At 45.4% G+C, this 57,671-nt stretch carries 53 protein-coding genes (1 of these 53 only partly in view); 31 read left to right on the forward strand and 22 right to left on the reverse strand.

All coding sequences use genetic code 11. The features are described 5' to 3' along the window. On the reverse strand, positions 1 to 358 hold the 5' end (the start) of the coding sequence (locus L3V30_RS10840) for a glycosyltransferase family 39 protein (RefSeq protein ID WP_237308903.1). Its footprint begins 1,364 nt before the window's first position; the window shows 358 of its 1,722 coding nt (coding positions 1-358); its start codon is at positions 356 to 358; its stop codon lies beyond the left edge, outside the window. Between the two features lie 304 nt (positions 359 to 662). On the opposite strand from L3V30_RS10840, the gene L3V30_RS10845 reads away from it, so the two are divergent. The 5 genes from L3V30_RS10845 to L3V30_RS10865 all read left to right on the forward strand — a co-directional run bounded on the left by L3V30_RS10845 (position 663) and on the right by L3V30_RS10865 (position 6,571). Continuing rightward, the gene (locus L3V30_RS10845; RefSeq protein ID WP_005374689.1) at positions 663 to 908 is read left to right on the forward strand and encodes a DUF3297 family protein; all 246 of its coding nucleotides are present in this window, start codon (positions 663 to 665) and stop codon (positions 906 to 908) included. A 226-nt stretch (positions 909 to 1,134) separates the two neighbouring features. Further along, positions 1,135 to 1,860 carry an ABC transporter ATP-binding protein gene (locus tag L3V30_RS10850; protein WP_237308904.1) on the forward strand — a complete coding sequence of 242 codons (726 nt, stop codon included), beginning with the start codon at positions 1,135 to 1,137 and terminating at the stop codon, positions 1,858 to 1,860. After that, complete coding sequence (locus L3V30_RS10855; protein ID WP_237308905.1) at positions 1,847 to 4,357, forward strand: ABC transporter permease; 2,511 nt, start codon at positions 1,847 to 1,849, stop codon at positions 4,355 to 4,357. Before L3V30_RS10850 ends, L3V30_RS10855 begins: the two co-directional genes overlap by 14 nt. Then, a complete protein-coding gene (locus L3V30_RS10860) occupies positions 4,357 to 5,493 on the forward strand; it encodes a lipocalin-like domain-containing protein (RefSeq protein WP_237308906.1) in 1,137 nt (378 codons plus the stop codon). Before L3V30_RS10855 ends, L3V30_RS10860 begins: the two co-directional genes overlap by 1 nt. Before the next feature lie 178 nt (positions 5,494 to 5,671). Continuing rightward, on the forward strand, positions 5,672 to 6,571 hold the full coding sequence (locus L3V30_RS10865; protein WP_237308907.1) for an AraC family transcriptional regulator: 900 nt from the start codon (positions 5,672 to 5,674) through the stop codon (positions 6,569 to 6,571). Between the two features lie 59 nt (positions 6,572 to 6,630). Here L3V30_RS10865 and L3V30_RS10870 read toward each other — a convergent pair whose 3' ends face one another. Beyond that, the gene (locus L3V30_RS10870) at positions 6,631 to 7,053 is read right to left on the reverse strand and encodes an organic hydroperoxide resistance protein (RefSeq protein ID WP_005374640.1); all 423 of its coding nucleotides are present in this window, start codon (positions 7,051 to 7,053) and stop codon (positions 6,631 to 6,633) included. 137 nt (positions 7,054 to 7,190) lie between these two features. Between L3V30_RS10870 and L3V30_RS10875 the strand changes: the two genes are divergently transcribed. The 5 genes from L3V30_RS10875 to L3V30_RS10895 all read left to right on the forward strand — a co-directional run bounded on the left by L3V30_RS10875 (position 7,191) and on the right by L3V30_RS10895 (position 11,891). Further along, positions 7,191 to 7,649 carry a MarR family transcriptional regulator gene (locus L3V30_RS10875; protein WP_005395543.1) on the forward strand — a complete coding sequence of 153 codons (459 nt, stop codon included), beginning with the start codon at positions 7,191 to 7,193 and terminating at the stop codon, positions 7,647 to 7,649. A 303-nt stretch (positions 7,650 to 7,952) separates the two neighbouring features. Beyond that, positions 7,953 to 8,510 (forward strand): alkyl hydroperoxide reductase subunit C, encoded by a 558-nt coding sequence (gene ahpC / locus L3V30_RS10880; RefSeq protein WP_005395542.1) that lies wholly within the window; start codon positions 7,953 to 7,955, stop codon positions 8,508 to 8,510. 157 nt (positions 8,511 to 8,667) lie between these two features. After that, the gene (gene ahpF, locus L3V30_RS10885) at positions 8,668 to 10,236 is read left to right on the forward strand and encodes an alkyl hydroperoxide reductase subunit F (protein ID WP_025515546.1); all 1,569 of its coding nucleotides are present in this window, start codon (positions 8,668 to 8,670) and stop codon (positions 10,234 to 10,236) included. A gap of 195 nt (positions 10,237 to 10,431) precedes the next feature. Continuing rightward, a complete protein-coding gene (locus tag L3V30_RS10890; protein ID WP_180921181.1) occupies positions 10,432 to 10,572 on the forward strand; it encodes a hypothetical protein in 141 nt (46 codons plus the stop codon). A gap of 899 nt (positions 10,573 to 11,471) precedes the next feature. Then, on the forward strand, positions 11,472 to 11,891 hold the full coding sequence (locus L3V30_RS10895) for a VOC family protein (protein WP_025793617.1): 420 nt from the start codon (positions 11,472 to 11,474) through the stop codon (positions 11,889 to 11,891). Positions 11,892 to 11,967: 76 nt separating this feature from the next. Here L3V30_RS10895 and L3V30_RS10900 read toward each other — a convergent pair whose 3' ends face one another. Both L3V30_RS10900 and L3V30_RS10905 read right to left on the reverse strand, forming a co-directional pair. Beyond that, positions 11,968 to 12,507, reverse strand: a complete 540-nt coding sequence (locus L3V30_RS10900; protein WP_237308908.1) for a CAP domain-containing protein — start codon at positions 12,505 to 12,507, stop codon at positions 11,968 to 11,970. 127 nt (positions 12,508 to 12,634) lie between these two features. Further along, positions 12,635 to 13,591: a LysR family transcriptional regulator gene (locus L3V30_RS10905; protein WP_104972110.1), complete on the reverse strand. Its 957-nt coding sequence runs from the start codon at positions 13,589 to 13,591 to the stop codon at positions 12,635 to 12,637. A 126-nt stretch (positions 13,592 to 13,717) separates the two neighbouring features. On the opposite strand from L3V30_RS10905, the gene L3V30_RS10910 reads away from it, so the two are divergent. The 3 genes from L3V30_RS10910 (at position 13,718) to L3V30_RS10920 (ending at position 15,836) form a co-directional block, all read left to right on the forward strand. Next, entirely contained in the window at positions 13,718 to 14,404 is a 687-nt protein-coding gene (locus L3V30_RS10910) for a DJ-1/PfpI family protein (RefSeq protein WP_046875663.1), read from the forward strand. Positions 14,405 to 14,487: 83 nt separating this feature from the next. Continuing rightward, positions 14,488 to 14,973, forward strand: coding sequence for a sigma-70 family RNA polymerase sigma factor (locus tag L3V30_RS10915; RefSeq protein WP_237308909.1), 486 nt, complete (start codon positions 14,488 to 14,490; stop codon positions 14,971 to 14,973). A 167-nt stretch (positions 14,974 to 15,140) separates the two neighbouring features. Next, complete coding sequence (locus L3V30_RS10920) at positions 15,141 to 15,836, forward strand: VC0807 family protein (protein ID WP_046875662.1); 696 nt, start codon at positions 15,141 to 15,143, stop codon at positions 15,834 to 15,836. A 72-nt stretch (positions 15,837 to 15,908) separates the two neighbouring features. On the opposite strand, the gene L3V30_RS10925 is transcribed toward L3V30_RS10920, so the two are convergent. Both L3V30_RS10925 and L3V30_RS10930 read right to left on the reverse strand, forming a co-directional pair. Next, positions 15,909 to 16,901 (reverse strand): zinc-dependent alcohol dehydrogenase family protein, encoded by a 993-nt coding sequence (locus L3V30_RS10925; RefSeq protein WP_237308910.1) that lies wholly within the window; start codon positions 16,899 to 16,901, stop codon positions 15,909 to 15,911. Between the two features lie 88 nt (positions 16,902 to 16,989). After that, entirely contained in the window at positions 16,990 to 17,805 is an 816-nt protein-coding gene (locus tag L3V30_RS10930; RefSeq protein WP_237308975.1) for a helix-turn-helix transcriptional regulator, read from the reverse strand. 111 nt (positions 17,806 to 17,916) lie between these two features. On the opposite strand from L3V30_RS10930, the gene L3V30_RS10935 reads away from it, so the two are divergent. Beyond that, positions 17,917 to 18,609 carry an MOSC domain-containing protein gene (locus L3V30_RS10935; protein ID WP_237308911.1) on the forward strand — a complete coding sequence of 231 codons (693 nt, stop codon included), beginning with the start codon at positions 17,917 to 17,919 and terminating at the stop codon, positions 18,607 to 18,609. 48 nt (positions 18,610 to 18,657) lie between these two features. Here the strand turns inward: L3V30_RS10935 and L3V30_RS10940 are convergent, their stop codons facing one another. The 4 genes from L3V30_RS10940 to L3V30_RS10955 all read right to left on the reverse strand — a co-directional run bounded on the left by L3V30_RS10940 (position 18,658) and on the right by L3V30_RS10955 (position 20,978). Beyond that, positions 18,658 to 19,158 (reverse strand): cupin domain-containing protein, encoded by a 501-nt coding sequence (locus tag L3V30_RS10940; RefSeq protein WP_237308912.1) that lies wholly within the window; start codon positions 19,156 to 19,158, stop codon positions 18,658 to 18,660. Between the two features lie 43 nt (positions 19,159 to 19,201). After that, a complete protein-coding gene (locus L3V30_RS10945; RefSeq protein ID WP_237308913.1) occupies positions 19,202 to 19,918 on the reverse strand; it encodes a carboxymuconolactone decarboxylase family protein in 717 nt (238 codons plus the stop codon). Positions 19,919 to 20,024: 106 nt separating this feature from the next. Further along, positions 20,025 to 20,378, reverse strand: coding sequence for a cyclophilin-like fold protein (locus L3V30_RS10950; RefSeq protein WP_225461427.1), 354 nt, complete (start codon positions 20,376 to 20,378; stop codon positions 20,025 to 20,027). Between the two features lie 150 nt (positions 20,379 to 20,528). After that, a complete protein-coding gene (locus L3V30_RS10955; protein ID WP_086015559.1) occupies positions 20,529 to 20,978 on the reverse strand; it encodes a cupin domain-containing protein in 450 nt (149 codons plus the stop codon). A 435-nt stretch (positions 20,979 to 21,413) separates the two neighbouring features. On the opposite strand from L3V30_RS10955, the gene L3V30_RS10960 reads away from it, so the two are divergent. After that, positions 21,414 to 22,337 (forward strand): AraC family transcriptional regulator, encoded by a 924-nt coding sequence (locus tag L3V30_RS10960; RefSeq protein WP_237308914.1) that lies wholly within the window; start codon positions 21,414 to 21,416, stop codon positions 22,335 to 22,337. A gap of 130 nt (positions 22,338 to 22,467) precedes the next feature. Here L3V30_RS10960 and L3V30_RS10965 read toward each other — a convergent pair whose 3' ends face one another. Next, positions 22,468 to 23,469: an arginine deiminase-related protein gene (locus tag L3V30_RS10965; RefSeq protein WP_237308915.1), complete on the reverse strand. Its 1,002-nt coding sequence runs from the start codon at positions 23,467 to 23,469 to the stop codon at positions 22,468 to 22,470. 402 nt (positions 23,470 to 23,871) lie between these two features. Between L3V30_RS10965 and L3V30_RS10970 the strand changes: the two genes are divergently transcribed. Both L3V30_RS10970 and L3V30_RS10975 read left to right on the forward strand, forming a co-directional pair. Beyond that, entirely contained in the window at positions 23,872 to 25,722 is a 1,851-nt protein-coding gene (locus L3V30_RS10970; protein WP_005392176.1) for an ABC transporter ATP-binding protein, read from the forward strand. Positions 25,723 to 26,313: 591 nt separating this feature from the next. Beyond that, a complete protein-coding gene (locus tag L3V30_RS10975) occupies positions 26,314 to 27,021 on the forward strand; it encodes a hypothetical protein (RefSeq protein ID WP_005392172.1) in 708 nt (235 codons plus the stop codon). A gap of 124 nt (positions 27,022 to 27,145) precedes the next feature. On the opposite strand, the gene L3V30_RS10980 is transcribed toward L3V30_RS10975, so the two are convergent. Further along, the gene (locus tag L3V30_RS10980) at positions 27,146 to 27,622 is read right to left on the reverse strand and encodes an Lrp/AsnC ligand binding domain-containing protein (protein ID WP_006740877.1); all 477 of its coding nucleotides are present in this window, start codon (positions 27,620 to 27,622) and stop codon (positions 27,146 to 27,148) included. Between the two features lie 290 nt (positions 27,623 to 27,912). After that, positions 27,913 to 28,161: a hypothetical protein gene (locus tag L3V30_RS10985; protein WP_012842405.1), complete on the reverse strand. Its 249-nt coding sequence runs from the start codon at positions 28,159 to 28,161 to the stop codon at positions 27,913 to 27,915. A 384-nt stretch (positions 28,162 to 28,545) separates the two neighbouring features. On the opposite strand from L3V30_RS10985, the gene L3V30_RS10990 reads away from it, so the two are divergent. Next, positions 28,546 to 29,100 (forward strand): GNAT family N-acetyltransferase, encoded by a 555-nt coding sequence (locus L3V30_RS10990; protein WP_237308916.1) that lies wholly within the window; start codon positions 28,546 to 28,548, stop codon positions 29,098 to 29,100. Positions 29,101 to 29,159: 59 nt separating this feature from the next. On the opposite strand, the gene L3V30_RS10995 is transcribed toward L3V30_RS10990, so the two are convergent. Continuing rightward, positions 29,160 to 29,399, reverse strand: a complete 240-nt coding sequence (locus tag L3V30_RS10995; RefSeq protein ID WP_005392166.1) for an RNA-binding protein — start codon at positions 29,397 to 29,399, stop codon at positions 29,160 to 29,162. Positions 29,400 to 29,582: 183 nt separating this feature from the next. On the opposite strand from L3V30_RS10995, the gene L3V30_RS11000 reads away from it, so the two are divergent. Further along, positions 29,583 to 30,116, forward strand: coding sequence for a GNAT family N-acetyltransferase (locus L3V30_RS11000; RefSeq protein WP_237308917.1), 534 nt, complete (start codon positions 29,583 to 29,585; stop codon positions 30,114 to 30,116). Positions 30,117 to 30,240: 124 nt separating this feature from the next. On the opposite strand, the gene putP is transcribed toward L3V30_RS11000, so the two are convergent. The 4 genes from putP to L3V30_RS11020 form a co-directional block, all read right to left on the reverse strand. Further along, on the reverse strand, positions 30,241 to 31,734 hold the full coding sequence (gene putP / locus L3V30_RS11005; protein WP_005392162.1) for a sodium/proline symporter PutP: 1,494 nt from the start codon (positions 31,732 to 31,734) through the stop codon (positions 30,241 to 30,243). Between the two features lie 136 nt (positions 31,735 to 31,870). Continuing rightward, positions 31,871 to 32,578, reverse strand: a complete 708-nt coding sequence (locus tag L3V30_RS11010; protein ID WP_237308918.1) for a 1-pyrroline-5-carboxylate dehydrogenase — start codon at positions 32,576 to 32,578, stop codon at positions 31,871 to 31,873. An 11-nt stretch (positions 32,579 to 32,589) separates the two neighbouring features. After that, on the reverse strand, positions 32,590 to 35,721 hold the full coding sequence (gene putA / locus L3V30_RS11015) for a bifunctional proline dehydrogenase/L-glutamate gamma-semialdehyde dehydrogenase PutA (protein ID WP_237308919.1): 3,132 nt from the start codon (positions 35,719 to 35,721) through the stop codon (positions 32,590 to 32,592). A gap of 406 nt (positions 35,722 to 36,127) precedes the next feature. Then, the gene (locus L3V30_RS11020; protein ID WP_006740882.1) at positions 36,128 to 36,940 is read right to left on the reverse strand and encodes an AraC family transcriptional regulator; all 813 of its coding nucleotides are present in this window, start codon (positions 36,938 to 36,940) and stop codon (positions 36,128 to 36,130) included. A gap of 973 nt (positions 36,941 to 37,913) precedes the next feature. On the opposite strand from L3V30_RS11020, the gene L3V30_RS11025 reads away from it, so the two are divergent. Then, entirely contained in the window at positions 37,914 to 38,633 is a 720-nt protein-coding gene (locus L3V30_RS11025; protein ID WP_005392144.1) for a helix-turn-helix transcriptional regulator, read from the forward strand. A 72-nt stretch (positions 38,634 to 38,705) separates the two neighbouring features. On the opposite strand, the gene pdxH is transcribed toward L3V30_RS11025, so the two are convergent. Beyond that, complete coding sequence (pdxH, locus tag L3V30_RS11030) at positions 38,706 to 39,341, reverse strand: pyridoxamine 5'-phosphate oxidase (protein ID WP_005392142.1); 636 nt, start codon at positions 39,339 to 39,341, stop codon at positions 38,706 to 38,708. Between the two features lie 115 nt (positions 39,342 to 39,456). Between pdxH and L3V30_RS11035 the strand changes: the two genes are divergently transcribed. From L3V30_RS11035 to L3V30_RS11065, 7 genes are all read left to right on the forward strand, one after another. After that, positions 39,457 to 41,331 (forward strand): ATP-binding protein, encoded by a 1,875-nt coding sequence (locus L3V30_RS11035; protein ID WP_237308976.1) that lies wholly within the window; start codon positions 39,457 to 39,459, stop codon positions 41,329 to 41,331. Continuing rightward, positions 41,324 to 42,550, forward strand: a complete 1,227-nt coding sequence (locus L3V30_RS11040) for a response regulator (protein ID WP_124008169.1) — start codon at positions 41,324 to 41,326, stop codon at positions 42,548 to 42,550. The genes L3V30_RS11035 and L3V30_RS11040 overlap by 8 nt, the downstream gene beginning before the upstream one ends. A 172-nt stretch (positions 42,551 to 42,722) precedes the next feature. Further along, positions 42,723 to 44,114: an HlyD family type I secretion periplasmic adaptor subunit gene (locus tag L3V30_RS11045; protein WP_005392136.1), complete on the forward strand. Its 1,392-nt coding sequence runs from the start codon at positions 42,723 to 42,725 to the stop codon at positions 44,112 to 44,114. 114 nt (positions 44,115 to 44,228) lie between these two features. Further along, positions 44,229 to 44,912 carry a transglutaminase-like cysteine peptidase gene (locus tag L3V30_RS11050; protein ID WP_005392134.1) on the forward strand — a complete coding sequence of 228 codons (684 nt, stop codon included), beginning with the start codon at positions 44,229 to 44,231 and terminating at the stop codon, positions 44,910 to 44,912. Between the two features lie 5 nt (positions 44,913 to 44,917). Next, positions 44,918 to 46,831: an EAL domain-containing protein gene (locus tag L3V30_RS11055; RefSeq protein WP_109169309.1), complete on the forward strand. Its 1,914-nt coding sequence runs from the start codon at positions 44,918 to 44,920 to the stop codon at positions 46,829 to 46,831. A 15-nt stretch (positions 46,832 to 46,846) separates the two neighbouring features. Continuing rightward, positions 46,847 to 48,961 (forward strand): type I secretion system permease/ATPase, encoded by a 2,115-nt coding sequence (locus tag L3V30_RS11060; protein WP_182033889.1) that lies wholly within the window; start codon positions 46,847 to 46,849, stop codon positions 48,959 to 48,961. Between the two features lie 510 nt (positions 48,962 to 49,471). Further along, positions 49,472 to 50,065 (forward strand): mechanosensitive ion channel family protein, encoded by a 594-nt coding sequence (locus L3V30_RS11065; protein ID WP_054866762.1) that lies wholly within the window; start codon positions 49,472 to 49,474, stop codon positions 50,063 to 50,065. Between the two features lie 301 nt (positions 50,066 to 50,366). Here the strand turns inward: L3V30_RS11065 and L3V30_RS11070 are convergent, their stop codons facing one another. Next, complete coding sequence (locus L3V30_RS11070) at positions 50,367 to 50,705, reverse strand: hypothetical protein (protein WP_237308977.1); 339 nt, start codon at positions 50,703 to 50,705, stop codon at positions 50,367 to 50,369. Between the two features lie 231 nt (positions 50,706 to 50,936). Between L3V30_RS11070 and L3V30_RS11075 the strand changes: the two genes are divergently transcribed. Beyond that, the gene (locus tag L3V30_RS11075; protein ID WP_237308920.1) at positions 50,937 to 51,506 is read left to right on the forward strand and encodes a flavodoxin family protein; all 570 of its coding nucleotides are present in this window, start codon (positions 50,937 to 50,939) and stop codon (positions 51,504 to 51,506) included. Positions 51,507 to 51,569: 63 nt separating this feature from the next. Here the strand turns inward: L3V30_RS11075 and L3V30_RS11080 are convergent, their stop codons facing one another. Further along, positions 51,570 to 53,195 (reverse strand): ABC transporter substrate-binding protein, encoded by a 1,626-nt coding sequence (locus L3V30_RS11080; RefSeq protein ID WP_237308921.1) that lies wholly within the window; start codon positions 53,193 to 53,195, stop codon positions 51,570 to 51,572. 141 nt (positions 53,196 to 53,336) lie between these two features. Between L3V30_RS11080 and mpaA the strand changes: the two genes are divergently transcribed. Beyond that, entirely contained in the window at positions 53,337 to 54,047 is a 711-nt protein-coding gene (gene mpaA / locus L3V30_RS11085) for a murein tripeptide amidase MpaA (RefSeq protein WP_237308922.1), read from the forward strand. 19 nt (positions 54,048 to 54,066) lie between these two features. Here the strand turns inward: mpaA and L3V30_RS11090 are convergent, their stop codons facing one another. Then, complete coding sequence (locus L3V30_RS11090; RefSeq protein ID WP_237308923.1) at positions 54,067 to 54,918, reverse strand: SIS domain-containing protein; 852 nt, start codon at positions 54,916 to 54,918, stop codon at positions 54,067 to 54,069. Between the two features lie 243 nt (positions 54,919 to 55,161). Here L3V30_RS11090 and murQ point away from each other — a divergent pair, with 243 nt between their 5' ends. Beyond that, positions 55,162 to 56,064, forward strand: coding sequence for an N-acetylmuramic acid 6-phosphate etherase (gene murQ / locus L3V30_RS11095; protein WP_237308924.1), 903 nt, complete (start codon positions 55,162 to 55,164; stop codon positions 56,062 to 56,064). A 28-nt stretch (positions 56,065 to 56,092) separates the two neighbouring features. Continuing rightward, a complete protein-coding gene (murP, locus tag L3V30_RS11100) occupies positions 56,093 to 57,547 on the forward strand; it encodes a PTS N-acetylmuramic acid transporter subunit IIBC (protein ID WP_005500182.1) in 1,455 nt (484 codons plus the stop codon). Positions 57,548 to 57,671: the final 124 nt, after the last annotated feature.

The raw sequence follows: 57,671 nt of genomic DNA on the forward strand, positions 1-57,671 counted from the left end.
CCGATTTGCTGCAGTACAATCGACATAACTTGTATAGATAAAATCCCGTGAGTAATTGAAAGAACACCATAACGACTCTCGCCACAATGATCTGGTCAACATCGTTATCTGATACACCACTCAGCCAAGTAAAGAAGTGAATGTGAAAGGTTTGGAAACTATTAATCACCTCGCCGTTAATAAACCGATGCACAAAAGATAGGTAATAAAACTCGTCCCAATTTACTTCGTAATTAAACGCAACAAAAAACCGAGCGATTACAGCTACTACGATTAGAATACAAAGAAAAATAGAAGTGCTAGAGGTAGTATCTCTATCCGATAAATGACGTTTATTAACCTGTTCAACAGTCTCCATTCACCCTTCCTTGTTAATCGTTTCTCGACTAGTGGCCTGCTCTGAGACATTAAGTTGTATGAATAAGGTTAGAACCGCCAGTAATGAGTATAGTCATGATTCAAAACCAAATAAGGGGTGGCAGGAGAAGTTTCGAGAGCAAAACACCTTTGAGCAACGAGGCCGTGCTTTTATTCCACACTTTGAAAGCGGGAAACTTTGCATTATTTCAAAAGGCTTTAGTATTAAGTCTCTCAACATATCTTGAACACTCACAGTGCACTGACTACAATGGCGCACTTTTTACGGAATTTAGGTCACAAACATGACAGATACAGCTAAACCAGCTCTACCAGATCGCCTAGCGGGTAACCCACGTAGCCCATTCTTCATCAAAGAATGCTTCGAGCACCAAATCGGTATTCGTATCAACGGCCAAGAGCGTACTGACGTAGAAGAATACTGCATCAGCGAAGGTTGGGTAAAAATTGCTTCTCCTAAAGCAAAAGACCGTTTCGGTAACCCAATGCTAATCAAGCTTAAAGGCGAAGTTGAAGCGTACTACGTGTAAGCTGACCACGCTGAATGTATTTGAAAGCTCGAGTTTGACTCGGGCTTTTTTAATGTCTGTTATATCCCTTTCCCGTTTAATCTATTCCCTCTTATTTTCAGTACAAGTTATTAAGAAATCGATGTAAATTGCTGTTTTTATCTGATTGTTGGCTAAAGTTTTTATAGAACTTACTTAAACAGCCATTGCCACAAGCAACGATACCTTTTGAATACAGGGAGAGGAAATGGAAAGCCCACTTGTCACACTCAAACACGCCAGCAAAAGCTTTGTCGATGGTAAAGAGAGCCATCGTGTACTGGAAGGCGTCGACTTCACGTTGAGCACAGGAGCGAGTGTTGCGCTGACGGGCGCAAGTGGTAGCGGTAAAAGTACCTTACTCAATATCATCGCTGGCTTTGAGCCACTTTCCGAAGGTGAGTTGTGGTTAGATGGCGATAACACGGTGGCTTGGAAAGACCCACAATGGAGCCGATTTCGCCATCAAAAACTCGGGGTTATTTTTCAGCAATTCAACCTCTTAACACCTCTTAACGTAAAGAAAAACATCGCCTTTCCTCTCAATTTGAATCAAAAGAAATGGAATAACTGGTGCGATTATCTGGTCGAAACGTTAGGCATCAGCCAGCTTCTCGACAGGCATGTTTCTGCTCTTTCAGGCGGTCAACAACAACGCGTCGCGATTGCCCGTGCACTTGCCCACAAACCCAAACTTCTGCTTGCCGATGAACCCACAGGCAACCTTGACCAAAAAGCGGGCTTAGAAGTGATGAAACTGTTGAATGAAATCACCACCCAAGGCAATACCGCTGTGCTCTTGGTGACCCACAGCCCTGAATGTGCTGAGTTCATGCAAACCCAGTTACGTTTAAAGGATGGGCGTTTGGAAAATAATCAGTTGCATGGCGGTCATCACCAAAACAAACATGAGCTTCGCCATGAAGCAAGCTAAGCTATCAAACACCAGATTTACTCATACTCGACTCGCCCTGAATCTGTTTGCGGCGCACTATCGGCAGGCACCACTGCAAGCCGCCGCAATTCTGATAGGTATCGTGCTGGCTGTGACCTTGTTTGTTGCAGTGCAAGCCATCAACCTCAATGCCAAGCGCAGTTATGCTGAGTCTACCGAGCAGCTTAGCGCACAAGCTCAGAACTTAATTATTCCACCAGCAGGGCAAAACTATCTGCCCGAATCGCTCTACTTCACCCTTAGACAAAATGGGCTCAGTGCAACACTACCTGTAATTGAAGGGCGAGTGAGAGACGAACAAGGTCGTCGTTGGTCAGTGCAAGGTAGCGAGTTAATTGCCGCCATCTCTTCACGTTCGCGCTATTCATCAGAAAACCAACCGAACGTGTCTTTGTTCGACAGTGCTTTACCTTTACCTGAGCTTTTGGCTGGGAAGCCGATCGTGATGATGAGCCAATCTCAGCATCAAAACTTAGGAGAGGTAGAAACCCTAACTCTGGACGACATCCCAACCCAAGTGGTGGTGCTACCTGACGAATGGCAGTTAGGTAGCCGAATGTTGATGGACATTGGCTTTGCCCAGCAACTGCTCAATAAACAAGGACAGCTCAGTTACATTGCGGTTTTCCATTCGGGTGATAAAGGGAATAAAGACACGCAAGCAAAATGGCAAAGCATCATTGGTAAGCAAGGACAATGGATTTCCAATAATCAAAGTGCAGACCTTGGCTCGCTGACCGACAGCTTTCACCTCAATCTCACGGCTATGAGCTTACTTGCCTTTTTAGTCGGGCTGTTCATTGCCTACAACGGCGTAAAGTACAGCTTGCTTAAACGCAATCGGCTATTAGTGCAGATTCAACAGGCGGGTGTCGCGCCGAGCATTGTGTTCTCTGCGCTGTTAGTTGAACTCACTATTCTCGTTACCATCGGCGCTTCCCTCGGTTTTGTATTGGGCATGCAGCTTAGCCACTGGTTACATCCGACCGTGGCACTGACTCTAGAACAACTTTATGGCGCGACACTTCTGCCCGGAACTTGGCAGTGGCAATGGTGGGCGCAAGCCCTGCTGCTCACGCTAGCCGCAACCCTGTTGGCGTGTTGGCAGCACTTTAAACAACGAGTGCGCCAACCGCTCTCTTCTCATGGCGGATTTTATCAAGCACCTGAAGCTTCTAACGAAAATCAATTGTTCGGGATGGGTATTGCGTTGACGACTCTCGCGCTTGCAGGTTTGTGGCTGAGTGAGCATCATCGCTTTACCATGGCGTGGCTCGGCGTGCTTGTGGTGTCGATTCCTTTGTATCTACCCAAAACACTCAGCGTCTTAGCAAATTGGTGTGAAAAGCGCACCAGTTCTGGTTTGATGCAGTATCTGTTTGCAGAGCTGCGTGAGCTGATTTCTCCGCTTTCTCTCGCCATGATGGCACTGCTACTCGCCGTTACTGCCAATATGGGGATGAATACCTTATTGGGCAGCTTCGAATCCACCCTAAAACAGTGGCTAGAACAGAGGCTACATGCCGATATTTACGTCAGCCCTGCGCAAGGGGAAATCGCAGATGTGGAGCGCGCGTTAGGGCAGTTCGACAAGGTTGAGACAGTCTACAAGCAATACTACGTCGACGATAACCTGCAAGGTTTACCGATTTTGCTTGGCACCAAAGACAAAGATACCTTAGAACAAACCATGGTGTTCAAATCGCATTTGGAGAACTTCTGGCAGCGTTTTTACCAAGGTGAGTTAGTCGCCATCAGTGAACCAACCGCGATCAAACTGGGTTTATCACTGGGTAGCGAACTTAAGCTTGATGCCATTCCAAATAAGAACCTGCTTGTGGGTGCGATATTCCACGATTACGGCTCACCCAATGGTGAAGTGTTATTAGCACCAAAGTTATGGAAAGAGAGCGGATTTACCGACCTGCCGACAAGCCTTGGCATAAAAGTCTCGGGGGACCCACAAATCGTCTACGAGCAACTGCGCGATCAATTGAATCTGCATCCAAGTCAGCTCTACGATCAGGCGCAAATCAAATCCATCGCGTTGGATATTTTCTCGCAGACCTTCGCCATTACGCGCGCACTCAACGGCGTGACTTTGATGGTCGCCGTGATTGGTTTGTTCAGTGCTTGCTTCATGTTGCTTGACGCGCGCAAAGCCGCCATTGCAAGACTGTATGCACTTGGCGTCAGCCGTCGTAAATTAATGACCATGGTGGTCGGACAGATCGTCGCTTTGGTCAGTTTTACTCTGGTTATCGCCTTACCTCTAGGAGCTATGGTGGGTTATGTGCTGACAGATATCGTCACCTTGCGCGCTTTTGGTTGGAGCTTAAATTATCTGTGGAATTGGAGTGATGCCCTCAGCATTGCGGCAATCACCATCTTGGTGGCGGTGATTGCAACCTTGATTCCGCTGTGGCGATTGGTCAGTAAGCCTGTCGTGTCCAGTTTGCAAAGCGAGGTGTTGTGATGGTTCGATTAGCAAGCAAACTTACTCTACTCATAAGCAGCTTATTCCTATTCGGTTGTGAAGATGCCCAACAAAAAAATATGGGCACGCAAAATATGGGCACGTTGCTGGGCAGTGGAGATACGCAAAGTGAGAGCAACCCATTCACACCCGTGGAAAAAGGGGTTGAACTCACCTTCCCAGCAGACCATCAAGCGCACCCGAATTTTCGTCATGAATGGTGGTACTTAACCGCTAACTTAATTGATGAAGACAGCAACCCACTTGGCGTCCAATGGACACAATTTCGCTTTGCTGCTGCACCGCCGCCACCACCGCCAAGGGGCGAAGATGACGTGAAGAAAACCGAATGGCAAACTCAGCAAATCTACATGGCGCATAGCGCGGTTACAACGCAAGACAAACATTATGCTGATGAAAAATGGTCACGCAATCAAGCCTCTCTAGCTGGCGTCGACACCTCACCATTTCGGGTTTATCTCGATGATTGGCAGTGGACTTCTTCAACCACCGATCTCTTCCCTGCCACATTGAATGCAAACTCCGAACAATTTGGCTATTCGCTGACGCTTACCAGCAGCGCACCTTATCAAAAGCAAGGCGAACAAGGTTACAGCACCAAAAGTGCCGATGGCCGTGTGGCTTCCTATTACTACAGCCAACCGTTTATTGATGTCTCCGGTGAAGTCACGATCGATGGCAAAACCCATCAAGTATCCGGCAAAGGCTGGATAGATCGAGAGTGGAGCTCGCAATTCTTACTCGACTCACAACAAGGCTGGGACTGGTTTGCTCTAAGGTTGAGTGACGACACCAGTTTGGTGGTGTTCCAATTGCGGGATTCCAAAACCGGAGCAGCCAGTTACTCCAACGCAAGACTGATGCAGCAAGATGGTTCTGGCATCGCTATCCCACAAAAAGACATTCAGTTAAAGGCAACCAAGCAAACAGAAATCCAAGGGCGAAAGTATCCAACCCAGTGGCAAGTGTCGATTCCTAACCAGCAAATCGATCTTACGGTTTCGGCACTCAACCCGAACGCGAAAATGCCGCTTTCGGTGCCTTATTGGGAAGGCCCAGTGCGTATTGATGGCTCTCATTCAGGGACAGGTTATATGGAGCTGACGGGATATTAAGCGCTCTTAACGGATTTCAATTACCGTTGAGAAGCCATCTTAAGAACCATCTCCTACCCGCAACAGAATGCATCATAATCAGAAATAAATGACTACGACGCATTTATTCGATACTAGCCTTGAATCCTTGCTTCGTTGCGGTACGCTTTGAGCAAATCAAACAAGGGTGGCCCCTCTCATGCGTGTCGATTATCACCAACGACTCGTTCCTGTTATTCGCTATCTGGAACAGCACTTTAACGATCCTCTCAATTTGCTCGAAGTGGCAGCGCTAGCAAACCTCTCTCCCTATCACTTTCACCGTACCTTCAAGGCGGTACAAGGCGAAACATTAGCCGACTTCATCCGACGTTTACGGCTAGAGGCGGCAGCAGACGACCTTTTCAAATCAAAGCAACCAGTGCTGAACATCGCGTTAGAGTACGGTTTTTCTAGTTCGCAAAGCCTAGCTAAGGCGTTTAAGCAGCATTATGGCGTAACACCAACCGCCTTTCGCGACTGTAAAAACTACCAGCAATTTTCTGAACTCGCGCGAAACAGCAAGATTGGACACGCACTGCGCAAGAATGGAAACGAACGAGCCCTAAGCGATTCATATACTGACTCTGAACTCACAACATGGAGCAACAATATGGAAACGCAAAACTTTGATAAAGCAAAACTGGCTTACATTCGCGTAAACGGCCCTTATGGCCAAGGTTATGAAGAACCATCAGGTCGCTTGTATCAATGGGCAGAAATGAAAGGTTTGGCGGGCAATACCTGTATCTTCATTTATCACGATAACCCAGAAATCACGCCAGACGAGAAGTGTCGTACTGATATCTGTCTAATGGTGCCAGAAGATACCGAAGTACCAAAAGGCATTGAGCTGCAAGACTTCCCCGGCGGTCAATATGCGGTGATGCGCCAGCAAATTACCGAATTCAGCCAATACCCTAAAGCATGGGATGATTTGATGAGCAAAGTGGTTGAATCTGGTATTGAAAACGACTGTCGACCTTGCTTCGAACTTTATCATAGCTACGATCCACAAACGCACCATGCAGACGTCAGCTTCTGCACTGCCATCAAATAATCGAAAAAAGCCTGCACGTTCGCAGGCTTTCCTTCTATTAGAAATAATGTCTAAATCGATTAGATCGCTTCGCCGTTTACTGTAACAGCAACATCAATATTGCCACGAACGGCGTTTGAGTATGGGCAAACTTGGTGTGCAATGCGCGTTAGCTCTAATGCTTGTTCTTGTGGCATATCTAGCTCTACCGCTAAGCTCACTGTTAATGCAAAGCCGCCGTTATCGTTCGGACCAATGCCCACTTCCGCTGTTACGGGTGCACTTTTCAGGTTTACTTTACCTTCACGTGCTACGTGCAGAATCGCGTTAGAAAAACATGCTGAATAACCCGCTGCGAAAAGCTGCTCAGGGTTAGTTGCTGCACCTGTGCCGCCCATTTCCTTCGGGTATGACAGCTCTAGATCGAGAAGACCGTCATCTGTTTTTACTTGACCATTACGACCAGCCAAAGCAGTAGCTTGAGTTTTGTATAGAGTAGTCATGCGATTGTCCTTCTTAATTTAAGTTGTGCGCAATTTAATTGCTTACAATCTTATATCGAAGTAAAGATCGTTTGCAACTATATTGTGCACAATTTATTTTGTTACTCTCTTTCTCTGTAAGCAGGTAGGCAACGCCAATGAGCCAGTGTTACACCGACAACACCATGACCAACGACGATAAACTCTTACTCGAAAACCAAGTTTGCTTCCCGCTCTATAGTGCAGCAAATGCGGTGATCCGAGCTTACCGCCCTTTGCTGGACGAACTTGATCTGACTTATTCGCAATACTTAGTGATGATGGTGTTGTGGGAGAAAGACGGTGCCAGTGTTAAAGAACTGGGCTCGCAACTGCATTTGGATTCAGGCACGCTCACGCCGCTGCTTAAACGATTAGAAACAAAAGGCTATGTAGAACGTGGTCGCAGTGACACCGATGAGCGCGTACGCGTACTCAACCTTACAGAGCAAGGTCGTGACCTCAAAGAGCAAGCCAAGTCAGTGCCAAACGCCATGATGTGTAAAATCACGTTAGAGCTGGATGAAATGATCATGCTGAAGAAGTTGTGCGGCAAGGTGCTCGACAATCTGAACTAAAAAATAAAAGCATCAGCTTCCCCACTTCTTATTAGAAAGAGCCTGCCGAGATGCAGGTTCTTTCGATCTTAGCCAGACGATATCTTAAAGGTCATCATCAGTATTCTCTATTACCACTTGGCCTTCCTCTTCAATAAAACCTATCAAAGCAAACTCACTTATATCGGGCTTCCCTATTAAGAAAGATAGGAAATGACTATCAATAGGATAGTTACAAGCAATTTTCCTTAAACACAATCCAATGCGAATATACTTTCCGAAAGCAAGAACTGCTCACCCTAAAACATTCTGAGGAAAGTAAAAATGATTAATACAAAGATCAAACCATTTGCAGCTACAGCATACAAAAACGGCGAATTCGTTGAAGTAACAGAACAAGACGTTCTAGGCAAATGGGCTGTATTCTTCTTCTACCCAGCAGACTTCACATTCGTATGTCCGACAGAACTAGGTGACCTAGCAGACCACTACGAAGAGCTACAAAAACGCGGCGTTGAAGTGTACTCAGTATCAACAGACACACACTTCACTCACAAAGCTTGGCACGATAGCTCAGAAACAATCGGCAAGATCCAGTACTACATGCTTGGCGACCAAACAGGCAACATCACAAACAACTTCGGTGTGATGCGTGAAGGTCAAGGTCTTGCAGACCGTGCAACGTTCCTAATCGACCCAGAAGGTACTATCCAAGCAATGGAAATCACTGCTGAAGGTATCGGTCGTGACGCAGAAGACCTACTACGCAAAGTGAAAGCAGCTCAGTACGTAGCAGCGCACCCAGGCGAAGTTTGCCCAGCAAAATGGAAAGAAGGCGAAGAGACGCTAGCTCCTTCTCTAGACCTAGTAGGCAAAATCTAAGCCACTGAATTTAAGCTCAATTTGACATGCTAATTGACGCTTAACTTAGAGAGCATTCCAGGTTAGATACCTTGACGACCTTCTGCCTGGTTTGCTCTCTCCCTACTGATTTTATCCAGAGTAACCACTCTTTTGTTTATTTAAGGTAACAACAACTATGTTAGACCAAGCGATCCAACAACAACTCAAACAATATCTGGCTAATGTAAAAGAAGACGTTCGTCTAGTGGTTAGTCTAGATGAAAGCAAAGCATCGAATGACATTCTGTCTCTGGCGAACCAAATCGCAGAGATGAGCGACTTTATCACCGTTGAACGTGACGACAACGCAAGCGCACGTAAACCAGTGATGACGGTGACCAACCCAGTAAAAGGCACAGCACTTCGCTTTGCTGGCCTACCAATGGGTCACGAATTTACCTCTCTGGTATTGGCATTGCTGCACTCTGGTGGTCACCCAATCAAACTAGAGCCGGAAGTGATTGAACAAATCGCAGCGCTAGATAAAGAATTGGATGTTGAAGTGTTCATTTCACTGTCGTGCCAAAACTGTCCAGACGTTGTTCAAGCGTTCAACATGATGGCGGCGATCAACCCGAAAGTGAAAGCAACCATGATCGACGGTGCACTCTTCCAAGATGAAGTAAAACAACGTGACATCATGGCAGTACCAAGCGTATTCGTGAACGGTGAGCTATTCGGCCAAGGTCGTATGTCTCTGACTGAAATCCTAAACAAAGTGGATGACGGCGCGAGCGAGAAAGCAGCCAAAGCACTGAGCGAAAAAGACCCATACGACGTGCTAGTTGTCGGCGGTGGCCCTGGTGGTAGTGCAGCAGCACTATACGCAGCGCGTAAAGGTATTCGCACTGGCGTTGTCGCTAAACGCTTCGGTGGTCAGGTGATGGACACCATGGCAATCGAGAACTTTATCTCGGTAAAACGTACTGAAGGTCCAAAACTGGCTACTGACCTAGCCGAGCACCTAAAAGAATATGACGTAGACGTCGTGACTGAGCAACAAGCGCAAAAACTGATGGGCGCAGCACACACAGAAGATGGCTTGATTCACATCCAACTTGAAAGCGGCGCAACGCTGAAGAGTAAGAGTGTCATCCTAAGCCCTGGTGCACGCTGGCGTGAAATGAACGTTCCGGGTGAGCAAGAGTACCGCAACAAAGGCGTCGCGTACTGCCCACACTGTGACGGCCCGCTATTCAAAGGCAAGAAAACTGCGGTTATCGGTGGTGGTAACTCAGGCATCGAAGCGGCTATCGACCTTGCTGGTATTGTTGAGCACGTAACCGTTCTTGAATTTGCAGACGTACTTCGCGCAGACCAAGTGCTTATCGACAAAGCGAACTCACTACCAAACATCGACATCATCACGATGGCGCAAACCACAGAAGTAGTGGGTGACGGTACTCGTGTAACAAGCTTGAAGTACAAAGATCGTAACACAGATGAAATCAAAGAGATTGAACTGTCAGGTATCTTTGTTCAAATCGGTCTAGTACCGAACACAGAATGGCTAAAAGATTCAGAAGTAGCCCTATCTGAGCGCGGCGAAATTGAAGTTGGTAGCCGTGGTGAAACCAGCCTAGAAGGTGTCTTCGCAGCGGGTGACGCTACGACGGTTCCTTACAAACAGATCATCATTGCGATGGGTGAAGGTGCAAAAGCAAGCTTAGGCGCATTTGACTACCTAATCCGTAAGCAAGGTTAATCTCCAATTTCTTGAGCACAAAGCGCACGGTGCGGTGTTTTCTTCCACGGAAAACCAATCGGGGCACCGTGACAGCGATGAGTAACAAGAAATAAAAGCAAAAAACCTAGAAGCCCAAAGACTTTGCCAGCAGGTACTAACTGCTGGCTTTTTTGGTTTTTGGGAGGACGAATTTATTTAAACAAAAAGGAGCTAATGGCAATCAAAACAACTAAGCATGCCGTGTCCAACTCCTTCTCTCACGAGCACATTGATGAGAAAGATGACGTCCAGAAAAATCAAGGTAATCCGCAATCAGATGCATCAAAGTTATTAAAACCCCACACCCAGCTCTAAATAGAGTCATAACGTAATTCGGATCAGTTTGAAGGATTATAGGAATACGGGAGTATACAAACCAGATGACAAAATGGTCAAAAGTACAAACGTAAGATATCGCTTTAGGAAAAAAGCTTTTTTCAACTGCACATTTCTTAGGGATTGTACAAAGTATCTTTTGAATGGTTTTGGAAACAAACACCTAAACCGCCGACACATTTTGTAAAATCCAAACTTAATGTGAGTAAACTTATTCAATACTTTCAATTGCTCGTACCAAGTAAAATTAGCTAAACAATACATTGGGTTGTAAAGGACAAAATCCAAGTAAGTCAGATGGTTTAAGCAGAAAAGAACACTCTACCCCTTGATAACAACATCCAAATGCTTGGCAAACCATGTCGAGAAAAGGGGGAGTTGGAGAGGGGGCAAGCACCTAACCCAACATTAAACCTCAAGCACCCCACCTAACCTTCGCTTGTATCAAACTCTAAAGATCTCAGCACACCGGGCTCAAAGGGGAGGGACTGGTTCTGCAATCGTGGACAGTTAACTCCACACCGCCAGCATCACAAAGCACTGAGAATAGATTCTGAATACTCGCTTAGGCTCCTTCAGAATGACGCTGTTCGTTAAGCGCTCTCTTCACGTCATTCCCGCGAACCTAGGTGAGACTGGGAATCTACTCACCACAAACTCGATCGAAAATGATTAGCACGAACAAACAAAAGATGAAAGAGGGTTGCAAGCCCCTAACCCAACTCGAAGATTCAAAGTACCACCCCACCGAATCCCTCCCTGTATCAAGATCCAAAGATATCAACCCTAAAAAATTTTAAAAAAGCCCTTTACCTCAACTTAACTTGAGGTTTTAGCATGTTCATCGTTGGCTAGAAAATGACAAAAAGGAGCACATCATGATCCAACTAGAACATATTAATTTAGTCGTGAAAAACATCCCTGAAATGCTGAAGTTTTATCAAACTGCATTTCCACATTGGTACGTGCGTGATGAGGGGAAAGGCGAATGGAGTGGTAAGCCAAGAAACTGGCTACATTTTGGCGACGAGTATCAATACATTGCCATGAGTGACCACGGTGAAGGAGAGAACCGCGAGTTGGGCGGCCACCAAGTAGGGCTAGCGCATTTTGCTTATGTGACCAACAACGTCGATGCCATCATAAAAAGACTGACCGATGCCGGTTATCCGATTGCCCAACCTGGGGCTGATGAGCCATATCGCAAGAATGTGTATTTTGTTGACCCTGCAGGTTTTGAGATCGAATTTGTTGAATACCTGACGGATGATCCAAAACTTCGTAACCTGACAAGCTAAAAGAGACGTAAATAATAAAACGCCAGCAGATGGTGACTACTGGCGTTTAGTTTATCTATCAGGTTTCTTTATCGCATTAGCGCTGTTTGGCAAAAATCTGGGTCCAGTAATACCCGTAGCTTGCCGAGTGATTTTCGACAAGCGACGCGCCCATCTGATCGAAATCTGCACTCATGATATTGAGGCAGTGACCTTCGCTCGATAACCAAGCATTAACGACGGCGTTAATGGAACTTTGCCCTACGGCGACATTCTCACCAATGGCGCTCCAAGCATAGCCCGTTGCGTTGACTCGATCTGACATATTGCTGCCGTCAGAGCCTGTATGACTCATGAAATCGCTGTTCGCCATGTCGCTTGAATGTCGATAAGCGGCGCTTTCCAAATCGTAGCTCCAAGTCAGGGCCCCAACAGGTGGCATGGTGGTTGCGCCACACTGTTGTGTAGTAGAGCGAGCGCTGTTGACCGCTTCGAGCATCTGCTCGGCAAATGTGCCTTGTGACGATGTGGAACCTGTGTTTTGAGAGCCGTTTTCTACAGGTGCTGACGACTCCCCATCGCCGCCACATGCGCTGAGAAGTAGGGCCAAAGCAGGCACTAAGATCTTAGTTGGCATTGTCTTTCCTTTATGAGTGACGAAGAGCAAACTGCGCTTGTCGATAATAACGCCCAATAACCTAACAAAAACCCATAAAAGCACCATATGGCTTGGAGTGTTTTAACCAAAGACTCACATGAAGTTTTCAATCTCCTTGGTTCGGTTGGTAAATCGGCAACGTTTCAGCCCACGTATGGAATGGCGTTTCATCCATATCCTGTATCGCTTGGGTGATAAAATCGATGAACACCCTCACTCGAGCAGGCACATATTCCCGGTTGGCATAGAGAAGATACACGCCATTTCCTGCTTGGCGCATACTCGGAAATATCGGCACTAAACGCCCCGCTTTGAGCCAATCTCTCGCGATAAAGTGAGGAATCTGAGTTAACCCTAAGCCTTCTGCGCAAAGCTCTGCCATGGATTCGCCGTCGTTTACAATAAAATTTCTCTCGGGGTTATACTCACTTGCACCGTCTGGTTCTGGCATCCGAATCGGCAACAGTTTCCCCGTTTGTTTAAAACGAAAACGAACCCAAGAATGGTCATTGAATACATCCGGGCCACTCGGAACACCATGCCGCGCTAAATAATCCTGACTGCCACAAATAATAAAATCGATAGGACTCAGCTGGCGCACAATCAACTGGCTGTCCTGAACGACACCAGATCTAATCGACACATCAATCCCTTGTTCAATAATATCAACGTAGGCGTCATCGTAATGAATATCGATCGTGATACTGGGGTAGCGGCGACAAAACTCTTTTAATAAAGGGCGAATGTAAAGGCGACCATAGGAGACCGGCACATTAATCTTAAGCAGTCCTGAAAGCGCATCATTGTGGCTTTTCAATGAATCCTCACACGCCGTCAGTTCGTCCAGTACAAACCTAGCGGTATTTGCGTATCGACGACCGGCTTCTGTCAGACGGATCTGTCGCGTAGAACGCTGGAACAGCTGTATTCCCAAGTCGCTTTCAAGACGATGGATGGCCTTACTCACTGTAGAAGGGTCTGTGCCATACGCTTTGGCGGCCGCAGCAAAACTGCCACCTTCTAAAGTGGCAATAAAAAATCGTAGGGACCGTATCTTATCCATAAAACTCGTGCATTCCATTCGTGAACTTTATTCACTTTAGTAAAGACAAAGTGGCTCTTCAATCACCAATCAGCCCAAATATAATGAATCTCAATAACTTGATGCTCTGTTAGCGAGGAAAAAACAATGGGTAAAAATGGATTAAAGAATGCACTACAACTATTGATAGCGACCTTAGTTCTATTCTTTGGGATGCTTCAAACGGCACATGCGGCGGATAAACGCATTGGCATTCTGGTTTATGACGGCGTATTGACCTCTGATGTTACTGCGCCGTTAGAGGTCTTTGGTGTCGCAAGTCGGCTGACTTGGTTTAGTGATTATGAAGTGCTCACTATTTCCGTCTCTGAGCAGAAAACCATCACCACTGAAGAGGGATTAAAAATTGGTGTGGATGCTTGGATTGGCGATCAGCCGGAGCTCGACGTGCTGGTTTTAACATCCAGCTACGACATGGATGCGCTAATCGAAAACAAGGATCTCATTCACTTTATTCAAACCACATCAAAGGCGGCAGATTGGATGGCAAGTAATTGCTCTGGTGCGTATCTATTGGCCGAGGCTGGCCTTTTAAACGGTAAGAAAGCGACGACATGGGCAGGAGGTGAAAACGGATTACAAAAAGACTATCCAGCAGTTGATGTACAGGTCGACCAGAATTTTGTTGTTGATGAGGGTGTCATCACCTCAAACGGCAGCCTAGTTAGCTATCAAGCCGCCCTTAAATTGCTGCATCTCATGACTTCGGAATCTAAAGCTCAAGAAGTCGCAGACGCCCTTCAATACTCACGTTTTTCTACCCAGCCATTTTAAGCGGGCAAGAACAAAACCGCAGGTAACCTTTGAGCTTCAGAGGTTACCTTGCTACTCAGCTCTACACTTCTGATCTTAATGCTATGGAAAAACACAAACGATACGAAGCACTGACGAAGGAGCGATACCAAGATATCTATCGTCTCGCATATTGGCTATGCAAAGATCATCACCTTGCTCAAGATTTGGCGCAAGACACCTTCCTGAAAGCGTGGCGATTCTTTGATAACTTAAATGATCCCAATGCCGCGAAGCCTTGGCTCATCACCATTTTGCGTCGTGAGAATGCTCGGCGCTTTGATAAAAAGCAGTACGATTTTGTCGATATTGATGAGTGTGTAATACAGGCAAAAAACTACCCTGGCAGTGACCACTACATGGCACAAGATTGGCTTCAAAAACAAATGATGATTCTCGAACCCAAATACCGAGAGCCATTGGTCTTAAAACTCGTAGTCGGGTTTAATCATAATGAAATTGCTCAAGTCTTAGAGCTTAATCACAACACCGTGGCGACTCGATTATTCAGAGCACGCAATCAGATCATTGCGCAGAGGGAGCGCGATTAAGACACAAAAAAGTAGTCAATAATGTCAACTAACTGGCTATGCTCCGGTCTATTTCATAAGTCGTTACACAACTCGGCGCTTTAACGCTTTACATCAAGCGCGACTAGATGAACACTTCTCGTCAAAGTACAATAACAGCCGACATAGAGTAGAGTCAGTAAAACATTATGAGTAACACAACGGCGAAAAAGCCGAATCCCCTATTCGAGATTCTTTTTAACGTATTCATCCCTTCCTTTATCTTGATGAAGTTTAGCGGCGATGAACACCTAGGAACAGCAATGGCGCTGGTTGTCGCTTTGCTATTTCCTATCATTTACGGCGGTATGGACCTTGTCCGGAACAAGAAATTTAACTTTATTTCTGCACTTGGCTTTATCAGTGTTTTATTAACTGGCGGCATTGGCTTGTTAGAGCTTGATACACGTTGGCTAGCCTTGAAAGAAGCCCTGATCCCTGGCCTGATCGGTTTAGCGGTTTTGGGCTCAACGTTTACCCGCTACCCACTGATGCAGAAGTTAGTACTGAATGACACGGTATTGAATTTATCGCTGATTAACGAACGCTTGAAAGAGAACGGTCAATCAGAGGCATTTGAACGTTGTCTAATGTCATCAAACTATCTGTTTGCGAGTACTTTTGCGTTCTCATCCGCGATGAACTACTTCCTTGCGACTTGGATCGTGACCAGTCCTTCGGGCACGGCTGCCTTTAATGAAGAGTTGGGTAAGATGACGCTTTACAGCTACCCGATGATTGCAATTCCAAGCATGTTAATGATGTTCGGTATTTTTTATTACATTTGGCGTCAAGTACGTACGATGACATCGCTCGAAACAGAACAAATTTTCCATCTAAAATAGTCCCATCATTACAAATAACCCATCAAAAAGGGAGGATTTTATCCTCCCTTTTCTCAACAGACTCACTGTAATTCATAGCGTCAAAATGATTTTTCCTGACACTGCCGATGAGCGTTGCTCAACCATTTCAATCGCAGTTTGAAAATCCTCTAGTGGCAGCTCAGACGCTACATTTAACTTTATATCGTTGGCAATAAAGTGGTCTAACATTTCAGCGAATACCGCTTTTCTCCCGCCTTTACCTACCGACTCTTCCCAATATCGCAAAAAGAAGGTGCTAAAGTCGATGTTGTTGGTCTTCATCGATTCAAAAAACGCCGGCGTATAAGGCGCCAACGACAACGTTCCGTAGTTGATGTATTGACCGTTTTCTTTCAAGGTACGAATGAGATACGTGCCAGCCTCACCACCTATCGCATCCAAAGCGGCCGTTGGTTGTGGCAGTTTGCGCGTTTGCAGTTGCACGTGTAAGTCTTGCTTCGCGTCCAACACTGGAATCGTATCGTATGGATACTCGTCTGGCTTTGAAGTCACAGCAATCAGTGTAAAACCCAGTGAATGAGCAAGCTGGGCAAATATCTTACCGATCGCTGACCCTGCCGCATTGATGATCACCACATCACTTTTGTTCAACTTAGCCACTTTCGTGGTGATAACCCACGCGGTTAGCGCATTGATGTACAACTGGCAGGCATAGCCGTTATCCAAACTTTCAGGTAGCGGAAAAAGATTCTCAGGCGAAGCATCTATGCAGTATTGCCAAGTACCACTCATCGCCACCAACACTTTTTGCCCAACTTGAAGGCCAGTTTGACCAACAGCACTGACGTCCACCACACGCCCAACCGCTTCAAATCCCGGCACGCGAGGTGGTACGTGAACGCGGCGGTATTGCCCAACACCATAAATGGAAAGCAAGTCACTTGGGTTAATGTTTGTAGCTTCGAGCCTCACCCGAATCTTGCCCTGAACAAGCGGTTTGAGGGGCTCTTTTTCCAACGACAGCGACGTTTTGGGCTGACCAAAACAGAATTGGTTCACTCGAGTATTTATCGTTGGTGCCATTGTTATTCATACCATGTAATTGAAATTAAAAAGGGACGTTTCGCGACTTCTTCTCAAAAGCATTAAGTGAAGTCGAAGCTCTGTATTTCTACCTGCGCGATGCGCCGTTCACTCTAAACTGTTGTGGCGTCATATCAAAATAGGCTTTAAATGCTTTGATGTAGGATGAGTCGTTTTGATAACCCACTAGGTCTGCAATGGCTTGGATTGGCAACGATTCATCTAACAAAGAAAGCGAGTAAATTAGCCGAATTTGTTGCCGCCAAAGCAGAAATGACGTGTTGAATTCCTTGGCGAACAACCGTGATAAAGTGCGCTCAGACGCCCCAATTTTCTCCCCCCACTCTTTTAGCGAACAGCTCAACGCGGGCTCGTCGGTCAACTGTTCGAAAATCAGTTTTAGTCGTCTGTCTTGTGGCAGCAATAACTGAAATGTCTGCACGTTGCTTTTCAAAATTTGATCATGCAACACCACCAGCAAATGCAGCACTTCTTCGTGGCTTGTCTCACCTTCACACTGTCTGCGGATCTCTTGTAAAAGCTCATTTAAAAACGGCGTTAAAGCAATGGTTCTCACTTGTGGCTCGTACGTTGCGCCAAACTCAGGGTTGAGGTAAATGCCAACAAATATCGTGTTGCTTAGAGCAATCGACTCGTGTTGAACACCCGCAGGAACAAATAACGCAGAAGTGTGCGGAACCAAATGCTGATAATGCTCCGTTTGCGTTTGCAATAACCCTTTGATAGGAAAGATGATTTGATGCCAAGTGTGTTGATGCAGCGCATCAATGTAACCTTTTGGCATGTCGATGGTTTTCACCAAAACAGGGGAATGGGGATTCGCAGCCATCATCTCATTGGAGGTGACGACGCCTGACTTCGAATCAATTTGGCGAGTTAGCATTGTTAGTTGTCTTTTCATCCCTATTCCGACACAAGTTCACTAGGCTATCATGCTCCGCATCGCGAATGAAGGTTAACACTTTATCTCTCATTCAAATAATAAGGAGGTTACATGAAGAAAATCGGCGTCGTAAAAGCTGTGCTAGCAGGGAAAACCGTCCCTTATGCTCATGGAGCGCAAAGCGCAATCAACAAACAAGTGCTGCCTGAGCGCCAGCACGCTACAGAGCTTGGTTTTACCAGTGATGAGCAAGGCGATCCGCGCTTTCATGGTGGAATTCAAAAAGCGCTTCATATTTACCCAAGCGAGCACTACCCAATCTGGCAACAAGAATTAGGCGAAAGAACTATTTTCCAATCCGCTGGCGGCTTTGGCGAAAACATCAGCTCCGAGGGCGTCACCGAATCCACGATTTGCTTGAAAGATAAAATCCGTATCGGCTCAACACTACTTGAAGTGTCGCAAGGTCGCATGCCTTGTTGGAAACTTAACGTACGCTTTGACCAACACGACATGGCGAGAAGACTGCAAGATACGCTTCTAACAGGCTGGTATTTCCGAGTGCTGGAAGAAGGCGATATCGGTGCAGGTGACGAGATTATTCTGTGCGAAAGACCTTATCCAGAATGGCCACTGGCTCGCATCATGGGCGCGGTTTTCACTGGCTGCCTGGATAAAATAGAGCTAAGCCAACTGGCAGAACTTCCATTGGTTGAATCTTGGGGCAAGTTGGTCGAGCGCCGCCTAGAAACTGGCGAAGTTGAGGATTGGGAAATGCGCTTGGTTGGCCCAACAAGACAATAAAAAACGCAGAGTAAAAGCTCTGCGCTCGCTATAAAAACGTGGCCTTTGTTATTGCTGTCCTGCTGCATACTGACCATCGGTAACTTGCTCTTTCCAGATAACGTTTTCACCGTCTTTTGACGCCGTAACCACTAGGTGAGTCATTGGCACATTTGGTGTTGCACCGTGCCAATGGTCGATACCAGGAGGACACCAAACACTATCACCAGCAGCAAATCGAATTACATGCCCATCACGCGTTCCTGTAAGTGCGGTACCAGAAGTGACGATCATGTGTTGTCCTGCTGGGTGAGTATGCCAAGCGGTTCGAGCTCCTGCATCAAAAGTGACATAGGCGGCGCTGTAGTTTGCAACTTCGTTTTCAGGAAACAACATCTCGACGTTAACTTTCCCGGTAAATAGGTTTTCAGGTCCTTGAAACGATTTCTGATCAGCAGAGCGATAAACTTGCTGCGAAGATGAGTTACCATCGGCTGCTTGAGCGATTGGAAGCATAAATCCCGTCGACAACAGCACAGACCAAATAAACAATGATGATTTATTTTTCATAAAACGAATTCCTTTCTAATTGATATGATTGGCCAAATAATATTTATTTTTCCAAAACTGTTTTTAGGACCGATTGAGCATTGTTAGACACACGTTCACCACAGCACTCATTTAATACAACAATAAATTCCTCTAACTCTTTAAGAGAAACATTGTTATTCATACTGATATTATAGTGAGCTGCTAATTGGCTATTAACACCGTTCATATTTGCTAATGCTGCAATCGTAGCAATTTCACGCTCTTTCCAAGTGAGCACATCGCGTTCAAAAATATCACCAAACAAATGTGCTTTTAGGTATTCATCAATTTGCGGAGAAAAATCGAATAGCGCGCCTTTTACTTCTGCACCAACAAGTTGTGTTTGGTTTTCAGCGCCAAATTCTAAGCTGGTTTTATCGTTAGGTAACGCGCTTGATTCTCGCCCTAAGGTATCAGTAATACCTTGGCTTTTACGTTCCTCCAACACCGTCATAAATGTTGCTAGTCCATTCAAACTGCGCGGAAATCCAGCATACGCGTACAACTGAACCAGCACTTCTTTTGTCTCGTTGACCGTTAGGCCTGCGTCTAACCCATCATTAAGGCTTTGTGTTAGTTTTTCTATTTCACCACTCGCAGTAAAAGCAGAAATAGGAATAATAGCTCGCTCTTTGTCACTGAATATTTCTGATGCTGAAGCGATATTCGTTGTGCATAGCGTTGTCATAGTGAGCACCAATATTAATATTGATTTAACAGATTTTTTTAATGCTTTCATATCAAAATTCCATTATGTAACGGTGTTCTAATCCATAGAAGTTCTAGAAATATATTTATTAGCGTTCTGATTTCTACATTAATAATTCACATTGTTAACTAGGTCATTAATTTACTTTTTCGATCGTGACACGGTTTGTTTCTTTCGAAATAAAGCAATGAATACCATCATCGATTTGACCTAATTTAATTAGCCCAGACGCGTAACCAAAGTCCTTATAAAAGATAACTAAATTTCCCCAAGGGGCGTAATAAGAGATGTCACCCGTTTTTGATTGAGTTCCAGAAGGTGCGCCTTCGCGAGTTAACTTATTCGGTAAGTAAGCAATTTTCTCTGTATTTGCGTAGTCTTGTAGATCTAATGTTAGAGGCAATTGACGAACAAAATCGTCTGTACTCGCACTGCTCTTCAATGTACCTAAAACACTGCAATCATCGAAAATAAAACGAATTTTCACCATATTTTCCTCCAATCCAGCGCTATTAACTTCTGCGTTTACAATGCAGGGGAACATCCAGGCACTACTCACCAAAACGCATCTCACCCACTGATTGAAACGGTACGCTTGTCTCATCGAGATTCCCTTTTCTCACTGAAAACTTAGCTCGGGCTACTTTAGTTGCATGTACTCTTGATCAGAGACTGGTTCGCACCATTCATTACTTGCGCCTTCAGCCGGTATTTCTATTGCAACATGTGAGAACCAACTGTCTTTAGCTGCGCCATGCCAATGCTTAGTACCTGGCGCGATATGCACGACATCGCCAACATTCAACTCTTGTGCTGGTTGGCCAAATTCTTGATACCAACCTCGCCCTCCTGTCGCTAACAGAATCTGCCCACCTTCATGATGAATATGCCAAAAATTGCGACACCCTGGTTCAAACGTTACGTTCGCCACGATAAGACCAGGCTGATTGAGCAACGCCAGATAACTCGTACCGGTAAAGTAATCCGCATACGCTTCATTCTTTTCACCAAACTCGAAAATGCCTCGACCTTGAAATACACCGGCTTGCAGTACGTCAGGGATTTGAGTATTGCTTTTGTTATTCATCATGACTCCAAATAGTGTTCTTGAGTGCTTACAACTCACCAAACCATAGGTTCACTGTATTGCGCTTTGATAGATGACCGTTAGCCTATTCTTTGCTAATACTTGCCCAATATTCCAAACCAATACAAAAGACAACCATACTTGAGACGGTTAGAAAAACGGACCAAAAACCCAGCAAAAAAATAATAGCTTGATTTTTAAAGAATAAAGTTCATGAGAGACAATTACCTCGCTCGACAATCAAGCAGAAAGATCGATCTCCGATCGCTTAACCTCGAAATAGACACTTGCCCAATATTCTTTACTTAAAGAAATGAACTGTTATAACTATGCTTAATGAAGTCGCTTAATTGACTCCGAAGAGGCGTTAACTACAAAGGCAGAAATCGCATGCCGTTAACACCGAACCTGAGGCCAACCAGAGGAGAGCACTGACCTATGCAAGAGCTACCGTCAAACACTTCGTCAACCCTGGCCAGTGCAATAGAAAAGCTTGCCAAGCACATTGAGAAATGGGCAAATGGCGCGAACCAATATGACACAGAAATTCCAGGATTAAGGTTCAGTCGTTGGGCAACTCCAACACCACCGACAAGCTACACCCACAACCCAAGTATTTGCTTAATTGCTCAAGGGAGAAAGCGCGTGTTGTTGGGTGAAGATAGCTTTGTTTACGATGCGAACCACTTTTTAATCTCCTCTGTCGACTTGCCGATTATCGCCAATATCATTGAAGCCAGTGAAGATAAACCTTATTTAGGGGTGATTATGGAGCTGGATCTGACTGAAATATCTCAACTTATTGTCGATAGTGAGCTGACGTTTAATCAAAGCAAAGAAGCACAAAAAGGCATAGCGGTTGGAGAGTTGTCGGAGCCATTACTTGACGCCTTTCTGCGTTTAATAGAGCTGCTGGATGAAGGACAAAGCATCAAAATTTTAGCGCCGATTATTAAACGAGAGATTTTTTATCGACTGTTAATCACCGAACAGGGCGCTCGTCTTAATCAAATCGTGACTGCAGGAAGTCACAGCCATCAAATCGCGAAGGCCATTGATTGGTTGAAGAATAATTTCGTAAAGCCGTTAAGTGTCAGTGAGTTAGCCGCATACAGTGGCATGAGTAAATCGGCATTTTATACCCACTTTCGTTCTATGACATCTATGACGCCACTGCAATTTCAAAAGAAATTAAGACTCAGCGAAGCTCGGCGTTTAATGCTGACAGAAAACCTCGATGCCATGGCGACTACGTTTAAAGTGGGTTACGAAAGCCCTTCTCAATTTAGCCGTGAATACAGCCGTTTATTTGGTGCGCCACCATCCAAAGACATCAAGTCTTTGCGCGAGAGTATGGGTTAAGCTCGGAATATCCTAGGAAGAAGCTAGAAAGTGAAACCGTCAACCTCGTACTGCCTCGAGGCTAACGGTTTTATTATTTGGGATAGAATGAACGTCACCTGCATTTGCAAGCAAAACTGCGCAATATTGTTTATAACACCGCTTGTCGACTAGGCAAAAATACCTCACCCAACATACAGCGAACCGAGCCACCACCAATAGATTCTATGGTAGAAACATCGAATGGCAGCAATTTACCGTGCGTCGCAAGTTGATTTCTTTGTGCAGGAGAGAAAGCATCGTATGCCGATTGCGACATCGCAATGACTTTGTCTCCATTGATGGTTTCCAACTGAAGAATGTTGCCGCAGAACTGGTTCATTTGCTCAATCGAAATAGAGATCACTTGCTTATCTTTGGCGAGTGATTTCATCACAAAACGACGCTCAAATTCTGGGATCACTTCGTCACAAATCACGCAGAACTGCTCACCCACAGCCATCATCACGTTGGTATGGTAAATAGGCGCACCAGACGGCAAACGGGTTTGGAAAGAGATCACTCGTTCATAGCCAATACGATCGGCGTAATCTTCTAAAACCAGACGATCACAACGTTGTGAAAGTGCGGCATAGACCGTTTTATTTAAGTGGTCAAAGACCATCACACCCGTGCTTTCTAAATACGCTTGCTCATCAAAATATTCAGTTAGGCTGCTACGTCGATGAACTTCTCGCCCAGCTTGCGCTAGTGCCGCCACAAGCGCATCGGGACGCACTTCTTTTTGACGGTTTTCACAGGCCATTGGAAAGGTGTACAACGTGCCATCTGGCGTAGTGCTAAACCAGTTGTTTGGAAATACCGCATCTGGCGTCGCAACATCAGAAGCTGGATAATCAAACTCAACAACTTGAACGCCCTCTTGACGCAGCGTAGCTACCATACTCGCGAACTCGGCCATCACTCTACGCGAGACTTCTTCTTGGCTGAGTGACACTTTATGTTGGAACTCATTATCTTGTGCGGTTTCTTCATTAAAACGAAACTCTTTCGGTGGCACCATCACTACGCAGTTTGCGGTTTGGCGCTGAGCACTTTGCGTGCTTTCTTCTTTCCCATTAGCAAATTGGGTCACTGATTCGTGTAATAGCATCCAATACATTCCTTATCACTAGAATGAGGAGATTGTAAATTTATTGTTAACTTCAGTTTTGCTGTTTTCACAATTAATTTAATTATCTAGAAGTAATTTTCACTGCACTTAGCTTATTCCTCCCGAATTTTTATTGTCACTATGCAGGTTTAAGGTTTTATGGCATCGCGATAAACATGCGAAGAATTCATCATAAGAATCAGAACCATAGACAACTACACCCATAACCAACTAGTTACATTTAAAACACAATCGGTTAGACTATTTTTTCGCCCCTCTCGTCAATCCGTCTGCTTTCTCGAGAGCAGCCAAAAACTCTTATACACGCGGCTTCGTCCAAAGCAACGTGAATCGATGGATTTAGCCACCCCAAATGGCACTGTTTTAACTTTAGGATGAGTTATGTTTAAACGATTTGAAGGCTTTACAGAGCCGTTCCCCAAATCCACACCGGATCAGCCTCCTTCAGGGATGCTCGCTTTTTTACGTTATTACACCCGCGGCTACGAAAAGCCTTTGATCATCATGTCTTTGATGGCCACGATTGTTGCTGTCGTTGAAGTTATGTTGTTTGGCGCGATGGGACAATTGGTTGATTGGTTGTCCACCAGCAATCCAGAAACGTTCTTGCAAGACAATAAAGCAGATTTAATTTTCTACGGAACCTTATTGTTGGTTGTCATGCCCATTTTGGTGATCGTGTATTCGTTGCTCGTTCACCAAACATTATTGGGCAACTATCCAATGTCTATCCGCTGGCTTGCACACCGGTATTTGCTCAATCAAAGCTTAAACTTCTATCAAGATGATTTTGCAGGCCGAGTTGCAACTAAAGTCATGCAAACCTCATTAGCTGTGCGCGAAACCGTCATGAAAGCTATGGATGTGTTTGTTTATGTTACGGTTTACTTCACCAGCATGATCATTATGTTAGCGACGGCAGACTGGCGTTTGATGATCCCAATGATTGTCTGGCTGCTCGCTTACATCGCTATCCAAATCTATTTTGTCCCTAAGCTCAAAGACGTCGCTTCAGCGCAGGCCGATGCACGTTCGACAATGACAGGACGCATCGTCGACAGCTATACCAATATTCAAACCGTCAAACTGTTTTCTCATAGCCAGCGCGAAACCCAATATGCTGAGCAAGGCATGAAGGGGTTTTTGAATACGGTCTATCGTCAAATGCGCCTAGTAACCGGCTTTGACGTTGCTGTAGAGATCTCAAACTATATTTTGGTCTTTTCCGTTGCTGCTTTATCGATTTACCTGTGGTTGGATAGTGCCATCAGCGTTGGCGCGATTGCGATTGCTGTTAGCCTTGCATTACGCGTAAATGGTATGTCGATGTGGATCATGTGGGAAGTTGGCGCCCTCTTTGAAAATATGGGAACCGTAGTCGATGGAATGAAAACGCTCTCTAAGCCAATTGATATTAAAGATAAACCAGGCGCAAAAGACTTAGTAGTCACTGAAGGTGGCATTCACTTTGATAACGTCAGCTTCCATTACGGTGAGAACAAAGGCGTGATTAGCCACCTCGATCTCAACATCAAACCAGGAGAGAAAGTCGGCTTGGTTGGGCGCTCCGGCGCCGGAAAATCAACTCTGGTGAACTTGTTACTTCGTTTCCACGATGTCGAAGACGGCAGCATTAAGATCGATGGACAGAACATCTCAGAAGTCACACAAGACTCTTTGCGTTCAAAGATCGGTATGGTGACCCAAGATACTTCTCTGCTGCACCGCTCGATTCGCGACAATATTTTGTATGGCAACCCAGATGCGACAGAAGAAGATTTGTTGAAAGCCACCAAGCAAGCGCATGCCCATGAGTTTATCGAAACACTGACCGACCCATTTGGCAACGTCGGATACGATGCGCAAGTTGGTGAACGTGGTGTGAAACTGTCTGGCGGCCAGCGTCAGCGTATCGCGATTTCTCGTGTGCTACTCAAAGATGCACCATTGCTGGTACTGGATGAAGCGACATCGGCTCTGGATTCAGAAGTCGAAGCAGCCATCCAGGAAAGCTTGAATGAGTTAATGCAAGGCAAAACCGTTATTGCGATTGCGCACCGATTGTCGACCATCGCACAAATGGATCGCCTCATCGTGCTAGATAAAGGCAGTATTGTTGAACAAGGTTCCCACCAAGAACTCATCGCGAACAACGGTATTTATGCCCAGCTTTGGGCGCATCAAACTGGCGGATTTATCGCTGAAGAGTTAGAAAATCAACACGTTTCTTAATTAGCGAGAAACCCAATAAAAACGGCGCATGAAGCGCCGTTTTTCATTTTTATTGATAAACCTATACTCATATAGCCATTATAGTTTCTCATATATGAAACACCATCCATGATAAAGCTCACATTTTTTCTGCTAATATACCGCCTCGTTGCGTATCCATTGCAATGAACACAATACAGAGTTTTGAGCCGTCTTCATTTGTCATTTCACTTTTTGAGAAACAGCTATACTCAATAGATGGCTTAGTTATTAGATTAACAATAAGGTAATTAGCTTATGTGTAAATGTGGTTCAATGCAGATCGTACAACTCAAACCAAGTTGGGCTGACAAGCTATTCGGCTACTCAGAAAGATGGAAATGCCAACTTTGTTGTAAGATCTACCGCATCTAAAATTAAAAATAGAATCTTAGTTTTTCTAAGAAAAAGCAGTGGCCCGACAGTAATTGTCGGGTTTTGTTTTTCTGTACATCCATTTTTATCCCTTCGCAACACGGTCACTCATCACGGCAAAACCTAGCATCTCAATGTGACTTAGGTATAGAATCAGGCCCACTTATTTATTCCGATATTCACATATAACTGGTCACTATGAACAAAAGTTTGCTAACGAATGTCCTCGCTATCGCTTTGATGGCTGGAGGTCATCAATTACAAAACGACTACCTTTGGTATGCGGGGCTGTTTGCGTTCTCAGGCGCCATCACTAACTGGCTTGCCATCCACATGCTGTTTGAAAAAGTGCCTGGATTATACGGTTCTGGCGTGATCCCCGCGCGCTTTGAAGAGTTTAAACTGGCCATCAAAAACTTGATGATGGAGCAGTTCTTTACCGAAGCGAACATCGATCGATTCTTGAACAAAGAAATGGCGGGCGGTGTAAACATCGATCTTCAACCTGTGATTGAGAAAGTGGATTTAAATCCAGCATTTGATTCTTTGGTAGAAGTGATCGAAGGCTCTCAATTTGGCGGCATGCTAGCGATGTTTGGCGGCGCGGAGGCATTACAACCTATGCGGCAGCCTTTCGTCGAAAAGATGCAAGAATCCATTATTGAGTTGAGCAAGAGCGATAACATCAAAGAAGCACTGAAAGAGCAGTTCGAATCTCCTGCTATGATGGATGAGATAAAGCAAAACATTGAAGGCATCATTGATCAGCGCTTGAGCGAGTTAACACCCGCACTGGTCAAAGAAATGGTGCAAAAAATGATTAAAGAACACCTTGGCTGGCTAGTCGTTTGGGGCGGTGTTTTTGGCGGTTTAATTGGTGTTATCAGCACCTTTATCGGCGCATAGTCGCTCACCGATTTATCAAAAAGGAGCTTCGGCTCCTTTTTTGATCTTGAAAAAGTAATACGCCAAGTCACGTTAAATAATATGCTCAACGCATAAGTGCTGCAGTCATAGACATCAGCCTCGCCTAACCAAGGAGCTCCGGGTTCACGCCAAATCCTGTTTTATGTTCTTCAATTACCACTTCACTGCGAGTCTGGATTACGCCCGGAAGCGTGCCTAACTTACTCGACATAAACTCCTGATACGCTTTCATACTCTTAACACGAACCTTTATCATGGTATCGAAGTCCCCAGAGAGCGAATAACACTCTTCAATTTCCGGCATCAATTCGACGGCTTTCGCAAACTTTTCAAAAATGGAAAAACTGGTTTGGTCTAAGCGAATATGGATGAATACTTGCACATCCAACCCTAATTTTTCCGCATTCAGCTCCGCATGGTAGCCATTGATATACCCCTCTTTTTCTAGCCGCTTCACGCGGTCAGAACATGGCGAGGTCGTTAAGTTGATCTGCTTTGCGAGTTCAACAACTGGAATTCTGCCTCTTGAATGAAGCACTCTCAAAATGTGTAAATCAATCCGGTCCAATTGGTAACTCATTAACCACATCCTTGTAACCACTCAGGAAGCATCACATTAATCGTTGCTTAAACAATTGCAAACCATCAAATGCACAGCATGTGAAATTCAGCAGAGAATAATTAGAAAATAACTAAGGAAGGAAAGGGCTGCGATTACTGCCGCTCTCTCCATAACCGAGTATGAAGAACAAAAGTAATCTAGCGGCTCCCGTAGAGTCGCAAATTTGAAAGCGTGTGATACGCCTTTATAGATCTGGCGTGCGGGACAAGCCGCCCTGTTTAGCTATTAATCATAGCTATCGCTCTGAATTAGAGAGCTGCCGACGTATGCCTGGTAGGATGAGGAATCACTTCTCCAATTGCACGATGATTACAGCATCGGCAGTAGTATTGTGGTTCCATCTCGTAGTAGTGTTCACCTGATACAAATTTCGCCATCAGCTGTGTAAAACTCACCACTTTACCTGTCAACGAATCAACGGGCTGTGGCTCGCAACGCTTCATGATCACTTTATGTTGCGTTGATTTTCTACAAGCTGCGCAATATATATCCGGCATTTCTCTTCTCCCTATTTTTCAGTACTACTGACAATTGACATATTTTGTTCAAAATAATTCCACAATAAAAAAGCCCCTTTAATTTTTTGTGTCCTATCTTCAAAAAATTGGACGAAAGTATCAAAAAATTGAGACATTGGTCAGACCTCAACTTTTGTACCATTATTATGAACGAACGCGCTTATGTGTGTAATAATACGACACATCACACATAACCAATTGTTGCTACTCGCTATTTCAATCTGCAATGATCAATTTTATGGCGTTTTAAATATGGCTTTCACTCACATTTTCGATTCAGGCATTACTTGGTTGTTTAAACACGCCTGATTTACAGTGTGAATCTGCAATTTCCACAATACTGACTCATCTCAAGGACGCACGATGACGCTTCAACCAACGCTCACGACACAAAGGCTTATTCTTCGCCCATTTCATCCGACAGACAGCGCAACAGTCGCACGACTCGCAGGAGACAAGAGCATTGCTGATATGACCGCAAACATTCCTCATCCCTATGAAGAGCCGATGGCACAAATTTGGATTAAGAGCCATGTTGGCGTATATCACCAACGTAGTGGGGTCATATATGCTATTACTCTACGTCAAAACGATGCGTTAATTGGTGCTGTTAGTTTGCTAAACATCTCCGAGGGAGTCGGCACATTAGGGTATTGGCTTGGCGTCGATTACTGGGGTAATGGGTTTGCTCAAGAAGCGTCAATGGCTTTAATTCAGTTTGCCAGACCACATTTTGAGTTATCGGGCCTAAAAGCGATGCACTTGGTCGAAAACAGACAATCCCAATCAGTCATTCAAAAGTTGGGCATGACGTATATCGACAATCACATCATCAAAATGCAGGGAAAAGAACGAGAAGTCTGCGTATACCAGCAAATATTTTCGCCTCAAGTAACCGTAGCAACCTCTCAAAATTAAGGCACTAAAAAAACCAGCCTCTCAGCTGGTTTTATCTTTCACCTTGAAAGGCAAAAATACTAGTCTTGTGCGACTTTCACACGAATCTTGCTCTTATGTACTGAAGACAGGTTTAGTGCCTCCAACGCCGCAACGGCTTCGGCTTCATCCGGCATGATCACAAAACCAAACCCTTTTGATAAACCCGTCTCTTGATCAAGCACGACGGTGCAAAGCTCAACTTTGCCGTAGTTTGAGAACAGAGTACGGATGTCTTGCTCTGTCGTCTCACGAGCTAAGTTTCTTACTAGAAGTTTCATATTAAACCATTTTATGTTTATAACGCCTCAATTCTCTCAGCTTCTCCCTTACAAACCAAGTGAATAATGTTGTTGCGAAGGCTAGATGTCTCTAAGTGTTTCTGTTTAAATGATTTTTTAGTGATAACGCTCTGAATCCTGCATTACGAAACGATTGGAGTATAAAAGCCTAGGAGATTCGACATGGAAACCAAACGTTTAAATCTCATCCCAGCTTGCTTGGAACGTGCAGAAGAAGCACATCAGGCCGTTGTTCGTAGCCAAAAAACGCTTGAAGTTTACCTGCCATGGGTACCTCACGTGCTCACTTTAGAAGCGATGATTGCAGGGACAGAGAAAGCCATCGCAAACTTTGAAAACTTCGAAGAAGAGTTGCGCTACTACCTAATCGACAAGGAAAGCGATCGTTTACTCGGTGCCATTGGGTTAATGATCCATGATCAAGAGATACCGGCATTTGAGATTGGCTATTGGCTTGATGATCGCGCGGTAGGCTACGGTTATATCTCTGAGGCGGTAGCGGCGATTGAAAACTATGCATTCGAAGCGTTGGACGCGAAAAGAATCGCGATTTTAGCCGATGCGAATAACCGCAAAAGTCGTGCGGTTGCTGAGCGCTGTGGGTATGAGTTTGAAGGTGAGCTACGCAATGCTCGGCGTGCGTCTTCTGGCGAGCTGAGTAACACCGTCATTTACGCCAAAGTTCGTCGTGACTAACACACTCACAAAGAATAAAGCGACGTGAAAATCTGGCCTCAAGCAATCACCATTAACGTTTATTAAGTTCAGATAAAACAAAGCCCGCTGTATAAGCGGGCTTTGTGTTCGTAAAAGGAAGTAATTAGTCTAGTTCAACTAGTTTCTTCTCGTACGATTGATGTTGGTCTAATACGTCTTGCGCTGCACCACCTGTCGCTTTGCTGATAACAACGATAGCAAGCGTAGAGAAGATGATGCCCGGTACGATTTCGTACACATCAAACCAACCGCCAGTTAGCTGCTTCCAAACTACGATAGTGATACCACCAACAAGGATACCTGCTAGTGCGCCGTTACGGTTCATACCGCTCCAGTAAAGGCTAAGTACAACCGCAGGACCAAATGCAGCACCGAAGCCAGCCCAAGCGTAAGAAACAAGACCAAGTACTGAACTATCTGGTGTCATTGCTAGGAATAGCGCAACAAGCGAAATAACGATAACGCCGATACGGCCAATCATTACGATTTCTTCAGAAGACGCTTCTGGCTTGAATACTTGCTTGTAGAAATCTTCTGCAAGCGCTGAAGATGAAACAAGAAGCTGTGAGTCTGCTGTACTCATTACCGCCGCTAGGATTGCTGCTAACAACATACCCGCAACGACAGGGTGGAATACTGCGTTAACCAATAACATGAAGATCTTCTCGCCATCTTCTAGTTGAGTGCCCGGATGACCCGTAACCCAAACCAGACCGACAAGACCAACAAGCATTGCACCAACCATAGATAGCGCAGTCCAAATCACAGCGATACGACGTGCAGTCGTTAGATCTTTGTTTGAACGAGACGCTTTAAAACGCGCTAGGATGTGTGGCTGACCAAAGTAACCAAGACCCCATGCCGCTAAAGAGATGATAGCAATCGCAGACAGTGGTTCGCCTTTGGCGTCATTCCATAGCGTTGCAAGTTCTGGGTTGATGTCATGCAGATCAGAAGTTAGCTGACCTAGACCACCGTCCATTACTGCAACAGGAACAATCATTAGCGCAGCGGCCATTAGCAGACCTTGCACTAAGTCAGTCCAAGATACCGCAAGGAAACCACCGAATAGTGTGTAAGAAACGACACACACCGTACCGATGATAACAGCGTAAGTGTAATCTAGACCGAATACCGTCTCAAACAGTTTGCCCCCTGCGACCAAACCTGAGCTGGTGTAGAAAAGGAAAAATAGAAGAATGAAAAACGCAGAGATTGTCTGGATCAGTTTCGACTTATCGTTGAAGCGACGTGACAGGAACTCTGGCAACGTTAACGCGTCAGTTTGGATACTGTAGGTACGTAGGCGTTTTGCACTGATGAGCCAGTTTGCCCATGTACCAAGAAGTAGGCCGCCGGCTAACCAGAAGGCCTCGATACCCGCAGCGTACGCATAGCCAGGCAAGCCTAGCAGCAACCAACCACTCATGTCTGAAGCACCTGCAGATAATGCAGCAGGCCACGGACCTAGGCTACGGCCACCTAGGAAGTAATCAGATGAATTGGAAGTCCTCTTATACGCGTAAACGCCAATAGCAACCATAATCAGTAAATACGCCACAAAAGTGGACGTGATAGCAAAGCTATTTTCTATCATTAGATAGTCCTCGTTATAATTATTTCCTTCCTTGCCTGCCCTGATATTTTACCGTCTCAGCAATACATCAGAGTATAAGAAACCAATCTGGACCGGCTCTCAGTCCAGTTACTCCAGATTGGTATCACAAGTCAGGTTAGTGAGTTTCGTTCCCCAACTCGAGTAGAGTCGCGTTACCACCCACCGCGGTAATATTTATCGTTCGAGTGCGCTCGGTAATGAAGCGCAACGAGAGATGAGGATCATGAGCCAATTTCGGTGACTCTAAATCCGTTTCAGAAACTAAGCCGACGATTGCACCGTCACGCTTAGCTAGTTGAAGATTGAGCGCATGCTCAACCTGTGAACGCCCAACATAACCCACACTACGTACATCGCTCTCAAGCAACGGGGCAGACGCATCGTACGCAACAATCTGGACTAAGTTAGATGGGAAGTTTGCCAACGCTACAGCTTGCTTAACCAGTTGGTTTAGCTCTGCATTGTCACTGCAAACGACCACGCTGTTGCCTGCAATTAAGGCACAGGTGATCATTGCAAAAGCACTGTATAACGCATTATCAGCAGGCTCGATGTTGTTTTCACAAATCACCAAAGCCACACCGCGTCCTGCGGCATACAGTTCGTTAGTTTCCCCTGTAGGGCCAACTAACTGGTGAGTTTCTGCAAGAAGAGTTGATGCTTGTTGCAAGTGGTAAGAAACCACTTTGGCAACGGTAGACTGCTGCCCTTCTAATGCAGATTTAAATGCCAGAACATGCTCGCATTTGTAATCAAAATCAGTCAGATTCCACTGCTCCCACGCAGAGAATGCATCTTTAAAATAGGTGATCTGATGAACCATAATGCGACTCCTTATGCGTTTTCTGCTTGAGCAAGAAGATGTTGAGTAAAGCGGAATAGGTAGTGTGGACCACCAGCTTTCGGGCCAGTACCCGACAAGCCTTGACCACCAAACGGCTGTACGCCAACCACAGCACCAACTTGGTCTCGGTTGATGTAGCAGTTACCCACTCGAGCGTGTTTCTCAATCCAACGGTACGTGGTTTCGTTACGGCTATGGATACCCATCGTCAAGCCAAAACCCGTCTTGTTGATCTGCGCAACCACGTTCGGTAATTCAGACGCTTTAAAGCGAACAATGTGCAAGATTGGACCAAATTGTTCTTCTTTCAGCACATCGATGCCCGAGATTTCAAACGCACTTGGCGAGACAAAATCACCATACTGGCACGATTCGTCAAGTTGCAGCTGAGCGACTTTAGTCTGTGTTTTGCTCATTTGCTCAAGGTGAGCAAGGAGTTTTTGTTTTGCGTTGCTGTCGATAACCGGACCAACATCTGTTTTGTGTAGGTAAGGTAAACCAACATGCAGCTCATTCATCGCACCTTGAATCAGGTTGATCATACGGTCTGCTACATCTTCTTGTACAAATAGAACACGAAGGGCAGAACAACGCTGACCGGCAGATGCAAACGCCGAACGAATCACATCACGCACCACCTGCTCTGGCAATGCCGTACTGTCCACGATCATCGCGTTTTGACCACCTGTTTCCGCAATAAACGGAACCGGTTTCGCGCTGCGCTCCGCAAGCGTGACGTTAATGCGTTGCGCAGTTGCCGTTGAACCAGTGAATGCCACACCAGCAATGGCATCATGAGAAGTCAGTGCATGACCAATCTCAGCGCCGCGACCAGTAAGTAACTGAATCACACCAGCAGGGAAACCCGCATCAAGCATTAATTCAATAGCGCGAGCGGCAATTAGGCTTGTTTGCTCAGCAGGCTTGGCAACCACTGTGTTACCCGCAATCAGTGCTGCCGTTACCTGACCAAGGAAGATAGCCAGCGGGAAGTTCCAAGGGCTGATACACACAAACACACCAAGACCTTCACGGCTAGAAATGCGTTTCACACCATCGAAACCCTCTAGCTCAAATGGCTGTAGGTTTTGCGCTTGTTTCGCGTAATAACGACAGAAATCCACTGCTTCACGAACTTCATCAATACTATCGTGAATCGTCTTGCCCGCTTCTTTGTGACAAATCGCCACCAGCTCAGCCAGGTTTTCTTCCATTAAGTCAGCAAGCTTTTCTAAACAAGCCGCTTTTTGCTCAACAGGAACGCCTTTCCAATCAGAGAAAGCGGTTTGCGCCGCATCAATTGCAGCGGAAACATGATCAAGTGTTGCAAATGCCACCTTGCCGACTTCAATTCGGCGATCGTACGGTGCGGTGATGATCTCAGCCGCATTTTCCTTGATCATGCTTTCGGCAAAACGCTCACCATTGATCATCGGGCCTGCAACCCACTGATTGTCCATGAAGCTTTCTACTTGCGCTTCAAATGGCTTCGCCTCACTGTCGATATCAATGTTGACACCGTATGAGTTCTTACGCTCAGGGAAGATGTCGGCAGGTAATGGGATCTTGTCGTTGTGTAGCGTGTCAAAACCCGTCAACACATCAACAGGGTGATGAGTCAACTCGTAAATCGGACAACGCGCATCAACCAATCGATGTACAAACGAGCTGTTTGCGCCATTTTCAAGCAGACGACGAACCAAGTACGGAAGAAGATCAGCATGGCTACCGACAGGAGCGTAAATACGTACTGGCTGACCATACATTTCCATAACATGGTTATACAGTGAATCACCCATACCATGCAGACGCTGGAACTCGTACTCTTTGTGCTCAGCCATAACGGCGATTGCCGTCACCGTGTGGGCATTGTGGCTTGCAAATTGCGGGTAGATATTACCGCGAACACCTTCGCTAAGTAGGAAACGAGCACAAGCTAGGTACGCAACGTCCGTCGCTTCTTTGCGAGTGTATACCGGGTAATTAGCGTAACCCGCTTGTTGAGACCACTTGATTTCGCTGTCCCAGTACGCGCCTTTAACCAAACGCAGCGGAATAAGGTCACCCTGCTCTTTTGCGAGTGCGTTTAGCCACACCAAGACTGGTAGAGCACGTTTTGAGTAGGCTTGAATAACCAAACCAAACTTGCCCCAACCTTTCACAAGATCGCTACGGTACACTTTCTCAAATAGCTTCAGAGAAAGCTCAAGGCGATCCGCTTCTTCTGCATCGATTGTGATTGCAACGTCGACTTCAATTGCACGTTTCAATAGCTGCATTAGTGAGTCATACAACTCTGTCATTACACGTTCTTCATTTGCGACTTCGTAGCGCGGGTGTAATGCAGAAAGCTTGATGGAAATCGAAGGCGCAGGACTGGTGTCATTGCCGTAAGTCTCTCGACCTACCGCTTCGATCGCCATTAGGTAATCTTTGAAGTACTTGTTCGCGTCCGCTGTAGTTAACGCCGCCTCACCTAACATATCAAATGAGTAGGTGAAACCTTTGTCGCGCATTGGGCGACCATTCTTTTGCGCTTCTTCGATCGTACGACCACGAACAAACTGGTGACCCATGATCTTCATTGCCTGATACATGGCTTTACGAATCACAGGCTCAGAGAATTTATTTACCAGACGGTTTACAGCCTGACCTGGGCTCTGGGTGCCTTGCTCACCAAGACCAACCACTTTACCTGTTAGCATGAGGCCCCATGTTGATGCGTTAACAAACACAGAGTCAGAGTTTTTCAGGTGAGATTTCCAGTCTGCGACGCTCAACTTATCTTTAATCAAAGAATCTGCTGTCGCGGCATCTGGGATGCGCATTAATGCTTCTGCAAGACACATCAGCAAGATACCTTCTTGAGTATCTAAGCTGTATTCCAACAATAGGGCATCAATCATCTGGATTGACTTCTTATCGGCACGAATGGCTTCGATAAGTTGGGTCGTTTGGGTAGTGATCGCCGATTTTTCATCCTCTGTCGGCGTCGCTAGTGGCAATAGTTGCTCTAGCCATTGAGACTCGTCCACCATATACAATGGCGAGATCAGTGACCACAACTTATCAAGCGGCTGCCCGATAAATTCCGGTGTCAACACGTTCGTAGCTGTAAACATGTGTGTTCCTCAATCTCACTCCTCGAAAACCGCTTCGAGGATTATCAATGGCTGGCAGTGTATTTTGAGGCCGATAAGAATACTTGTCAAAAACTACGACATTTTTGCCAAAAACTCGCTTTTATAACAAAACATCCACATAGTCACATTCAAATAGGTAATATTTTGTGTTGTAAATTTTAATTTTTTCATTGCAATCACAACAAAATGTCAAGAATATCAATAAGATTTTTGTGAAGCGTTCGTTCTAAGAGAAAATGTAGGATCAAGTGGCATATCAGTCACACCAAAGGACAGAGAATTTAACAAAACGAGAGATAGGTCACGTGAATAAAACACAAAAAAACCATGCATATTGCATGGCTTTGTTCTAATTGCTGATAATTTGACCTAAAAATACGCGTTGTTATCCAACTTGTTTTTTATAGCGGGATGGCGATATTCCCTGTAAGCGAGTAAAAGTATGAGTAAACGTACTCTGGCTTGAGAAACCAGTGAATTCGGCAATTTGCCCTAAAGAAAGGTGGCCTTGCTCGATTAATTCACGAGCCATATCGATACGCTTTCCGAGAACATATTGATGAGGTGTAATCCCCATCTGCTCCTTAAACAAGCAATGGAACTGACTTTCCCCAAGAAACACTCGTCCCGCTAACTGAGCCACACTGATTTTATGGCTAAGGTGCTGCTCGATGTAGCGATCAATCGCCTCCAAATCAAAGCGTGACTCTTTTCGGCTAGTCTCAAATGCCGAGATATGGCGCTGCATTAATGCAATCACGGTGTCGTTGCACGCGCGACTTAACAGCAGGTCGTCCGGATGGTTTCGCATTTCCTGAACCAACATCTGTATCAGCTTCTGAATTTGACCGTCTAACTGAAAGTAGACATGGTCTCTTTCTAGATTATTGATTTTCTGCAGCATTTCAGGATCATCATTTGTCGGTTTTGGCATATTCAGCACCAAAATATCCGATTGATTAATGACGCCACCGAAAGCATGATCAGAGCATGCGGTTACCACACAACCTTGGCCAGGACCGACAAGATTACCTCGTCCACGCACTTCAAATTCGGCTTGTCCTTTTAAACCAATCACGATCTGTGTGTAAGAATGATCATGGCAGTCCATATAAGACGGAAGTGTGATCAGTTCTGCTGGCTTAGGCAGCATAATCTCTTGATATGGCGGGGCTTTGGGGTTATCTGAATCACTCATTTTAAACAGTCGTCTTTACACGGTCAGCTTACGTCTTGGCATCATATACCTTCCTTGTTGGGTTGCAACTTTTCCCCAACTCAATCGCACAAGATCAAAACAGCATGATCAAGTTGGTTTACATGATCATAGTTCCGGAACGATGATCATGCGAGGTTAACTTACGGTCAATGAGCAACCAATTTTATTAACAAAAACGGATAGATAGAAGCACCTTACGTATACATAACCAATAGATATAAAGATCCTTGTTACCGAACAATCCGTTATTTGGTAGAACACTGCGGTTCAAAATAGATAAATCGCCTCATAAACAGATCAAAGCCACCTCTTGAAATCAACATAGAGGGATTTCCCCCCTTACTAATATGCTTCTGATTCAATACATTAGTCCTCGAGCTTTAAGATGCATACGATCTAAAGCTCTCGGTATCTCATTGATACCTCTAACTTACTTAGCAGACCCTCGCTAGGTAATTTAGAACCTCTTCTACACGTCGACAAGATTATATCTTGTGTTGCCAGCCCGTCTTCAGGCTGGCTTTTTTTCGCTTCTCAACAATGAAAACAATGGCATAAGCTGATATTATAGCTTTCGTCTCACTGTCCCTCTCATATGACTTAGGCACCGTTCTCCATCTCGATGAGTGATATGAACGCTAACTAAATTACAACTGAGTTGTAGGAAGCATGATCAAGGACGATACGAGTTGTAAGCCGAACATCAGGCGGACATCCGTGAGCGCACATATCTGTAATGAAACAGACCATTTTCCCAATTAAATTCTTCGTTCAATTTCGTTGTTGTTTGTCGCTGTGTGACGAAAATATCGAACACCATGAACTTAATTGGATTGAGCGCCAATCAACGAACGTGTTCTAGCAACGTGACTGCCTACTTGGCAATGTCAATATTAACAACGCAACACGGACGTCTCTGTATTGGTAAAAGCAGTATGTAGTGAGTCCTTTTGTGAATATTTCAGTCGATACCATAGAACAATCCCTCCTTAAACAGCTTCCAGGTTGTTGGGGATGCAAAGATAAAGATTCGGTATTCCGCTACGTAAATCAGGAATACGCAGAACTGTTGGGACACACGTCGCCCGAGGAGTGCGTCGGTAAAACTGATTTTGAGATGGCAAGCCCAACCACTGAATGTGCACAAGAATTTCAACGCCAAGATAAACACGTCATCGAAACTGGTGAGTCACTCAAAATTCTTGATATCCATCCTTATCCAGATGGCCGCTGGCGAGCGCATATCTTTACTAAAACACCGTGGCGAGATGACAATGGTAACATCGTAGGGACCATTTTCTACGGAAGAGAACTCACCGACACCGCCGTGATTGAAGTCGGGTATTGGGTTTGTCGTGCAATCAGCACCAACCCTAATCAGCAATCCATCTTTCGTTTCTCTGACTTACAGCCAAAACCAGAGAAGCTCACATGTCGCGAGCAAGAAACGCTTTTCCTCTTGCTCTACGGCAAGAAGCCACAATTCATCTCTCAGGTCATGGGTATATCAACAAAAACCGTTGAAGGTCACGTCGCACGCTTACGTAATAAGTTTGCAGCAAACAGCAAGAACGAACTAATAGATAAAGCCATGGAAGCAGGCTACGGCTCTGTTGTACCCAAAACGCTGCTTAAGCATCAATTATCGGTAGTGTTGAATGGAGAGCGATAATTCGCGCCACTTTCTACCTACAAAAACACCGCCCAAGTGGGCGGTGTTTGTTTATTCATGAGGCACGAGAGTTTATGGCGCTAGACGGTCAATGTCCCAACTTCCGTCATGTTGGGAGAAAAGAAAGCGGTCATGAAGACGGTGTTCACCACCCTGCCAAAACTCGATGCTCTGTGGTTTTACGCGAAAGCCACCCCAGAAGGTTGGAACCGGTATTTCACCCTTAGCAAATTTCTGTTTTAGCTCTAAAAACTTACCTTCTAATACGCCTCGAGCAGAAATACGGCTACTTTGCTTGCTCGCGATTGCGGCTAATTGGCTCTCTTTTGGACGAGAAGTAAAGTATTTCATATTTTCTACGGCGGTGAGCTTTTCCGCCACACCAGTAATATGAACCTGGCGCTCTAACGGATGCCAAGGGAAGTGCAAACTAATATTGCTGTTATGCTCAAGCTGCTGGGCCTTGCGACTGCCTAGGTTGGTGTAAAATACAAAGCCATTTTTGTCGACGTTTTTTAATAGAACAATGCGTTGAAACGGCATGCCATTTTCATCAACCGTTGCAACTGTCATCGCAGTCGGATCCGTTAAGCCCGCTTCAACTGCTTGCTCTAGCCACAGATTAAATTGATCAATAGGATCAGCTTTCAAATCTTTACGACGTAGCCCACCTTTGGTGTACTCACGACGAATATCAGCAAGTTCCATCTTTACTCCTTCACTCGTTTTTGTCGATTGTGCTCCCGATACTGAGGAAATACAAGGACATCATTGTGCTTGTTATCGTTGCCGCTCACAGCATCACAGTGTGTCATTTGATACCATGACACAAAAAACCAGTGAGCTGATCGTGAACTTACTCAACCCTAAAGCCCTACGCCATTTTCTATTGCTACTGTGTGCCGTTGGCATTTCAGGGCTTGCGCTTACTCATCATTACGCAACTCAATACCAACATGATCAGTGGCAACAAAAGCTAGAGAGACAAGCAGCGCAAGTGTCGCAAGAAGTCGACTACGAGCTGGCAAAGTTTGAACAGATACCAAACCTATTAAGTCACGATCCGAGATTACTCAAAGCAGTAGAACGCGGAGCGCCCTCTCACGAGCTCAACCTATTGTTAGCAGATTGGTTGAAACAAAGTTTGGCCGATACGATTTACGTTCATGACCGCACAGGGTTGGTCATTGCCTCAAGTAACTTTCAGCAAGAAGATACGTTTGTTGGTTCCAGCTTTAGCTATCGTCCCTATTTTAAAAATGCGCGACACGGTGAACCTGCTCAATATGTCGGGTTAGGCGTTCGTTCAAATAAGCGTGGGTACTTCTTCTCATCTCCGCTTTGGGTAAATGATGAGGTCGTTGGCGTGATCACGGTAAAAGTGAATTTGGAGCAGTTGGAACAGCGTCTTTCGCAAACCACGACGGACGTACTCATCACGGATAAACACAATGTCGTGTTTATGAGCAATTTGCCTAACTGGCGCTATCGTGCACTCTTCCCGCTGTCACCGAGTGCAATAAACGAGCTTACCGAAACGCGTCAGTATGGCGATACCTTACCAGAGTATTTTGGTGAGCTTACCGCGCAAAGTGGCGTCACCGAGTTTGCTGATAATCAATTGCTCCTCTCACCTAATTACCTCGCATACGCGACACATTTATTGGATAAAGGATTTCGCGTCGTTGCCTTGATAAACCACAACAGCGTCCTTGCCGCCGTTTTACAGGCTGATATCGTCTTCCTGATTCTATATGCGCTCATTGCGCTCATTGCGTTAGCGTGGTTCCAAACACTAGTGAACAAGGCACGCCTAGCCGACCTTAATGTGAGCCTAGAAGAAAAAGTGGTGCAACGAACCTTAGTGTTGAGTAAGGCCAACCAAAAACTACAACAGACCATTCATCAATATGAGCAAAGCCAGCAAGAGCTCAAACAAACGCAACAAGAGTTGACCCAAGCCGCGAAATTGGCATTGTTGGGTGAGCTGTCTGCCAGTATTAATCATGAGATAAATCAGCCACTTTCCGCACTAAGAACCTATACCGAAAACTCGCAGCGTTTGTTGGCAATGGAAAAATACCCAATGGTCGCCGACAATTTGGGCAAAATGCTGACACTCAATGACACCATTTCGGAAGTGATCGCTCGCTTAAAAGTCTTTACTCGGAAAGCCACGCACGATTCACACAATGAAATCGCGGTACTGCACGACGCAGTGCATACTGCCACCAGCATTTTGAGCAACAAACTCATTAAACAAGGGGTGACATTAAAAGTCCCAGCCATCGATTATAATGTGAAGCTAGCAATTCACAGCGTTGAGTTAGAGCAAGTTCTGATCAATCTCTTCCATAATGCTGCACAAGCGATGGAAAACTACTGCATTGATCCGCAAATATCTATTGCCGTTCAGTGTCATGATGACAGCTGTGACATTCTTGTTTCTGACAACGGGCCCGGCATGTCGGACGAAGCCCTAGCAAAAGTCTTTGACCCATTTTTTACGACTAAGCCAGAGGGCTTAGGATTAGGTTTGACCATCTCCAAACGCATTTTAGAAAGCTATCACGGTTCACTCAGTGCTTATAAACATCAGAACACGGAACAACAAGCAGGAGGCATGACCTTTGTCGTGACGCTGCCAATCGCTATCCAAAACCAACGCAACCCAGAAGTGGAAAACAACCATGAATAATCCCGTTTTCTTTGTTGATGATGAACCACATATTCGTGATGCCGTCGCTCAAGCACTGCTTATTGAAGGGATAGACGTCACCTGCTTACCAAACGCCGTGGAAGCCTTGCGCGTTATCGACCCAAATACGCCAGCGATCATCATCACAGATATCCATATGCCTGTGATGGATGGATTGGAGTTCATGCGAACGTTGCGAAGCAAAAACGATCACTTTCAATTTATCGTACTTACCGGACATGGAGATGTGAAAACCGCGGTAGATGCCATGAAAAGCGGCGCGTACGACTTTCTCGAAAAGCCTTTTTCAACGGAACAACTTATGAAGTCGCTCAATAATGCTGGCGATAAGTTGAATCTATTGCAGGAAAACATCTGGCTTAAGAAAGAGCTCGACATGCAAACTCATGTTGGTCCGAAAATGATTGGTCACAGTAAAGCCATGGTGAGCATTCGTCGCGCTTTGATCAGCGCACCAACGAACCAGCCGATCATTTTTGTTGGTCAAGATGGCACAGGTCGCCGGCTCGCCGCACAATTTGCCCACGACATACATGCAACGCCAGACAGCGAGTTAATCGCCGCTTCTGGTGAGGATCTCTATGAGCTTTCATTAGAAGCCCTCGATAAAGCCATACATCGCTTGATTGAAGGAAAAAGCCATTGCAGCTTGTACTTACATAGTGCTGAACATGTGTCACATGAACAATGGCAATGCTTGTTTAAGCACCCGAAACTTGAGCGTGTTTTTGGTGCAACAACCCAAGTCGATCCGTCTATCAAAGCCCTGGCTACTCTAATTCACTTGCCGACACTCGATGAAAGAAAAGAAGACATTGGACCTTTATACAAGCATTTTGTACGCCACGCAGCGAGCCGTTATCAGCTTCAACCGCCACACATTAGCTTAGAAGAAGTCAAACATCTGACCGATTTAGAATGGCCAGAGAATATTAAGCAGCTGCGCCAATTTGCAGAACTTCGCGCACTCAAGCCAGATACCTTCCGAATGGAAGATTGGAACAGTGAAAAAAGTATCGAAATTCAGAGTATGACTCAGCGCACAGAATACTTTGAATATTGCTTATTATTCGATGCACTACAAAGACACCGAGGCAGACTCAAAGAGGTTCAACTAGAATTACAGGTATCACGCAAAACCTTGTACGACAAACTAAAAAAACATCAGTTGGATAAAACCAAGTTCAAGGCGCAATAGCCATACTCTGACGGTATCTCCACTTTTCTTTTGCTAGAGAAGCATTGAAAACGCTCATTCGGAGAGAGAATGGTCTTCGTCTCATATTTTTATTCGCCGAGCATACTGACATGATCGGTTAATAATAATAAGATCAAAAAGATAATCAGCATTTATATAAGCAGGGACTGTGATGAGCCGAGATAACTACAACAAACTCAACAATGAAGAGTTGGATTTTGTTGACGACAAAACTGCAGCATTGCTCCTCAACACCCCCAACAGCGCACGTTTGATGCTCTGGGTGATGGTGTTGTTTTTTATTGCTGCAATAGGCTGGGCATCTTGGGCTGAAATCGACCAAGTCACTGTTGGTCAGGGAAAAGTCATTCCCTCTTCACAGATTCAAGTTGTCCAAAACTTAGAAGGTGGCTTAGTCAAAGAAATTTTAGTCAAAGAAGGTCAGTTGGTTGAAAAAGGTCAGCAGTTGCTTCTTATCGATGACACTCGCTTTCGCTCTGATTTTCGTGAGCGTGAACAACAAGTTGCCAACCTAACTGCGTCTGTGCTGCAACTCTCAGCTTCAATCAACAGTGTTGCCGTGAATCGTGATTTTGAAACGGAAAACTGGCGCCAAAGCGTAGTACTCGATTATGGCAAACTGACCTTTCCACCAACTTTAGAAGAAACTCAACCGAAACTCACTCAGCGCCAGAAAGCTGAATACCGCGAAGATTTAGACAATTTACGCAACCAACTTTCGGTGATTGACCAACAAGTTCAGCAAAAGCAGCAGGACTTAGTAGAGATTGAAGCGCGAGTAAGGAACTTACGTCAAAGCTATCAATATGCGAAGAAAGAATTAGACATCACCAAACCGTTGGCTGATGAAGGTGTTGTGCCTCGTATTGAATTACTCAAGTTACAACGCCAAGTCAACGACACCCGCCGCGAAATGACTTCCAGTGAGCTCAAAATCCCGGTATTAAAGTCCGCGATTCGAGAATCCATGCTTAATCGCATTGATGTTGCGCTCAAATTCCGTTCAGAACAGCAAGAGAAACTCAACAGCGCCCAAGACCAGTTATCTGCTTTGGTTGAATCAGCAGTGGGTTTAGAAGATAGAGTCAATCGAACCGTTGTGAACTCGCCAGTCACAGGCAAAATCAAAACGCTGAACATCAACACCGTTGGGGGTGTTATCCAGCCAGGCATGGATATCGTCGAAATTGTACCAACTGAAGATACGTTATTAGTAGAAGCGAAAATTGCGCCAAAAGACATTGCATTTTTGCGCCCAGACCTACACGCCATCGTGAAGTTTACGGCTTACGACTTCACTAAGTACGGCGGCTTAGAGGGTGAATTGGAACACATCAGCGCAGATACAACCCAAGATGAAGAAGGAAATAGCTTTTACATCGTTCGTGTCCGCACCGATAAAACGAATTTTGGTCAAGATGCAGATTTACCAATCATTCCAGGAATGACGGCATCGGTCGATATCATCACAGGGAAGCGAACCGTTTTGGAATATCTACTTAAACCGATTTTAAGTGCCAAAACGAACGCCTTGAAGGAGTAAATCACACCAAGGTACTCACAACGGCGAGTATTGAGCGATAAGTGATTAAATAAAAAGCACTTGTTTCTCACTGACGAACCCTTTAGAAGAGTATACTTGTGATATGAGTCGAATATGCGATCCAATTTGAAGCGTAAAGTTACATTATTAATCAGTTTAAGTTGTTTTTCGTTCCAAATTGGTGCGTTAAGCAGTAAAGAACAACAATGGGTCAATACGGTCACAGCGGTGTACGGCGAACGTGCGGGATTGCGCGTAAATACATGGCGAAAAAACCTCGACTTATTTAAACAATTAGAGACACATGAACAGCTCGCTGGCGTCAACGACTTTTTTAACCAGCTGTATTTTGTTGACGACATAAAACTGTGGGGAAAGACAGATTATTGGGCTACGCCACTCGAATTTTTAGGGAGTAATGCAGGGGATTGTGAGGATTTCACCATCGCCAAGTACTTCTCGTTACTCGAGCTAGGAATACCAGATTCTAAGATGCGTTTGATCTACGTAAAAGCCATCGAACTGAATCAGTTTCACATGGTATTAGCTTACTACCCAACCCCAAGCTCTGAGCCGCTCATTCTCGACAATATCAACCCTGATATTGTCCGAGCCTCTAAACGTAGCGACTTGCTACCGATATACAGTTTTAATGGTACAAACCTGTGGTTGATGAAGTCTTCTGCTAGCACTGGAGAGCTGGCAGGAAAAGCATCACGGTTGAGCCTTTGGAATGACTTACGCTCGCGCGAACGTAAGTTGCAGTTAAATAAACCTAAAATTAACTATGACGAGTGAGAAACATGACCCTATATAAGAAGCTTGTAGTGGGAATGGTTACGGTCTTTATACTCTTGTTGGCATCAGTATTCGTAATCCAATTCAACACGACTCGAGACAGCTTGGAACAACAGCAACGTTCAGAGGTCAACAACACCATTAACACCGTAGGTTTGGCATTGGCTCCTTACCTTAAAGACAAAGATAAAGTCGCGGTAGAATCCGTTATTAATGCTCTGTTTGACGGCAGCACCTATTCGGTTGTTCGCCTTACCGCTTTAGATTCTGACTACCAAATCGTGCGCACTTACCCGGTTAAACCAAGTACTGTGCCACAATGGTTTATCGACATGAATCTATTCAAAGCCATTCACGATAAGCGCGTAGTGACCAGTGGTTGGATGCAACTTGCTGAAGTGGAAATCATTAGCCACCCAGGAGCAGCTTACGAGCAGCTCTGGCAAGGCTTTATTGGTTTGTTATCTGCGTTCAGTATCATTTTCCTGGCTGGTTTAATTGCGATTTCGTACATCCTCCGTCGCTCACTAAAACCATTAGCGGCCATCGTGAAAAAAATGCATGAAATCGCTAATAACCAATTTGGTGAACCACTTGCTCGTCCAAGAACCAAAGATCTGATCGCGGTGGTAGATGGCATTAACATGATGTCTGCTCAAATTGAGCTGTCATTCAAAGAACAAGCGAAAGAGGCACAACGACTGCGTGCTCAAGCTTACCTCGACCCTATCTCCAAACTGGGTAATCGCTCGTTCTACATCAACCAAATAGACCAATGGTTGGCAGAGCAAACGCAAGGAGGTATCGCGCTACTCCATGCAGAATACATTGGCGACATTTACGAGACAAAAGACTACCAACGCGCCGATGCCCACGTAAAAGAACTGTCTCAACGTCTGAAAAATACCATTGATGTGCCGGGAGCTACCATTGCACGCCTGTCTAGTGATGAGTTTGGCCTGCTTTTCCCACACATGGATGAAAGCGAACTACGCATTTTGGCGGACAGCATCGTGAACTGCGTTAACGGGTTGAACACTGATCCAACCGGCCTAGCCAAACCAAAAGCAGCCTTAGGTGTTGCGCATAGTAAAGACCAAAAAACGCGCTCTGAAATCTTATCTATGGTGGATAATGCGCTCTCGAAAGCCAAAGCTCAACCAGACAAAGCTTACGGCTTTATCGGCAGTGACACACCTTCTAACTTAATGGGTAAACAGCAGTGGAAAGCGCTGGTTGAAGAAGCGATTCATAGCGATTGGGTTAAATTCCGCTTCCAAGCAGCGAAGAACACTTGGGGTAAAGTGTTCCATAACGAAGTGTTCTCAAGCATCGAAAAAGAGGGCGAAACGTTCCGTGCCAACCAATATTTATTCGCACTAGAGCAGCTAGACGCCACCAATATTTTCGACCAATACGTTATTGAGTCGATGATTAAGATGCTAGAAAGTGGCGAGCTAACCGATCCTGTCGCGATCAATATTGCGCAAAGCAGCTTGTCTCAGCCATCGTTCATTCGCTGGACCACCAGCATGTTAGAAAAACACGCAAAAGTGGCCTCTAAGCTACACTTTGAAATTCCAGAGGAGTGTTTTATTGATCAGCCTCACCACACGGCGCTGTTATGTAATGCCATTCGCCAATCCGGAGCTGAGTTTGGCGTAGATAACTATGGACGTAACTTCCAGTCATTGGAGTACATCCAAGAGTTCCGCCCTAACTATGTGAAGCTCGATTACCTATTCACACACAACTTACACGACGAAAAACAGAAATTCACGCTAACGTCGATTTCTCGTACTGCCCATAACCTAGGCATTACGACTATCGCGTCGCGTATTGAAACTCAAATCCAGTTGGACTTCCTCACCGAGCATTTTGTTGAGGTATTCCAAGGATTCATCGTCGATAAGGAATAAAAAGGTTTACCACAGATGAAAGACCCTTTACTGAATTCGCTCATCTACGTTAGCCGTTACTATGGGTTAGCTAACTCGCCAGAAGCGCTGGTCAATGGCCTTCCGCTTTCAGACGGCAAGCTAACTCCATTTTTGCTACCAAGAGCAGCGGAAAGGGCCGGATTGGTTGCCAAGGAAAACCGTGCAGAGCTGGAGAACATCTCCAGCCTGATTCTGCCGGCAATCTTAGTTCTTAAAGGCGGTGACTCATGCGTTCTCAACAGCATTAACGCGGAGACACGCGAAGCCGAAGTCACCACCTTAGAAAGTGGAATGGTGCCAATCTCCATTCCATTAGAAGACCTACTTGAGCAGTACACTGGTCGCTACTTTTTAGTTAAAAAGCAATTCCGTTTCGATGAGCGCTCTCCCGAGGTGCTCAAAACCAACGAAGGTCACTGGTTTTGGTCAACCTTGTGGCAGTCAAAACGTATCTACCGCGATGTTTTAATCGCCTCACTTCTCATCAACCTCTTTGCCGTTGCCGCCCCGCTGTTCACTCGCTTGGTGTACGACAAAGTGGTACCGAATCTCGCGTTTGAAACCTTATGGGTATTGGCAAGCGGCATCTTTGTTGTCTTTCTATTCGATTTCATACTCAAATCGTTGAGAAACTACTTTATTGATGTCGCAGGAAAGAAGTCTGACATTCTGATTTCCTCCAAGCTGTTCAGCAAAGTGATGGGCATCCGAATGGAGTCCAAGCCGCCTTCAGTCGGCGCATTCGCTCGCCATCTTCAAGAGTTTGAATCTATTCGAGAATTCTTCACGTCTGCAACCGTCAGTGCCCTAATTGACCTGCCTTTTGCCATTCTGTTCTTGGTGATTATATGGCTAATGGCTGGCGATCTTGTGTATGTTCCAATGGTCGGCGTGGTCATTTTGATAGTTCATTCGCTACTGATACAAGGACCGCTGCGTCGCTCTATAGAGGAAGGGTCACGCTTAGCATCGCAAAAATACGCCAACTTAATTGAGAGTCTAGCGGGGCTAGAAACCGTAAAAATGCTCAGCGCGCAAAGCCAATTCCAATACCGTTGGGAAGAAGCGGTGGCGCACATGGCGAACTGGAACATCAAAAGCCGCCGCATTACCGACAGCATCCAGAATGCGGCAGGCTTCGTGCAGCAAAGTAGTAACGTTGGGATGATCATTCTCGGTGTTTATCTGATTGCAGAGGGCGAGCTCACTATGGGTGGCTTAATCGCCGCAACCATGTTGAGTGGTCGCGCCATAGGGCCTTTGGTTCAGCTGTCTTTGCTCTCAACGCGCTACAACCAAGCGAAGTCTTCTATGACGATTATCAATCAAGTCATGGAAATGCCAGACGAGCAAGAAGAAGGGAAACGCTACATCCATCGCCCAATCATCCAAGGTAAGATTGAAATTGATCGCGTAACGTTTCATTACCCAGACTCTCCTGTCGCGTCTATACGTAACATTTCTCTCACGATAAATCCTGGAGAAAAAGTCGCGATAATCGGTCGGATTGGTTCGGGTAAGACAACGTTAGAGCGCTTGATCATGGGCTTGTATAAGCCAACAGAGGGGCACGTACGTATCGATGATACTGATATTGCACAGCTTCATCACGTTGATGTTCGACGTAACATCGGCTGTGTGCCTCAAGATTCGAATCTATTCTTCGGTTCGATTCGCGACAATATTACCTTGGGTCGTCCACTAACCGATGACCGAGACGTGCTTGATGCAGCAAACCGTGCAGGCGTGACCGCATTTACACAATCGGATCCAGCTGGTTTAGAACGTCAAGTAGGTGAAGGTGGTGCGATGCTTTCTGGTGGTCAACGTCAATCAGTCACGATCGCTCGTGCATTTTTGGGCCGTCCTCCCGTCCTACTCATGGATGAACCGACCAGCGCGATGGATAACCGCTCTGAAATGCATATTAAGCACCAGCTATCTCAGCTCAAACCGAGCGAAACATTGATACTGATTACGCATAAAACGTCGATGCTCGACATCGTTGATCGAGTAATTGTGATGGAGAAAGGCAGCATCATTGCTGATGGTCCTAAAGCGCAAGTGCTGAATGACCTGAAGCAAGGCAAAGTACGTGCGGTTAGCTAACCGAAATTAGCATTTACAAAAGAGAAAGGCCCCGTTTGACTCATGTTTAACGGGGCTTATTTTATTGAGAATCCAAGATAGTTAAGCTCTTCAAGCGCTATCCAAACGAACACTAGCCCCACAATCACGACCAACATCATAATCGCCTTTTCATCTTCTTCCATTTGATAGATATCCTAGCAAGCCATTTCACTCAACACGTCTTAGGTTATCAGGACAAAAATCATATTCAGCACGTTTATACGCTCCTAGCCTCATACAATACCGGATATGAGATACAGCTCAAACATTAAACACTTTAAAACCGCATCAACTTTGGTTGAATATATGCGGTGAGCGCAAACAGAAGCAAAGCTCTGCACACTATTGATAAAACTCTACAACTCTCCGTAGGCTCTAGGGCGAAGTTCCTAGGTAGAGAGACGAAAAATGGAGAGAGAAAATTTGTGATTACTTACATCAGAAAATCAGCTATAACAGCGGTTTTCTTAATATCGTCGAGTTGAAGAAATGAATGATTGGATCCATCTAGATCAAGTGAGCCAGTATTTCACCGCAGGCTCTCTCGGGTACAAAGTCTTAATGGGCATTATTGTCCTGATTGCTTATCGCATTCTGAAGAGAATCGTCAATCGAGCCATTTTAAACTTAGCGACCTCAAAAGGTGTAAAAAAGGCCCGCCTGAGTTTTATTCAGCGTTGTTTTAACGTCGTGCTTTTATTTTTAACCGCGTCTGTTTTTGCCATTATCACCGGGATTGGCTATGGCGATGTGTCATTGTTCCTATCGTCCATTTTTGCCGTATTGGGTGTGGCGTTTATTGCGCAGTGGTCAATTCTGAGCAACATCACTGCCAGCTTTTTGATCTTTTTTGTCTTCCCATACCGAGTGGGTGACCGAATTAAAGTCGTAGACAAAGATGAAGACATCTGCGGTGAGATTCAAGAAATCAGCATGTTTCACGTGTTAATTAAGCACGACAACGGTAACTTGATCACTTACCCAAACAACCAGATTTTGCAAAAAGCAGTGCTAAAGCTGGCAAAAAACAAGCCAGAGCCAAGTAAAGCAAAATCTCGGATTTATACTCGCAGAAAGAAATAACCCACTAAAAAGCCGATGTATCTACATCGGCTTTTTAATATCACTTGGTAGTTACAAATAACCCAAAGTTAATGGAGAACAACAGTGAAGAGACAAAACGTATAAACTGAAAGGTCACCGCTGTATTCTTTCATGATAAACACATGACACATCGCCGAAACCAAAAGCGCCACTTTAACCAAAATAAGCTTCTTCTTTACGAACCTTAAATAAATACAAAAAATAGAGATGGTGCAAGCAAAGAAAAAATCGTCACTAGTTCCATCTTCCTTAAAATACAAGGACATGGTTTTAGTTAAGCTTATATTTTTAGCTTCATTATGAGCCACCCACTAATATTTAGCGAGATAAGGGCAGAAAAGAGGTAAAAAACAAGACTGACCGAAACAATAAGTAGTGCATGCACTTTTTCTTCTAAGCTCTCTGGATGAACATTCATATCCACATCAAACACCCCCCCTATAAAGTGTGCAAATGCCGTGGAAAAGGCTGTAGAAAGGCCTCCTACCATAATGATAATAATCCCTCGCCTTAAGAAACGATGAAATGTACTTTTCCCGCCTTGGATCAGGTCTGAGTTTACATATTTTAATCTATTTTTCCGCCTATTAATCATCACTAGCATCGGTACCTTTATCATTGTTTCCAAGAGAGTTTTCTACATCTTTAAGATCTTCCTTTAACGCTTTTATACACGACATTCATCGTCGTTGCATTCACTGTAGTTATGCCGTCGACTTACCCTATAAGAAAGCTCTTTAGATACCAATTCGTACTTTATCTATCTCAAATCTCTTCTTGACCTCAACTTGGCTTGAGGTTTTAGCCTTAGTCGCACGATTAAAAATCAACAATGAAAAAAGGAACCATTGTGTCCAAAATTGCGATTATTTATTTCTCTAAAACCGACGTTACTGGTCAGCTTGCTCAAGCGATTGCCGCAGGCGTTGAGCAACAAGGCGAATGTGAAATCCTCTCTCACCGAATTGAAGGCAGTGAGATTATTGAGGGACGTTTTGTGAACCCTCACTTAATGGATGAGCTTGCTGAGTGTGATGCGATTATCTTTGGCTCACCGACCTACATGGGTGGCGTGGCTGCGCAGTTTAAAGCATTTGCCGATGCGAGCAGTGAATCTTGGTACCACCAGAAGTGGGCAAACAAAGTGGCAGCAGGTTTTACTAGCGGAGGAGCGTTGAATGGCGATCAATCTTGCACACTGCAATACCTTCAAACCTTTGCATACCAGCACGGCATGATGTGGGCCGGGTTGGATAAGATCAGCAATTCTGGGGAGCAAAACCTGAATCGCTACGGTGTGCAAGGTGGCATTGTTGCTCAAGGCGGTGAAGATGGTCAGTTGCACTCTTCCGATGTTGCAACAGCAGAGTATCTTGGCAAACGAGTCGCTATGCTCGTGAACAAGCTCTCCGCTCGCTAACAATAAAAAGAAGCCCCGTAAGATACATCTTCGGGGCTTCATATTTATCGCTTGTTTTGAGCGCTACTTCTTGATGTAGAGGTCTTTCGAGTAGATGCGCCCTTCTACGTTATTCTTTGCAAAGCCACCCACGGTTGGACGAACCAAACGTGCTTGCATGTAGTAATAGATTGGCGCGATAGGCATATCTGTCGCCAGCAACTGTTCAGCTTGATCGTAAAATCCTTGGCGCGCTTTCTCATTAGTTGCAGCCAATGCACTGTTCATCGCGTTGTCGTACGCTGCATTGCTGTAACGTGCAAAGTTACCCGAAGAACCTGAGCGAAGTAAGCTCAGGAAAGTAGACGCTTCATTGTAATCACCGCACCAGGAAGCACGCATCACATCGAAATTGCCTTGTTTACGCGCCACTAAGTACGACTTCCACTCTTGGTTTTCTAACTCCACGTTTGCACCGAGATTTTTTTGTAGCATCGACGCTATCGCAACCGCGATCGATTTGTTTGCCTCACTGGTGTTGTACAGCAATTTAAAATCGAGCGGCTTGTCTTTGCTGTAACCCGCTTCTTTTAACAACTGACGCGCTTTCTCGTCACGTTGTTGCTGACTCCACTTACTGTATTCAGGCGGCGTCGCATCAAACCCGGCGGTGTACTGATGCGCAAAGGTATAAGCAGGAAGGTTGCCCACTTGCGTGACACCATTCGTAATCACATCACGCATGATGGAGTACGACACCGCTTGACGCACTCGCGCATCATCAAATGGCGGACGAGTGGTATTGAACGCGTAGTAATACGTGCACAGTAATGGCACCACCGTGTAAGCCTGCTTGTAATCTTGTTGAAGCTTCTGTGCCATATGAGTCGGCACATCTGACGTAATATCCAGCTCTCCTGCCGCATAGCGATTGATCGAAGCGTTTTGGTTTTCAAACGGAATGTAAGTCACTCTGTTTAGATACGTATCTGCGCTGTCCCAGTAACTTGGACTCTTAACCAGTTCAATGCGCTCATTCACGACCCACTTATCCAATGTGAATGCACCGTTACTAACAAATTGGTCTGGATCGCTCCACGGCTTGTCGCGGTTTTCCACTGTCGCTTGATGCACTGGCATCATGGACGTGTGCCCAGTCATGGCAACAAAGTACGGAACTTGACTGTCCAACTCAAAACGTAGGGTGTATTTATCCACCGCCTTGATACCGAGCTCGTCCAAAGGCTTTTTGCCCTCTGCTACATCGGCGATGTTTTTGATCTTGGTGAGTTTGAGATACCAAACATTTGGAGAAGCGGTTTTCGGATCTACCGCTCGGCGCAGTGAATAGACAAAATCCTCCGCCGTCACAGGCTCGCCATTCGACCATTTCGCTTCTTTGCGCAAGTGAAAAGTAAAGGTTTGGTTGTCGTTGGTTTCCCATGATTCTGCCACACCGGGAATGATGTTTCCGTCACGATCTTGAATCACAAGCCCTTCAAATAAGTCACGAATCACATGCATTTCTGGCAGACCTTCGGCTTTCGCAGGGTCAAGCGTCGCCGCCTCTGCGTCATTCGCACGTACTAAATGCTGTTCTGCGGCAAGTTGAATGCCTTTAGGTAAGGTCTCCGCAGCAACTGATGTAGCAAGAAAAGGGGTGAATAAAGAGGAAATCAGCAACGCCGTTGAATGTTTTTTAAAATCCATATCGTTTTTCGTTCTCCTAACGCGTCTTGTGAAGCAAGTGCCACAATTAACATTTCAACCGTTGACGAGTTTAAACGGTTCAGTTTAGCTAGGTGTAATTAGCTTAGATATTGATACTACTTCATCAATCAGGAGATTACGGTGAGTCTAATTCCAAGAACGGAAAGAGCGGCATTTTTAATTCGGCCAACTATATACGGTCAATCTGTGCTTGGTGCGCCATTACTGTATTTTCCGGCTCAAGTCGAAAGTGCTTCGCGAGGTTTGATTTTGGCAGGCACTCACGGGGATGAGACGGCCTCGATTACAGGTTTGTCCTGCGCGCTAAGAAGCTTGCCTGCTGAAAACTTACGACATGATGTGATTCTGTCAATGAATCCTGACGGCAACCAGCTAGGCACACGTGCAAATGCAAACCAAGTGGATCTCAATCGCGCGTTTCCAACCCAAAATTGGACTGAGCATGGCACCGTGTATCGATGGAGCTCTCACACACCCGTTCGAGACGTAAAGGTGAAAACTGGCACTAAAAACCAACTAGAGCCTGAAGTTAGCGCATTAATTAACTTGATTGAACTGCGCAAGCCAAAGTTTGTGGTGTCGTTTCATGAACCGCTTGCGTTTGTGGATGATCCCAAACATTCCGACCTTGCCAAATGGCTCAGCGAGCAGTTCCAACTGCCAATCGTAGACGATGTCGACTACGAAACACCTGGCTCATTCGGCACTTGGTGTAGTGAACGTGATTTACCTTGCATCACGTTGGAATTGCCCGCGATTTCTGCCGATCTCACCATTGAAAAGCATCTGTCCGCCTTTATTGCTTTGCTGAGGCACGATCCGGATCTTTAGTCCGCTGTTGAACAAGCGATCATGTGAGGATCTGCTTGATGTCGGTACTGATATCGCTGATCAACTGACGGGCACTGTCGTCTCTTTGCTGAACCAAGATGATAAACAGCAAATCGGTGATCACGTTTTGCGCGGTGCGCGAAGCAATGGATGAGCTGCGATGCTCCATTTCATTGGCGATGGTATCAAACGTAATATCGGCAATGCCGCGCAAGCGACTTCTTCCGGGCGCTGATAACGCAATCACCTTCGCGCCCTGCTCTTTTGCCGCTTCTGCTGCCACGAGAATTTCTTTGCGTTCACCCGAAAACGAAATTGCAATCTGAACATCTTCTGGAGAGAGCGTGCGGGCAACAGCAATCTGCACGTGGCTGTCTTGTTCAGAAAGCGCCGTAATACCAAGTTTAAGCAGTTTAAAGCTTAAATCCTTCGCGGTCAGTGCAGAGCCCCCAATCCCGACCACTTGCACTCGACGCGCTTCACTCAACCATTTCACCGCTTGGTGACACGCTTCATAAGACAGCGCATTGGTGGTTTGAAACATAGCATCTGTTTTTGCTCTCACCAGCTTTTGTGAAATAACCGCGATGGGATCGTCTGCCAAAATATCACTGTGCAGCGGTGTCGACTGCATCGCATGCTTACGGCCAATCTCTTCATTCAGAGCTAACTTAAACTCGCTGTAGCCTTTAAAACCGATACGCTGAGTAAATTTCACAATGCTCGATTGACTCACTTTTACTTGCGCCGCAAGTTCTTGGCTAGTGAGCAGCGCGGCCTTTTCTGCGTTTTCAACAATCCAATCGCCGACCAAACGACCACTTTGCGAAAGCTGAGTACGCCTCGCGACTATCTTATTGACAACTGACACAACAAAAACCTCAAAAAAATTTAAATAAATTATTCCAAAACAAAAATAATTGGAGTTTGATTTAACCCCATGATTATTCTAACCAAGCCAGTTTGTACCGGATGTAATGGACGTATATTTTCTCTCATTATTCCAAATTTCTCCTGCACAAAGAATAACCTCAAGTGTGATTTTTATCACCAAAACAGAATATTTTATTCCATAGAATCGCCCTCAGATTGAACATTACGAAGAGTGCAAAACATGAAAATTGATTTAAGCCGATTGGTGACAGAAAGCCGTAATCCAGCCAGTACGGAGATTGATACGCTTTCGACCATCGAGGTGCTGCAAGTCATGAATGAAGAGGATCAAAAAGTCCCGCTCGCGGTAAAAGCGGTGCTACCACAAATTGCAGAGACAGTTGATGCAATTACCCAAGCTTTTGCAAATGGTGGCCGTTTAATTTACATGGGAGCTGGCACATCAGGCCGCTTAGGAATTCTTGATGCGAGCGAGTGTCCTCCAACCTACGGCACGCATCCAGACATGGTGATTGGCTTAATTGCTGGTGGACATCAGGCGATTTTGAAAGCGGTAGAAAATGCAGAAGACGACGCGCAAATGGGTCAAGACGACTTAAAAGCGCTTCACCTCACCAAACATGACGTGGTTGTAGGCATTGCAGCGAGTGGCCGTACACCTTATGTACTAGGTGGTTTGGAGTACGCTAAATCCATCGGAGCTACGACCGCATCTATCGCCTGTAATCCGGAATGTGCAATGGCAAAAGCGGCCGACATCGCGATTCTGCCGATTGTTGGCGCAGAGGTCGTTACTGGCTCTTCTCGCATGAAAGCCGGCACCGCACAAAAACTGGTGTTAAACATGCTCACGACAGGTGCCATGATTCGTAGCGGTAAGGTATTTGGCAACTTAATGGTGGATGTAGAGGCCACCAACGCCAAGCTCATTCAACGCCAAACCAACATTGTTGTAGAAGCAACTGGCGCCTCAAAAGAAGAAGCAGAGCGAGCATTAAATGCCTGCGATCGCCACTGTAAAACCGCCATCTTAATGATTTTGGCCAATTTGGATGCCGAACAAGCCAAATCACGCCTCGCCGCGCACAACGGTTTTATTCGCGCAGCACTAAATAATAACTAAATAATCCGAGTTCTGAAGGATAGACCCTATGGCAAAAATAACTTCAAACACAGTATCGCAGTTGCTGTCCGCAGTGGGTGGCAGTAGCAACGTAAGCAAATGTGGTAACTGTATGACGCGTTTGCGTTTATCGCTCGCCAACAATGGCTTGGCTGATCAGTCAGTTATCAAGCAAATTCCCGGCGTAATGGGTGTGGTGGAAAGCGATGAGCAGTTTCAGATCATTCTCGGTCCCGGAAAAGCTCAACAAGCGGCTGAGATGATGAATCAATTGATCGACAGCTTAACCTCTGGTGACAGTGAAGAACCAGATATGCCGCAACAAGATCTTTCTGCCGTCGCGGCCGAGCAGAAAAAACAGATGAAGAGCAAACAAACCAGTGCGGTTCAGCGTTTTTTAAGCAAGTTTGCCACCATCTTTACGCCGTTGATCCCTGGTTTTATTGCCGCTGGTTTGTTGCTAGGTTTTGCGACGTTATTGGAACAAATGTTTGTTCTCGACCAGACACCAAGCCAGTTTATGCTGGATTTGATCGCCTACATGAAAGTCTTTGGTAAGGGTCTGTTTGCTTTCCTAAGTATTCTGATTGGCTACAACGCGCAGCAAGCGTTTGGCGGCTCTGGTGTTAATGGTGCCATTCTCGCCTCTTTGTTTGTGCTGGGTTACAACCCTGAGGCGACATCCGGCATTTACTCTGGCATGAACGAGTTTTTCGGCTTTGCGATTGATCCGCGCGGCAACATTATCGGCGTACTTTTGGCGGCGATCATCGGTGCGCAAGTCGAGCGTAAGGTTCGTCAATACATGCCAGATGATCTGGATATGATCTTAACGTCCGTTATCACTCTATTGATCATGGGTGCGGTAACCTTCTTGATCATCATGCCGATCGGTGGTGAGCTATTTAAAGGGATGTCTTGGTTGTTCCTCAACTTGAACGATAACCCATTAGGCGCTGCAATCTTGGCAGGTTTGTTCTTAATTTCTGTGGTATTTGGCATCCACCAGGGTTTTGTTCCAGTGTACTTCGCATTGATGGAAGCACAGGGCTTTAACTCGCTGTTTCCTATCCTAGCGATGGCTGGTGGCGGTCAGGTTGGCGCGTCAATGGCGCTGTATTTCAAAGCCAAAAAAGACGCTCTACTGCGCACTCAAGTTAAAGGCGCTATTATTCCTGGCCTTCTAGGTATTGGCGAACCATTGATTTACGGCGTGACATTACCACGCGTAAAACCATTCGTTACCGCTTGTATTGGTGGTGCTGCGGGCGGCTTCTTTATCGGCTTAGTTTCTTACCTTGGCTTGCCAGTTGGTCTTAATACGGTGTTTGGCCCGTCCGGTATCGTGGCGATTCCTCTCATGACATCTGAAAATGGCATCTTCCCGGGCATGATGGTGTTTGTTGCTGGTCTGCTTATCTCTTACATCGTCGGCTTCCTCGCGACTTACTTCTTTGGCTGCAAAGACGTCGATTTAAGCTAAATCATTCTTCCCCTATAGGAATGGACTAGCTCGCGCCCTTGGCAAACAAGGGCGCACCCTCTCTCTACTTCACGACAATTTTTCTTATTCCGTTACTCGGAAGGAGCTTTGTCGTACCTAAAAC

It is taken from the genome of Vibrio sp. A1-1 (assembly GCF_021728175.1).
Classification (GTDB): domain Bacteria; phylum Pseudomonadota; class Gammaproteobacteria; order Enterobacterales; family Vibrionaceae; genus Vibrio; species Vibrio diabolicus.

Excerpts from the sequence above, each read along its gene's own strand:
- L3V30_RS10845 (WP_005374689.1), top strand. The coding sequence starts at position 663 with ATGACAGATACAGCTAAACCAGCTCTACCAGATCGCCTAGCGGGTAAC.
- L3V30_RS10970 (WP_005392176.1), top strand. The coding sequence starts at position 23,872 with ATGTTTAAACGATTTGAAGGCTTTACAGAGCCGTTCCCCAAATCCACA.
- L3V30_RS10850 (WP_237308904.1), top strand. The coding sequence starts at position 1,135 with ATGGAAAGCCCACTTGTCACACTCAAACACGCCAGCAAAAGCTTTGTC.
- L3V30_RS11010 (WP_237308918.1), bottom strand. The coding sequence starts at position 32,578 with ATGGTTCATCAGATCACCTATTTTAAAGATGCATTCTCTGCGTGGGAG.
- L3V30_RS10895 (WP_025793617.1), top strand. The coding sequence starts at position 11,472 with ATGATCCAACTAGAACATATTAATTTAGTCGTGAAAAACATCCCTGAA.
- L3V30_RS11035 (WP_237308976.1), top strand. The coding sequence starts at position 39,457 with ATGACACAAAAAACCAGTGAGCTGATCGTGAACTTACTCAACCCTAAA.
- putP (WP_005392162.1), bottom strand. The coding sequence starts at position 31,734 with ATGATAGAAAATAGCTTTGCTATCACGTCCACTTTTGTGGCGTATTTA.
- L3V30_RS10965 (WP_237308915.1), bottom strand. The coding sequence starts at position 23,469 with ATGCTATTACACGAATCAGTGACCCAATTTGCTAATGGGAAAGAAGAA.
- L3V30_RS10940 (WP_237308912.1), bottom strand. The coding sequence starts at position 19,158 with ATGAAAAATAAATCATCATTGTTTATTTGGTCTGTGCTGTTGTCGACG.
- L3V30_RS11065 (WP_054866762.1), top strand. The coding sequence starts at position 49,472 with ATGAATGATTGGATCCATCTAGATCAAGTGAGCCAGTATTTCACCGCA.
- L3V30_RS10990 (WP_237308916.1), top strand. The coding sequence starts at position 28,546 with ATGACGCTTCAACCAACGCTCACGACACAAAGGCTTATTCTTCGCCCA.
- L3V30_RS10955 (WP_086015559.1), bottom strand. The coding sequence starts at position 20,978 with ATGATGAATAACAAAAGCAATACTCAAATCCCTGACGTACTGCAAGCC.
- L3V30_RS10920 (WP_046875662.1), top strand. The coding sequence starts at position 15,141 with ATGAGTAACACAACGGCGAAAAAGCCGAATCCCCTATTCGAGATTCTT.
- L3V30_RS11080 (WP_237308921.1), bottom strand. The coding sequence starts at position 53,195 with ATGGATTTTAAAAAACATTCAACGGCGTTGCTGATTTCCTCTTTATTC.
- L3V30_RS11055 (WP_109169309.1), top strand. The coding sequence starts at position 44,918 with ATGACCCTATATAAGAAGCTTGTAGTGGGAATGGTTACGGTCTTTATA.
- L3V30_RS10905 (WP_104972110.1), bottom strand. The coding sequence starts at position 13,591 with ATGGATAAGATACGGTCCCTACGATTTTTTATTGCCACTTTAGAAGGT.
- L3V30_RS10985 (WP_012842405.1), bottom strand. The coding sequence starts at position 28,161 with ATGCCGGATATATATTGCGCAGCTTGTAGAAAATCAACGCAACATAAA.
- murQ (WP_237308924.1), top strand. The coding sequence starts at position 55,162 with ATGAAAATTGATTTAAGCCGATTGGTGACAGAAAGCCGTAATCCAGCC.
- L3V30_RS10860 (WP_237308906.1), top strand. The coding sequence starts at position 4,357 with ATGGTTCGATTAGCAAGCAAACTTACTCTACTCATAAGCAGCTTATTC.
- L3V30_RS10915 (WP_237308909.1), top strand. The coding sequence starts at position 14,488 with ATGGAAAAACACAAACGATACGAAGCACTGACGAAGGAGCGATACCAA.
- L3V30_RS10890 (WP_180921181.1), top strand. The coding sequence starts at position 10,432 with ATGGCAATCAAAACAACTAAGCATGCCGTGTCCAACTCCTTCTCTCAC.
- L3V30_RS10900 (WP_237308908.1), bottom strand. The coding sequence starts at position 12,507 with ATGCCAACTAAGATCTTAGTGCCTGCTTTGGCCCTACTTCTCAGCGCA.
- L3V30_RS10980 (WP_006740877.1), bottom strand. The coding sequence starts at position 27,622 with ATGAGTTACCAATTGGACCGGATTGATTTACACATTTTGAGAGTGCTT.
- L3V30_RS11045 (WP_005392136.1), top strand. The coding sequence starts at position 42,723 with ATGAGCCGAGATAACTACAACAAACTCAACAATGAAGAGTTGGATTTT.
- L3V30_RS11060 (WP_182033889.1), top strand. The coding sequence starts at position 46,847 with ATGAAAGACCCTTTACTGAATTCGCTCATCTACGTTAGCCGTTACTAT.
- L3V30_RS10945 (WP_237308913.1), bottom strand. The coding sequence starts at position 19,918 with ATGAAAGCATTAAAAAAATCTGTTAAATCAATATTAATATTGGTGCTC.
- L3V30_RS11070 (WP_237308977.1), bottom strand. The coding sequence starts at position 50,705 with ATGATAAAGGTACCGATGCTAGTGATGATTAATAGGCGGAAAAATAGA.
- L3V30_RS10910 (WP_046875663.1), top strand. The coding sequence starts at position 13,718 with ATGGGTAAAAATGGATTAAAGAATGCACTACAACTATTGATAGCGACC.
- ahpC (WP_005395542.1), top strand. The coding sequence starts at position 7,953 with ATGATTAATACAAAGATCAAACCATTTGCAGCTACAGCATACAAAAAC.
- L3V30_RS10950 (WP_225461427.1), bottom strand. The coding sequence starts at position 20,378 with ATGGTGAAAATTCGTTTTATTTTCGATGATTGCAGTGTTTTAGGTACA.
- L3V30_RS11040 (WP_124008169.1), top strand. The coding sequence starts at position 41,324 with ATGAATAATCCCGTTTTCTTTGTTGATGATGAACCACATATTCGTGAT.
- L3V30_RS10995 (WP_005392166.1), bottom strand. The coding sequence starts at position 29,399 with ATGAAACTTCTAGTAAGAAACTTAGCTCGTGAGACGACAGAGCAAGAC.
- L3V30_RS10930 (WP_237308975.1), bottom strand. The coding sequence starts at position 17,805 with ATGCTAACTCGCCAAATTGATTCGAAGTCAGGCGTCGTCACCTCCAAT.
- L3V30_RS10935 (WP_237308911.1), top strand. The coding sequence starts at position 17,917 with ATGAAGAAAATCGGCGTCGTAAAAGCTGTGCTAGCAGGGAAAACCGTC.
- L3V30_RS11000 (WP_237308917.1), top strand. The coding sequence starts at position 29,583 with ATGGAAACCAAACGTTTAAATCTCATCCCAGCTTGCTTGGAACGTGCA.
- L3V30_RS10960 (WP_237308914.1), top strand. The coding sequence starts at position 21,414 with ATGCAAGAGCTACCGTCAAACACTTCGTCAACCCTGGCCAGTGCAATA.
- L3V30_RS10855 (WP_237308905.1), top strand. The coding sequence starts at position 1,847 with ATGAAGCAAGCTAAGCTATCAAACACCAGATTTACTCATACTCGACTC.
- ahpF (WP_025515546.1), top strand. The coding sequence starts at position 8,668 with ATGTTAGACCAAGCGATCCAACAACAACTCAAACAATATCTGGCTAAT.
- putA (WP_237308919.1), bottom strand. The coding sequence starts at position 35,721 with ATGTTTACAGCTACGAACGTGTTGACACCGGAATTTATCGGGCAGCCG.
- L3V30_RS10925 (WP_237308910.1), bottom strand. The coding sequence starts at position 16,901 with ATGGCACCAACGATAAATACTCGAGTGAACCAATTCTGTTTTGGTCAG.
- L3V30_RS11020 (WP_006740882.1), bottom strand. The coding sequence starts at position 36,940 with ATGAGTGATTCAGATAACCCCAAAGCCCCGCCATATCAAGAGATTATG.
- L3V30_RS10875 (WP_005395543.1), top strand. The coding sequence starts at position 7,191 with ATGAGCCAGTGTTACACCGACAACACCATGACCAACGACGATAAACTC.
- L3V30_RS10865 (WP_237308907.1), top strand. The coding sequence starts at position 5,672 with ATGCGTGTCGATTATCACCAACGACTCGTTCCTGTTATTCGCTATCTG.
- L3V30_RS11050 (WP_005392134.1), top strand. The coding sequence starts at position 44,229 with ATGCGATCCAATTTGAAGCGTAAAGTTACATTATTAATCAGTTTAAGT.
- murP (WP_005500182.1), top strand. The coding sequence starts at position 56,093 with ATGGCAAAAATAACTTCAAACACAGTATCGCAGTTGCTGTCCGCAGTG.
- pdxH (WP_005392142.1), bottom strand. The coding sequence starts at position 39,341 with ATGGAACTTGCTGATATTCGTCGTGAGTACACCAAAGGTGGGCTACGT.
- L3V30_RS10975 (WP_005392172.1), top strand. The coding sequence starts at position 26,314 with ATGAACAAAAGTTTGCTAACGAATGTCCTCGCTATCGCTTTGATGGCT.
- L3V30_RS10870 (WP_005374640.1), bottom strand. The coding sequence starts at position 7,053 with ATGACTACTCTATACAAAACTCAAGCTACTGCTTTGGCTGGTCGTAAT.